The 57671-nt window shown below is 56.9% G+C and carries 51 protein-coding genes and 2 tRNA genes (2 of these 53 running past the window's edge); 24 read left to right on the top strand and 29 right to left on the bottom strand.

The annotated features are described in order from the left end of the window. A protein-coding gene (gene rluC, locus FQK12_RS12740) for a 23S rRNA pseudouridine(955/2504/2580) synthase RluC (RefSeq protein ID WP_014228836.1) crosses the window boundary here: on the bottom strand, positions 1-72 show its 5' end (the start). Its footprint begins 882 nt before the window's first position; the window shows 72 of its 954 coding nt (coding positions 1-72); the start codon lies at positions 70-72; its stop codon lies beyond the left edge, outside the window. 697 nt (positions 73-769) lie between these two features. Between rluC and rne the strand changes: the two genes are divergently transcribed. Continuing rightward, a complete protein-coding gene (gene rne, locus FQK12_RS12735; protein ID WP_014228835.1) occupies positions 770-4024 on the top strand; it encodes a ribonuclease E in 3255 nt (1084 codons plus the stop codon). A 39-nt stretch (positions 4025-4063) separates the two neighbouring features. Here the strand turns inward: rne and FQK12_RS12730 are convergent, their stop codons facing one another. Further along, on the bottom strand, positions 4064-4999 hold the full coding sequence (locus tag FQK12_RS12730) for a LysR family transcriptional regulator (protein WP_004849886.1): 936 nt from the start codon (positions 4997-4999) through the stop codon (positions 4064-4066). Between the two features lie 109 nt (positions 5000-5108). On the opposite strand from FQK12_RS12730, the gene FQK12_RS12725 reads away from it, so the two are divergent. Further along, positions 5109-6323 carry an MFS transporter gene (locus FQK12_RS12725; RefSeq protein ID WP_014228834.1) on the top strand — a complete coding sequence of 405 codons (1215 nt, stop codon included), beginning with the start codon at positions 5109-5111 and terminating at the stop codon, positions 6321-6323. A gap of 71 nt (positions 6324-6394) precedes the next feature. Here the strand turns inward: FQK12_RS12725 and murJ are convergent, their stop codons facing one another. From murJ to rimJ, 4 genes are all read right to left on the bottom strand, one after another. Beyond that, complete coding sequence (murJ, locus tag FQK12_RS12720; RefSeq protein WP_014228833.1) at positions 6395-7930, bottom strand: murein biosynthesis integral membrane protein MurJ; 1536 nt, start codon at positions 7928-7930, stop codon at positions 6395-6397. Between the two features lie 112 nt (positions 7931-8042). Continuing rightward, on the bottom strand, positions 8043-8966 hold the full coding sequence (locus tag FQK12_RS12715) for a Gfo/Idh/MocA family protein (RefSeq protein WP_014228832.1): 924 nt from the start codon (positions 8964-8966) through the stop codon (positions 8043-8045). 2 nt (positions 8967-8968) lie between these two features. Beyond that, positions 8969-9616, bottom strand: a complete 648-nt coding sequence (locus tag FQK12_RS12710) for a YceH family protein (RefSeq protein ID WP_014228831.1) — start codon at positions 9614-9616, stop codon at positions 8969-8971. A 9-nt stretch (positions 9617-9625) separates the two neighbouring features. Further along, positions 9626-10210: a ribosomal protein S5-alanine N-acetyltransferase gene (gene rimJ / locus FQK12_RS12705; RefSeq protein ID WP_004131378.1), complete on the bottom strand. Its 585-nt coding sequence runs from the start codon at positions 10208-10210 to the stop codon at positions 9626-9628. A 229-nt stretch (positions 10211-10439) separates the two neighbouring features. Here rimJ and mdtH point away from each other — a divergent pair, with 229 nt between their 5' ends. From mdtH to FQK12_RS12665, 8 genes are all read left to right on the top strand, one after another. Beyond that, positions 10440-11648, top strand: a complete 1209-nt coding sequence (gene mdtH, locus FQK12_RS12700; RefSeq protein WP_004849878.1) for a multidrug efflux MFS transporter MdtH — start codon at positions 10440-10442, stop codon at positions 11646-11648. Positions 11649-11713: 65 nt separating this feature from the next. Beyond that, positions 11714-12361, top strand: a complete 648-nt coding sequence (grxB, locus tag FQK12_RS12695) for a glutaredoxin 2 (protein ID WP_014228830.1) — start codon at positions 11714-11716, stop codon at positions 12359-12361. Positions 12362-12496: 135 nt separating this feature from the next. Next, entirely contained in the window at positions 12497-13057 is a 561-nt protein-coding gene (locus tag FQK12_RS12690) for a lipoprotein (protein ID WP_004849873.1), read from the top strand. Positions 13058-13179: 122 nt separating this feature from the next. After that, entirely contained in the window at positions 13180-14226 is a 1047-nt protein-coding gene (gene pyrC, locus FQK12_RS12685) for a dihydroorotase (protein WP_014228829.1), read from the top strand. Positions 14227-14298: 72 nt separating this feature from the next. Then, positions 14299-14544 (top strand): DNA damage-inducible protein I, encoded by a 246-nt coding sequence (gene dinI, locus FQK12_RS12680; protein ID WP_004101040.1) that lies wholly within the window; start codon positions 14299-14301, stop codon positions 14542-14544. Between the two features lie 286 nt (positions 14545-14830). Further along, positions 14831-15085 carry a biofilm formation regulator BssS gene (gene bssS / locus FQK12_RS12675; protein WP_004101039.1) on the top strand — a complete coding sequence of 85 codons (255 nt, stop codon included), beginning with the start codon at positions 14831-14833 and terminating at the stop codon, positions 15083-15085. A 124-nt stretch (positions 15086-15209) separates the two neighbouring features. Further along, on the top strand, positions 15210-16328 hold the full coding sequence (gene solA / locus FQK12_RS12670) for an N-methyl-L-tryptophan oxidase (protein ID WP_014228828.1): 1119 nt from the start codon (positions 15210-15212) through the stop codon (positions 16326-16328). A gap of 73 nt (positions 16329-16401) precedes the next feature. Continuing rightward, positions 16402-16515, top strand: coding sequence for a YceO family protein (locus FQK12_RS12665; RefSeq protein WP_004101037.1), 114 nt, complete (start codon positions 16402-16404; stop codon positions 16513-16515). On the opposite strand, the gene FQK12_RS12660 is transcribed toward FQK12_RS12665, so the two are convergent. Further along, positions 16501-17565 carry a rhodanese-related sulfurtransferase gene (locus tag FQK12_RS12660; protein WP_004849866.1) on the bottom strand — a complete coding sequence of 355 codons (1065 nt, stop codon included), beginning with the start codon at positions 17563-17565 and terminating at the stop codon, positions 16501-16503. The two genes, FQK12_RS12665 and FQK12_RS12660, sit on opposite strands and share 15 nt — an antisense overlap. Positions 17566-17774: 209 nt before the next feature. On the opposite strand from FQK12_RS12660, the gene FQK12_RS12655 reads away from it, so the two are divergent. From FQK12_RS12655 to FQK12_RS12645, 3 genes are all read left to right on the top strand, one after another. Further along, positions 17775-18695, top strand: a complete 921-nt coding sequence (locus FQK12_RS12655; protein WP_004849864.1) for a Kdo(2)-lipid IV(A) acyltransferase — start codon at positions 17775-17777, stop codon at positions 18693-18695. Positions 18696-18881: 186 nt separating this feature from the next. Beyond that, a complete protein-coding gene (mdtG, locus tag FQK12_RS12650) occupies positions 18882-20132 on the top strand; it encodes a multidrug efflux MFS transporter MdtG (protein WP_014228827.1) in 1251 nt (416 codons plus the stop codon). A gap of 91 nt (positions 20133-20223) precedes the next feature. After that, a complete protein-coding gene (locus FQK12_RS12645) occupies positions 20224-20610 on the top strand; it encodes a MysB family protein (protein WP_004137236.1) in 387 nt (128 codons plus the stop codon). Here the strand turns inward: FQK12_RS12645 and FQK12_RS12640 are convergent, their stop codons facing one another. The 3 genes from FQK12_RS12640 to mdoG all read right to left on the bottom strand — a co-directional run bounded on the left by FQK12_RS12640 (position 20611) and on the right by mdoG (position 24979). Beyond that, the gene (locus FQK12_RS12640; RefSeq protein WP_004849859.1) at positions 20611-20838 is read right to left on the bottom strand and encodes a YceK/YidQ family lipoprotein; all 228 of its coding nucleotides are present in this window, start codon (positions 20836-20838) and stop codon (positions 20611-20613) included. It abuts the gene before it with no gap. Between the two features lie 66 nt (positions 20839-20904). Then, entirely contained in the window at positions 20905-23433 is a 2529-nt protein-coding gene (gene mdoH, locus FQK12_RS12635; protein WP_014228826.1) for a glucans biosynthesis glucosyltransferase MdoH, read from the bottom strand. Further along, positions 23426-24979: a glucans biosynthesis protein MdoG gene (mdoG, locus tag FQK12_RS12630; protein WP_004101027.1), complete on the bottom strand. Its 1554-nt coding sequence runs from the start codon at positions 24977-24979 to the stop codon at positions 23426-23428. The genes mdoH and mdoG overlap by 8 nt, the downstream gene beginning before the upstream one ends. 251 nt (positions 24980-25230) lie before the next feature. On the opposite strand from mdoG, the gene mdoC reads away from it, so the two are divergent. After that, entirely contained in the window at positions 25231-26391 is a 1161-nt protein-coding gene (gene mdoC, locus FQK12_RS12625; protein WP_014228824.1) for a glucans biosynthesis protein MdoC, read from the top strand. Between the two features lie 36 nt (positions 26392-26427). On the opposite strand, the gene FQK12_RS12620 is transcribed toward mdoC, so the two are convergent. From FQK12_RS12620 to ghrA, 7 genes are all read right to left on the bottom strand, one after another. Further along, positions 26428-27018, bottom strand: coding sequence for a TetR/AcrR family transcriptional regulator (locus FQK12_RS12620; protein ID WP_004849849.1), 591 nt, complete (start codon positions 27016-27018; stop codon positions 26428-26430). Between the two features lie 46 nt (positions 27019-27064). Continuing rightward, complete coding sequence (gene ymdB, locus FQK12_RS12615; protein ID WP_014228822.1) at positions 27065-27619, bottom strand: O-acetyl-ADP-ribose deacetylase; 555 nt, start codon at positions 27617-27619, stop codon at positions 27065-27067. A gap of 89 nt (positions 27620-27708) precedes the next feature. Beyond that, on the bottom strand, positions 27709-28014 hold the full coding sequence (locus FQK12_RS12610; RefSeq protein ID WP_014228821.1) for a type 1 fimbrial protein: 306 nt from the start codon (positions 28012-28014) through the stop codon (positions 27709-27711). Positions 28015-28304: 290 nt separating this feature from the next. After that, a complete protein-coding gene (locus tag FQK12_RS12605; protein WP_014228820.1) occupies positions 28305-28796 on the bottom strand; it encodes a DUF1097 domain-containing protein in 492 nt (163 codons plus the stop codon). Between the two features lie 103 nt (positions 28797-28899). Continuing rightward, on the bottom strand, positions 28900-29454 hold the full coding sequence (locus tag FQK12_RS12600) for a molecular chaperone (protein WP_014228819.1): 555 nt from the start codon (positions 29452-29454) through the stop codon (positions 28900-28902). A gap of 22 nt (positions 29455-29476) precedes the next feature. Continuing rightward, complete coding sequence (locus tag FQK12_RS12595) at positions 29477-30214, bottom strand: phosphatase (protein ID WP_014228818.1); 738 nt, start codon at positions 30212-30214, stop codon at positions 29477-29479. Positions 30215-30299: 85 nt separating this feature from the next. After that, positions 30300-31238, bottom strand: a complete 939-nt coding sequence (gene ghrA / locus FQK12_RS12590) for a glyoxylate/hydroxypyruvate reductase GhrA (RefSeq protein ID WP_014228817.1) — start codon at positions 31236-31238, stop codon at positions 30300-30302. Positions 31239-31506: 268 nt separating this feature from the next. Between ghrA and FQK12_RS12585 the strand changes: the two genes are divergently transcribed. Continuing rightward, positions 31507-31594, top strand: a tRNA-Ser gene (locus tag FQK12_RS12585). A gap of 582 nt (positions 31595-32176) precedes the next feature. Here the strand turns inward: FQK12_RS12585 and FQK12_RS12580 are convergent. Continuing rightward, positions 32177-33082 carry a LysR family transcriptional regulator gene (locus FQK12_RS12580; RefSeq protein ID WP_014228816.1) on the bottom strand — a complete coding sequence of 302 codons (906 nt, stop codon included), beginning with the start codon at positions 33080-33082 and terminating at the stop codon, positions 32177-32179. 114 nt (positions 33083-33196) lie between these two features. On the opposite strand from FQK12_RS12580, the gene FQK12_RS12575 reads away from it, so the two are divergent. The 3 genes from FQK12_RS12575 to FQK12_RS12565 all read left to right on the top strand — a co-directional run bounded on the left by FQK12_RS12575 (position 33197) and on the right by FQK12_RS12565 (position 34988). Then, complete coding sequence (locus tag FQK12_RS12575; protein WP_014228815.1) at positions 33197-34057, top strand: pirin family protein; 861 nt, start codon at positions 33197-33199, stop codon at positions 34055-34057. A 20-nt stretch (positions 34058-34077) separates the two neighbouring features. Then, positions 34078-34755: an isochorismatase family protein gene (locus FQK12_RS12570; protein ID WP_014228814.1), complete on the top strand. Its 678-nt coding sequence runs from the start codon at positions 34078-34080 to the stop codon at positions 34753-34755. A 145-nt stretch (positions 34756-34900) separates the two neighbouring features. Continuing rightward, positions 34901-34988: transfer RNA gene (locus FQK12_RS12565), tRNA-Ser, on the top strand. 102 nt (positions 34989-35090) lie between these two features. On the opposite strand, the gene FQK12_RS12560 is transcribed toward FQK12_RS12565, so the two are convergent. The 4 genes from FQK12_RS12560 to FQK12_RS12545 all read right to left on the bottom strand — a co-directional run bounded on the left by FQK12_RS12560 (position 35091) and on the right by FQK12_RS12545 (position 41278). Then, complete coding sequence (locus FQK12_RS12560; protein ID WP_014228813.1) at positions 35091-38165, bottom strand: efflux RND transporter permease subunit; 3075 nt, start codon at positions 38163-38165, stop codon at positions 35091-35093. Continuing rightward, positions 38162-39310: an efflux RND transporter periplasmic adaptor subunit gene (locus tag FQK12_RS12555; protein WP_014228812.1), complete on the bottom strand. Its 1149-nt coding sequence runs from the start codon at positions 39308-39310 to the stop codon at positions 38162-38164. The genes FQK12_RS12560 and FQK12_RS12555 overlap by 4 nt, the downstream gene beginning before the upstream one ends. Before the next feature lie 79 nt (positions 39311-39389). Next, a complete protein-coding gene (locus tag FQK12_RS12550; protein ID WP_014228811.1) occupies positions 39390-40586 on the bottom strand; it encodes a sensor histidine kinase in 1197 nt (398 codons plus the stop codon). Next, complete coding sequence (locus FQK12_RS12545; protein WP_014228810.1) at positions 40583-41278, bottom strand: response regulator; 696 nt, start codon at positions 41276-41278, stop codon at positions 40583-40585. Before FQK12_RS12545 ends, FQK12_RS12550 begins: the two co-directional genes overlap by 4 nt. Positions 41279-41400: 122 nt before the next feature. Here FQK12_RS12545 and FQK12_RS12540 point away from each other — a divergent pair, with 122 nt between their 5' ends. Beyond that, a complete protein-coding gene (locus FQK12_RS12540) occupies positions 41401-42189 on the top strand; it encodes a MipA/OmpV family protein (RefSeq protein WP_014228809.1) in 789 nt (262 codons plus the stop codon). 115 nt (positions 42190-42304) lie between these two features. Next, positions 42305-42598 (top strand): YciI family protein, encoded by a 294-nt coding sequence (locus tag FQK12_RS12535; RefSeq protein WP_014228808.1) that lies wholly within the window; start codon positions 42305-42307, stop codon positions 42596-42598. A gap of 50 nt (positions 42599-42648) precedes the next feature. On the opposite strand, the gene phoH is transcribed toward FQK12_RS12535, so the two are convergent. The 4 genes from phoH to efeU form a co-directional block, all read right to left on the bottom strand. After that, positions 42649-43437, bottom strand: a complete 789-nt coding sequence (gene phoH, locus FQK12_RS12530) for a phosphate starvation-inducible protein PhoH (RefSeq protein ID WP_014228807.1) — start codon at positions 43435-43437, stop codon at positions 42649-42651. Between the two features lie 509 nt (positions 43438-43946). Then, the gene (gene efeB, locus FQK12_RS12525) at positions 43947-45227 is read right to left on the bottom strand and encodes an iron uptake transporter deferrochelatase/peroxidase subunit (protein ID WP_014228806.1); all 1281 of its coding nucleotides are present in this window, start codon (positions 45225-45227) and stop codon (positions 43947-43949) included. 4 nt (positions 45228-45231) lie between these two features. Continuing rightward, positions 45232-46359, bottom strand: a complete 1128-nt coding sequence (gene efeO, locus FQK12_RS12520) for an iron uptake system protein EfeO (protein WP_014838066.1) — start codon at positions 46357-46359, stop codon at positions 45232-45234. 52 nt (positions 46360-46411) lie between these two features. Further along, a complete protein-coding gene (gene efeU, locus FQK12_RS12515; RefSeq protein WP_009653546.1) occupies positions 46412-47242 on the bottom strand; it encodes an iron uptake transporter permease EfeU in 831 nt (276 codons plus the stop codon). A gap of 272 nt (positions 47243-47514) precedes the next feature. Here efeU and FQK12_RS12510 point away from each other — a divergent pair, with 272 nt between their 5' ends. Next, positions 47515-48699, top strand: coding sequence for a NupC/NupG family nucleoside CNT transporter (locus FQK12_RS12510; protein WP_014228804.1), 1185 nt, complete (start codon positions 47515-47517; stop codon positions 48697-48699). A gap of 101 nt (positions 48700-48800) precedes the next feature. Here FQK12_RS12510 and FQK12_RS12505 read toward each other — a convergent pair whose 3' ends face one another. Together FQK12_RS12505 and putP are read right to left on the bottom strand one after the other, a co-directional pair. Further along, positions 48801-49235, bottom strand: a complete 435-nt coding sequence (locus tag FQK12_RS12505; protein WP_014228803.1) for a DUF3574 domain-containing protein — start codon at positions 49233-49235, stop codon at positions 48801-48803. Between the two features lie 112 nt (positions 49236-49347). Next, complete coding sequence (putP, locus tag FQK12_RS12500) at positions 49348-50856, bottom strand: sodium/proline symporter PutP (RefSeq protein WP_014228802.1); 1509 nt, start codon at positions 50854-50856, stop codon at positions 49348-49350. A 427-nt stretch (positions 50857-51283) separates the two neighbouring features. Between putP and putA the strand changes: the two genes are divergently transcribed. Together putA and FQK12_RS12490 are read left to right on the top strand one after the other, a co-directional pair. Further along, positions 51284-55246 (top strand): trifunctional transcriptional regulator/proline dehydrogenase/L-glutamate gamma-semialdehyde dehydrogenase, encoded by a 3963-nt coding sequence (gene putA / locus FQK12_RS12495; protein ID WP_014228801.1) that lies wholly within the window; start codon positions 51284-51286, stop codon positions 55244-55246. Positions 55247-55438: 192 nt separating this feature from the next. Then, positions 55439-55834 (top strand): lysozyme inhibitor LprI family protein, encoded by a 396-nt coding sequence (locus tag FQK12_RS12490; protein ID WP_014228800.1) that lies wholly within the window; start codon positions 55439-55441, stop codon positions 55832-55834. Here the strand turns inward: FQK12_RS12490 and rutR are convergent. Beyond that, on the bottom strand, positions 55831-56469 hold the full coding sequence (gene rutR, locus FQK12_RS12485) for an HTH-type transcriptional regulator RutR (protein WP_004849813.1): 639 nt from the start codon (positions 56467-56469) through the stop codon (positions 55831-55833). The two genes, FQK12_RS12490 and rutR, sit on opposite strands and share 4 nt — an antisense overlap. 284 nt (positions 56470-56753) lie before the next feature. On the opposite strand from rutR, the gene rutA reads away from it, so the two are divergent. Then, positions 56754-57671: the 5' portion of a pyrimidine utilization protein A gene (gene rutA, locus FQK12_RS12480; protein ID WP_014228799.1), read on the top strand. The gene runs 174 nt beyond the window's last position; only the first 918 of its 1092 coding nucleotides appear in the window; its start codon is at positions 56754-56756; its stop codon lies beyond the right edge, outside the window.

Genomic DNA, 57671 nt, shown 5'->3' with positions numbered 1-57671 from the left:
GTTGTCGATACGTTGCCCGGCTTCATCATCAGCAATGGCAACCATTTTTACGCTTGGGATCTCAGTTTTCATGGTGCGCGATTCTAAATAGCCCGACGCATTAGCGCCACTCATTTTTATATGCTTATATTTATCATCATCCGGATTTCACAGTACGCTTCATCATCGTTTTGTTTGTTATTAGAACAATCTGTATACGCGGGTGAAAAAACTGTGAGTAACCGGGTGATAAAAGGTGAAAGTCAACTTGCTATAACGAGCTTAGCAATGGAATAATGATGCAGTATTCCGTGCTGAAACTTGTTAGAACAAGAAATTAGCGGAATGACCAATTTTGTCTGACCGATCATCAACGCAGCAATGGCGTAAGACGTATTGATCTTTCAGACAGTTAGCGGGCTGCGGGTTGCAGTCCTTACCGGTACAGGCTCTATGGATTTCACGTCGCAGGAAGGCGTTCACACTGGGATATCCCGGCGCTCATCTGGATCAAATGATTAAGATGAGCAGGTTAAGCCGCCACGCCTGCTGCATGAAAAACGATGGGTATAAATGGAATCTTCTCTGGTGATACATCCCAGGCAGTTCCCCTGATAAGTGCGCTGTGTTTCCGTTTGAAATACAGGCGACCGACACTCTGCGCCTCTTAAGCGCGCGACAGCCGTGAGGTTGGCGACGTGAAACAGACACGAGGCCATCGGTTTTCCCCGGTAAGGCGTTACTCTGCCCGTAGCTTAGTCGTCAATGTAAGAATAATGAGTAAGTTACGATGAAAAGAATGTTAATCAACGCAACTCAGCAGGAAGAGTTGCGCGTCGCCCTTGTTGATGGGCAGCGCCTGTACGACCTGGATATCGAAAGCCCCGGGCACGAACAGAAAAAAGCGAACATCTACAAAGGCAAAATCACTCGTATTGAACCTAGCCTCGAAGCCGCATTTGTTGATTATGGTGCCGAGCGTCATGGTTTCCTCCCTCTCAAAGAAATTGCCCGCGAATACTTCCCTGCCAACTACAATTCTCACGGTCGTCCAAACATCAAGGACGTGCTGCGTGAAGGCCAGGAAGTGATTGTCCAGATCGATAAAGAAGAGCGTGGCAATAAAGGCGCCGCGCTGACCACCTTTATCAGCCTGGCGGGTAGCTATCTGGTGCTGATGCCGAATAACCCACGCGCTGGCGGTATTTCACGCCGCATCGAGGGTGACGATCGCACCGAACTCAAAGAAGCGCTGGCCAGCCTTGAGCTGCCGGACGGCATGGGACTTATCGTTCGCACCGCTGGCGTCGGCAAATCCGCCGAAGCGCTGCAGTGGGACTTAAGCTTCCGCCTGAAGCACTGGGAAGCCATCCAGAAAGCCGCAGACAGCCGCCCTGCTCCGTTCCTGATCCATCAGGAAAGCAACGTCATCGTGCGCGCTTTCCGCGACTATCTGCGTCAGGATATCGGCGAAATCCTTATCGACAACCCGAAGGTGCTTGAGCTGGCTCGCCAGCACATTGCGGCGCTGGGTCGTCCGGATTTCAGCAGCAAAATCAAACTGTACACCGGGGAAATCCCGCTGTTCAGCCACTATCAAATCGAATCGCAGATTGAGTCCGCTTTCCAGCGTGAAGTGCGTCTGCCTTCCGGCGGTTCTATCGTTATCGACAGCACCGAAGCGCTGACCGCTATCGATATCAACTCCGCACGCGCCACCCGCGGCGGCGACATCGAAGAAACGGCGTTTAATACCAACCTTGAAGCAGCCGATGAAATCGCTCGTCAGCTGCGTCTGCGCGACCTTGGCGGCCTGATCGTTATCGACTTCATCGATATGACCCCGGTTCGCCACCAGCGTGCGGTAGAAAACCGCCTGCGCGAAGCCGTCCGTCAGGACAGAGCGCGCATCCAGATCAGCCATATTTCCCGCTTTGGACTGCTGGAGATGTCGCGTCAGCGCCTGAGCCCGTCGCTCGGGGAGTCCAGCCATCACGTCTGCCCGCGCTGTAGCGGAACGGGTACCGTGCGCGATAACGAATCGCTGTCGCTTTCTATTCTGCGTTTGATCGAAGAAGAAGCGCTGAAAGAGAACACCAAAGAAGTTCACGCTATCGTACCGGTGCCGATTGCCTCTTACCTGCTGAACGAAAAACGTGCCGCGGTAAGCGCGATTGAAACCCGTCAGGCCGATGTGCGCGTTATTATCGTGCCAAACGACCAGATGGAAACGCCGCACTACTCTGTTCTGCGCGTGCGTAAAGGCGAAGAGACCTCCACGCTGAGCTATCTGCTGCCGAAACTGCACGAAGAAGAGATGGCCATGCCTTCTGATGAAGAGCCGGCCGAGCGTAAACTCCCGGAACAACCGGCGCTGGCTGCTTTTGTCATGCCTGACGCGCCTCCGGCTCCGGCCCAGGAAGAGCCGGCCAGAGCCGCGGCTACCGTTGCGCCTGCCGCATCCGCACCGAAGGCGGCAGCGCCGGCGCAGCCTGGCCTGGTTGCCCGCTTCTTCAGCGCGCTGAAAAAAGTGTTCTCCAGCGAGGAAGAGACTAAACCGGCGGAAGTTCAGGTTGAGAAAAAAGCGGAAGAGAAATCCGAGCGTCAGCAGGAGCGTCGTAAACCGCGTTCCAACAACCGCCGCGATCGCAATGACCGCCGCGACAACCGGGATAATCGCGATAGCCGCGAGAACCGCGATAGTCGTGCCGAGAACAGCGAAGGCCGCGAGTCTCGTGAAGAAAACCGCCGCAACCGTCGTGAGAAGCAGCAGCAGAACGCTGAGCCGCGCGAAATCCGCCAGACAACGGTCGAAGATAGCGAAAAAGGCAAAGCGCGCGACGAGCAGCAGCCGCGCCGCGAACGTAATCGCCGTCGTAACGATGATAAACGTCAGGTTCAGCAGGAAGCCAAAGCGCAAACCCGCGAAGAGCCGGTTGTTCAGGAGAGCGAGCAGGAAGAGCGCGTGCAGACGATGCCGCGTCGTAAACCTCGCCAGCTGGCGCAGAAGGTGCGTATTGAATCTGCTGCCGCTGAACAGGTTGTCGAGCCGGTAGCCGCGCCTCAGGTCGCCGAAGCGCCGGTCGTCCAGCCGGAAGCCGCAGCGCCGCGCACTGAACTGGCGAAAGTCGACCTGCCGGCGGTTGTTGAAACCACTGCGGAACATGATGAGAACGGTGAAGCCCGCGAATCTAACGGTATGCCGCGTCGTTCACGTCGTTCCCCTCGTCACCTGCGCGTCAGCGGCCAGCGCCGTCGTCGCTACCGTGATGAGCGTTACCCGACGCAATCCCCGATGCCGCTGACCGTAGCCTGCGCATCGCCGGAAATGGCGTCTGGTAAAGTGTGGATCCGCTACCCGGTCGTTCGCCCTCAGGACCAGCAGCAGGAAGACGTGCAGGTTCAGGAGTTCTCAACCACTGCGGCTGAGCCCGTCGTCGCGCCAGTGGCTGCCGCTGAGCCGGTTGTCTCTGAAGTGATTGCCCCGGCTGTCGCCGCAGAAAGCGCAGTCGAGCCAGTGGCCACTTCCGAGCCTGTGGCGGTGATTAGCGAACCTGAAGTTCCGGTCGTAGAAACCACGCATCCGGAGGCTATCGCCGCCCCGGTTGATGAACAGCCGCAGCTGATTGCCGAAGCCGATGAAGCCGTGGCCGAAGAAGTTGTCGCAGAAGCCGTTGACGTCGTTGCGCAAGAAGCTGTCGAACCGGAAGCTGCGGTCGCTGAACCTGTTGCGGTTGAAGAGACGGCGGTGGTTGTTGAGGAAGCGCCTGTTGTTTCCGAACCGGTGGTTGAACCTGCACCAGAGGCGGAGCCGGTCGTTGCGACTCAACCTGTTGTCACGGCTGCGCCGGTCGTTAAGGTCGCCAATCGTCACGCCACGGCGCCGATGACCCGCGCCCCAGCGCCAGACTACGTACCTGAAGCGCCTCGTCAAAGCGAGTGGGTTCGCCCGAACTTTGATTTTGACGGTAAAGGTTCTGCTGGCGGTCATAGCGCCACGCACAAAGCCGCTGCCGGACCTACCCGTCCGCAGCCCGTAGAGTAACGTCACCTCGACAAGACCGGCCCCCGCGCCGGTCTTTTTTTATTCCCCTTCCGGACGCTGCATCCCCGCAATCTGCGGCATGACCTCACGCATCAGATCGAGAAACTTACGCAACCGCGTCGGATAGTAGCGCGCCCAGGGATACACCAGGTGTACCGGCAGCGGTGAGGCTCGCCACTGCGGGAACAGCTCCACCAGCCGCCCGGCGGCAATATCGTCCGCTACCGCCCAGCTCGACACAATCGCCGCGCCCAGCCCCGCCAGCGCGGTATTACGCGCCACATGCACGCTATCGGTACTCAGACACGGCGCGATGGCAAAGGTAATAAGCTGCTCATCCACCTGCGACTGCAGCCTCACCTCATGCTGATAGAACGTGCTGATGGCTATCCACGGCAGCAACGACATCTCCTGCGGCGCGCTTAACGGCGGCAAGTTCGCCAGCAGCGATGGGGATGCCACCACGCTGCGGGGAACCTCGGCCAGCAGTACCGATACCGTAGCCGGATCCACCTCAGCCCCCACGCGAATCGCGCAGTCGATACCATCGCTCAGAAAATCGACCGTCTTATCGTTCAGCATCCATTCAACCGCCAGCTGGGGATAGCGCTGCAAAAAATCCACCAGCGGCCCCAGCAGCTGTTGCTGACCAAACGCATGCGGGGCCCGCACCCTTAAAATCCCCACCGGCCGGTCATCGGTGATCCGCAGGTCGTCCTCCAGCGCCAGCCAGGCATCGACGACCTGGCGGGCATGCTGATAACAGCGCTCACCGTCATCGGTCAGCTTCATCGCGTGGGTCGTGCGCAGAATCAGCTTTGCGCCAAGCAGCCCCTCCAGAGACTGAAGCCGTCGACTTACCGTCGCCTGGGTCGTATTCATCTGTACCGCGGCGGCGGAGAGAGAGCCGGCCTCCACGATACGAATGAACGTACGCATCAGTTCGATACGATCTATACGCTCTTGCTTCTTCATTTATATTTTGCCTATACGTTTAGCGTATAACCGTTTTACCACCGGGCTATCTACCGCGCCAGCCGGATTACGGGAAAAATAGCGCCATCGCTTCTAAGAGGAATCCACCATGACACCAACTCCACTCACCTCCCGCGCCGCCGGGTGGGTCATTTTCATCCTTGCGCTGGGCGCGGGCTTCAGCGTCGCCTCAATCTATTACGCGCAACCGCTGCTGCCGCTGATGGGGGCTAACCTCCATTTGAGCGTTGAGGGTATGGGTCTGGTTCCGACCCTGACCCAGGCCGGCTACGCGCTGGGCATACTTTTCCTTCTCCCGCTTGGCGACCGCCACGACCGCAGAAAGCTGATCCTGATGAAAAGCGCCGCGCTGGCCGTCCTGTTGCTGCTCTGCAGCCTTACCGGTCAGCTAAGCTCCCTGCTGATTGTCAGCCTGCTTATCGGTATGGCCGCGACCATGGCGCAGGATATCGTACCGGCAGCCGCGATTCTGGCTCCCGCGGGCAAGCAGGGGAAAATGGTGGGTACGGTGATGACCGGCCTGCTGCTGGGGATCCTGCTGTCGCGAACCGTTAGTGGTCTGGTGGGGGCGCTATTCGGCTGGCGGGTAATGTATCAGGCGGCTGCGGTCAGCATTGCGATGATTGGCGTGGTGATGTGGCGCGTGCTGCCGCGCTTCGAAATTCACTCAACCCTCAGCTACCCGCAGCTGATGAAATCGATGGCGCATCTGTGGAAACGCTATCCGGCACTGCGTCGCGCCGCATTCGCCCAGGGATTCCTCTCTATCGCCTTTAGTGCCTTCTGGTCTACGCTTGCGGTCATGCTGTTGGCGCACTATCAGATGGGCAGCGCGGTAGCCGGTGGCTTCGGTATTGCAGGGGCTGCCGGGGCGCTTGCCGCCCCGCTGGCCGGCGGCCTGGCCGACAAGTTCGGCGCAGAAAAAGTCACGCAAATGGGCGCGGCGCTGGTGACGGTTTCGTTTGCCCTGATGTTTTTGCTGCCTGCGCTACCGCCACATGGTCAGCTAATCCTGATTGCCATCTCGGCCGTCGGTTTTGACCTGGGGCTGCAATCCAGCCTCGTAGCGCACCAGAACCTGGTGTATGGCCTGGAGCCGCAGGCGCGCGGACGCCTCAACGCGCTGCTGTTCACCGGCGTGTTTATTGGGATGTCGCTGGGTTCAGTACTGGGAAGCAAACTGTATGTGCTCGCAGGCTGGAGCGGCGTGGTGACCCTCGCCGTCGTAACCGGTGCGATTGCCCTTGGGATCCGCCTGCTGGAAAGCGCCAGGGTCGTATCGGCGCAGCGAACCGCCAGATAAAGAGCGAACCGTCAGGTAAAAAAAGCCGCTGTGCAATTCCTGCAGAGCGGCTTTTCTTTCATCAGAACAACTCAAACCGTGCGGCGAGCAAACTCTTTCACGCGAAAGCCCAGCAGCAGCAGCGTCGCGAAATAGGCGACAACGCCGGCCACCACGACAACCATCAAGCGCAGCAGGCGGAACGGCATCGTCCCCTGCGACCACTCCGGCATCAGGTACATCACGCCCAGCAGCGCCGCTGACATAATAATCACCGCGATGACCAGGCGCAGCAGGAACAGGAACCAGCCCGGCTGAGGCGTAAAAATTTTCTGTTTCCGCAGCTGCCAGTAGAGCAGCGCGGCGTTCAGGCAGGCCGCCAGACCAATCGACAACGACAGACCAGCGTGCTTCAGGGGGCCAATAAAGGCGAGGTTCATCACCTGCGTCATGATCAGCGTGACGATGGCAATTTTCACCGGCGTTTTAATGTCCTGCCGCGAATAGAATCCGGGAGCCAGCACCTTCACGATGATGAGCCCCATCAGCCCGACAGAATATGCCACCAGCGCGCGCTGGGTCATCGCGGCATCAAAAGCGGTAAATTTCCCGTACTGGAATAACGCGACCGTCAGCGGCTTGGCCAGGATCCCTAACGCCACCGCGCTCGGTAGCGCGAGCAGGAAGCACAGGCGTAATCCCCAGTCCATCAAACGGCAATATTCATCGTGATTGCCGCTGGCGAAGCTTTTAGACAGCGAAGGCAGCAAAATGGTCCCCAGCGCCACGCCCAGTACGCCGGACGGAAACTCCATCAGACGATCGGCGTAGTACATCCACGATACGGAGCCGGAAACGAGGAATGAGGCAAAAATCGTGTTAATGATCAGCGAGATTTGGCTGACGGAGACGCCGAGAATCGCCGGGCCCATCTGTTTTACCACCCGCACTGCGCCAGCATCTTTAAGGTTGACCCGCGGCAGCACCAGCATGCCGATTTTTTTCAGATGCGGCAGCTGCCAGGCGAGCTGCAAAATACCGCCAACCGTTACCGCCCACGCCATTGCCAGCATCGGCGGATTAAAATAGGGCGCGGCAAACAGCGCAAAACCAATCATGCTGACGTTCAGGAAGGTCGGGGCAAAAGCAGGCACCGAAAAGCGGTTCCAGGTATTCAGGATGGCGCCCACGAGTGAAGCCAGGGAGATCAACAGAATATAGGGAAAAGTGATGCGCAAAAGCTGCGTGGTCAGGGCGAACTTTTCGGGCGTATTGGCAAATCCCGGCGCGGTGATAGTAATCACCCACGGTGCCGCCAGCATACCGGCGACGGTGACCAGCGCCAGCACCAGCGTCAGCAGCCCCGAAACATAGGCGACGAAAACCCGGGTCGCATCTTCACCCTGCTTGCTTTTATACTCCGCCAGAATCGGCACAAAAGCCTGTGAGAAAGCGCCTTCAGCAAAAATACGCCGTAAAAGGTTCGGGAGTTTAAAAGCAACGAAGAAGGCGTCGGTGGCCATCCCCGCGCCAAAAATACGCGCCACAATCGCATCGCGCGCAAAGCCCAGCACGCGCGAAAACATGGTCATCGAACTGACGGCCGCCAGTGATTTTAAAAGATTCATTAACGTGTTATTCCACAACCCTGGAGTAAAACGCCCGCAAATGCGGGCGCTGGAAAGTGGCGATAGTCTACCGGGTTCATAATGAATTACTACTGTCAGTTGTTACAACGGATTATTCGCTCATCGCTTCGCGCCACAGTTTCTCTATAACGCGCTGAGCAAGCAGCGCCTGCTCGCCGGACGTTTCAGGAACCGTCTGATTTTGCACGCATTCGATAAAATGCCGCGCGCAGCCGGTAAATCCACGCTGCTCAAGGGTGGTCTGCCAGCCAGGGATCGGGCGCTGGATCACGCCGCGTCCCCGCTCCTCCTGCCACTCCCGCATATCCCGGACTTCATATAATCCGCCGTCGGTCACCGCCTGTACCCACTCCCGCTGGCTTCCGGCGCGGCGGTGCATACTGGTGGTTATCTGCATCATTCCGCAACTGAAATGGTGTTCGGCATACAGCATCTCCCCTTGAGCGGTGGTGTGCAGCGTACCGCCGTTTAAACGCGCTTTATCGCCCGCCAGCCATAGCGCGGTATCGACGACGTGCAGATAGTCATCCAACAGCGTGAAGCGCAGATCGTGGCCCACGCTGTCGCTACGGTGCTTATCCATCCGCAGCGACGCAGCGCTCCCGAGCTGGGCCTTCAGCTCGCGATAGAGGGGGGCAAAACGGCGGTTAAACCCGACCATTAGCGTGAGATGACGGCGAGCGGCCAGCTCAACCAGCGCCTCCGCATCGCTGAGTTTATCCGCCAGCGGTTTATCAACGCAGACATGCACTCCGGCATTGAGCAGGCGGGAAACCACTTCATAATGTGAAGCCGTTGAAGTATGCACGAATACGGCATCACACTGCGCCGCCAGCTGTTCCAGAGAATCCGCATAGGGAATACGCCAGGTTTCACAGATACGCAGCGCTTTCTCTTTCCCGGGCGACCACGCCGCCTGTAGCGTCCAGTCATCGGCGGCCCCCAGCACCGGTAACCACGCCTTTTGCGCGATACCGCCCAGGCCAACCACTCCTATACGTAGTTTCGCCGACATGCTTAATCTCCCAGGTGAGCCAGCAGTGAATCGAGACGCGCTTTCAGCTCGGCAACTTCCGCCTCCAGCGCCTCAACGCGCATCTGAAGATCGTCGCCGGGCGGCGACACGGCCTCCACGACGGTAATCAGTGAATCCATATCATCGCAGAACAGATGCATATAGCGGCTTTCACGCTTGCCAGGCTCCCGCGGCAGACGCGCAACGTAGGGGCCATCTTCTCGCGAAGCCAGGTTTTCGAGGACGCTTTCAACCTCGGCCATATCGCTGAATTCATGCATTCGCTGCGCGCGACCGCGGAGTTCGCCAGGCGTCTGCGCCCCGCGCAGCAGCAGTGTGGTCACGATAGCGACTTCCGCCGGCGTGAATTTCAGATCGCCGAATTCAGAGTTGCAGAAGCGTTGTTCATACTTGGTCACCCGATTGCCGAAACCGCTGACCGTACGCAAATAATGGCGCTTGACTAGCGTATCGAGCAGATCCTGAACTTCACTTTCGCTGAGCGACATTACCGGTTCACGGTTTGTTTTCTGGTTACAGGCGGTGACCACCGCGTTGACCGACAGGGGGTACTGCTCCGGCGTGGTGACCTGCTTTTCCAGCAGGCAGCCAATGACCCGCGCCTCATGCGCGGTTAACTGATATTTCATGATGTCTCCTTAGCGACCCGGGGTCCAGTCCGGTGTCGTCAACGCCGTCAGTACGTGATCGCGCCACTGCCCATCAATGAGCAGGTAATCTTTGGCGTAACCCTCTTTTTCAAAGCCCAGACGCGCCAGCAAATCGCCGCTGCGCTGATTATGCGGCATATAGTTTGCCATTATGCGATGGATATGTTGCGTGCGCTGCATATAGCGAATGGCCGACGTCAGCGCTTCATACATCAGCCCCTGCCCTTGCCATTTCTCCCCGATGGAGTAGCCGAGATAGCAGGCATGAAACGATCCGCGCACCACGTTCGAAAAATTCGCCACGCCGATGATCTCTTTTTCTTCCGGGTCAAGCAGAGCAAAATAGAACGCCGAGCCCTGCTTATGAAACTCAGAAATCATCGATAAACGCGCCTGCCAGCCGGAAGGATAACAGTGGCTGTCATCGCGCACCGGTTCCCAGGGTTTTAAGAACCCTTTATTTTCCGCGTAATAATCGGCCAGACGCCAGGCGTCACGATCGTGCACCAGCCGAACCACCAGCCGGTCCGTCGTCAAACGCACCTTCGGTACGTTACTGCGATAGCCAAACATTCCCCTCTCCTGTTCCCCTGACGCAATACTTGCTGACTTTACTATACCTGTCCTGCACGGCGGTGTGAAAACAGCAACATACCATTTTCTGCACCATCTCTGCTTTTCGATGAATAGCCTCTATCGTTCTTGCATTTTGATAAAAAAATATTGTCGCGAGCGCGCTGGGAAAATAGCCATTAACCCCGCAAAATGTCAGAGCTTATTCTTATTTTTCCCTGGAGGGGAAATGTCCCGCGTATCGCAGGCAAGGAGCCTGGGTAAATATTTCCTGTTAGTCGATAACATGCTGGTCGTACTCGGCTTTTTCGTTGTGTTCCCGCTTATCTCCATTCGCTTTGTCGACCAGATGGGATGGGCTGCGCTGATGGTCGGGATTGCGCTCGGCCTGCGTCAGCTGGTGCAGCAAGGCTTAGGAATATTTGGCGGCGCCATTGCCGACCGTTTTGGCGCCAAGCCGATGATCGTTACCGGTATGCTGATGCGCGCGGCCGGCTTCGCGGCGATGGCCGTCGCTCATGAACCCTGGGTGCTGTGGCTCTCCTGTATTCTTTCAGGCCTCGGCGGCACGCTGTTCGATCCCCCGCGGGCGGCGCTGGTGGTCAAGCTGGTACGCCCGCACCAGCGCGGACGTTTCTTCTCTATCCTGATGATGCAGGACAGCGCAGGAGCGGTGATCGGCGCGCTGCTGGGCAGCTGGCTGCTGCAATATGATTTTCGCCTGGTGTGCAGCGCCGGGGCGGCGCTGTTTATCGCCTGTGCGGCATTCAACGCCTGGTATCTTCCCGCATGGAAGCTGTCGACGGTCAAAACGCCGGTTCGTGAAGGACTGGGGCGCGTGCTGCGCGACAAACGCTTTGTCACCTATGTGCTGACGCTGACCGGGTATTACATGCTGGCGGTGCAGGTGATGCTGATGCTGCCGATTATGGTTAATGATATTGCGGGTTCTCCGGCGGCGGTCAAATGGATGTACGCCATTGAAGCGACCATTTCGCTAACGCTGCTGTATCCGATTGCCCGCTGGAGCGAAAAGCGTTTTCGCCTGGAGCAGCGCCTGATGGCCGGCCTGCTGATCATGACGCTCGCGATGATGCCAATTGGCCTGAGCAGCAATTTGCAGCAGCTGTTTACGCTGATCTGCGTATTTTATATGGGGTCAATCATCGCTGAACCCGCGCGTGAAACGCTGGGGGCGTCGCTGGCGGATGCCAGAGCGCGCGGCAGCTATATGGGCTTTAGCCGGTTAGGCCTGGCCTTCGGCGGCGCTTTCGGCTACGCAGGCGGCGGCTGGCTGTTCGATGCCGGTAAGGCCGTCGGTCAGCCTGAACTGCCGTGGCTGATGCTGGGCATTATCGGCCTCGCGACGTTTATTGCGCTGTGGTGGCAGTTCAGTCCAAAACGTTCGGCCTCCGGAATGCTGGAGCCGCGAACCTGATTTGCCGGGCCTTCGTTTCTCCTCCATACTGAATTGAGGATGTTCAGCAACAATGGAGGAGAAACGTGAAGTTATATATCTACGATCACTGCCCGTTCTGCCTTAAAGCCCGCATGATTTTCGGCCTGAAAAATATCCCCGTCGAACTGATTGTGCTCCTGAACGATGATGAATTAACCCCCACCCGAATGATCGGCCAGAAAATGGCGCCAATCCTGCAAAAAGACGATAGCCGCTATATGCCGGAAAGCATGGATATCGTGCACTATGTCGATAAGCTGGACGGCAAACCGCTGCTTACCGGCCCGCGTAATCCGGCGGTGGAAACCTGGCTGCGGAAGGTCAACGGCTACGCGAACCGCCTGCTGATCCCCCGCTTTGCCAAATCCGCGTTTGATGAATTCGCCACGCCAGAGGCGCGCGCCTATTTTGTGAAAAAGAAAGAGGCGGCTATCGGCAGCTTTGCCGACCATCTCGCCCATTCCTCCGGTCTGGTGAAGAACATCAGCGACGATCTGCGGGCGCTGGATAAACTGATTGTCCAGCCGAACGCCGTCAACGGAGAACTCTCTGAAGATGATATTCAGCTCTTTCCTCTGCTGAGGAATCTGACGCTGGTTGCCGGCGTGAACTGGCCGAGTCGGGTGGCCGCCTATCGTGACAACATGGCCAAACAGACGCAGATCAACCTGCTTTCCTCAATGGCTATTTAGCCTCAAGGCAGCGGATGGTTTAGCCCTTCGCTGCCGAACGCCTCTTTTTCAGTCTTTTCCGCTAGCACCTCCTGCGCTGGCGGGCCATGCTGCTTTGTGTCAGGATGAACCCATGGCATGACATTAAGGAATCCAATGAAAAAGATGTTTATCGCGGCCGCGCTTATCGTTAGCGGCCTGCTTAGCGCCTGTAATCAGCTCACGCAATATTCCGTGAGCGAGCAGGAAATCAATCAGGCGCTGCAGAAACGTAACCACTTCGCTAAGGATATTGGCCTGCCAGGCGTAGCGGATGCCCATATTGAACTGCAAAATCTTACCAGCGCTATTGGCCGTGAAGAACCAAACAAAGTCACGTTAAGCGGCGTGGCCAATTTAGATCTGAATTCACTTTTCGGGAACCAGAAAGCGACCATCGATCTGAAGCTCAAAGCGCTGCCGGCTTTCAATAAAGAAAAGGGGGCCATTTTCCTGCAGGAGATGGAAGTCGTCGATGCTAAAGTTCAGCCGGAAAAGCTCCAGTCTGTCGTACAGACGCTGATCCCTTACCTGAATCAGTCCCTGCGTAGCTACTTCAATCAGCAGCCTGCCTACGTCCTGCGCGAGGATGCCAGCACCGGTGAAGCGCTGGCGAAAAAGTATGCTAAAGGGATTGAAGTGAAGCCCGGCGAGATTATTATCCCGTTCACCAACTGATGGCTCGGGCGCTGAAGCGCCCGATTTTTTACGGAAGTTGATGCAAAGGAAAACGTTTACGCTTATCCTTAGTGCCCGGCAAAAACAGCCCTGATGACTGAACCTATTAGCCGGAGCCTTCCATGACAGCACAATCCCAGGTATTGAAAATCCGCCGCCCTGATGACTGGCATATCCATCTGCGCGATGACGATATGTTAAAAATCGTCGTGCCTTATACCAGTGAATTTTATGGCCGGGCAATCGTGATGCCAAACCTGGTACCGCCTGTCACTACCGTCGAAGCTGCCCTCGACTATCGCCAGCGTATCGTTGATGCGATCCCTGCGGGCCATGATTTTACGCCGCTGATGACCTGCTATCTGACGGATACGCTCGACCCGGCTGAGCTGGAGCGCGGATTTAACGAAGGCGTATTCACTGCCGCCAAGCTCTATCCGGCCAACGCTACAACCAACTCCAGCCACGGCGTCACCAGTACGGATGCCATTATGCCGGTGCTGGAACGCATGGAAAAGCTGGGGATGCCTCTGCTGGTTCACGGTGAGGTCACCCATGCTGATATCGATATTTTTGACCGGGAAGCGCGCTTTATTGAAACGGTCATGGAGCCGCTGCGTCAGCGCCTGCCAGGCCTGAAGGTGGTCTTCGAACACATCACGACCAAAGATGCCGCTGAATACGTACGCGACGGTAACGAGCTGCTGGCGGCCACCATCACTCCGCAGCACCTGATGTTCAATCGCAACCATATGCTGGTTGGCGGCGTGCGTCCCCACCTTTATTGCCTGCCGATCCTGAAACGCAATATTCACCAGCAGGCGCTGCGCGAACTGGTTGCCAGCGGTTTTGACCGCGCTTTCCTCGGCACGGATTCCGCTCCCCATGCCCGCCATCGTAAGGAAGCCAGCTGCGGATGCGCAGGCTGTTTTAACGCGCCGACCGCGCTGGGCAGCTACGCCACGGTATTTGAGGAGATGAACGCCCTGCAACACTTTGAAGCCTTCTGTTCGCTTAACGGCCCCCGCTTCTATGGCCTGCCGGTCAATGAGGGCTACGTGGAGCTGGTGCGCGAAGAGAGCCAGGTGGTCGAGAGTATCGCCCTGCCAGGCGACGCGCTGGTGCCGTTCCTTGCCGGGGAAACCGTGCGCTGGACGATGAAAAAATAAATAGCCTGCCCCCTGTTGTAAATCTTCAGAGTGTACTGTATAAATAAACAGTACATTATCCAGGGGGCAATTATGCGTATTGAAGTCTCTATCGCCAAATCAACAGCCTTACCCAACGGCGCCTTAGATGCGCTGAACAATGAACTCTCGCGTCGTATCGAACAGCAGTTTCCCTCTACCTCAAGTCAGGTAACGGTTCGGTACGCGGCTAATAACAATCTGTCGGTTATCGGCGGCCTGAAAGAAGACAAAGACCGGATTAGCGAAATCCTGCAAGAAACCTGGGAAAGCGCTGACGACTGGTTTGTCCGCGACTAGTCAATTAAATTTGCTCCCTCATTGTGCAATTTTTTGCCGGGTCGCCCCGGCTTTTTTATTTTTTTCATAGTCAGACTCTCCCCTATTGCTTTTCCTTAGCACCTTCATAAATAACAAATAACCCTCCCTGATTTGCCTAAAAAATCAGCACATGGGCGCGTATGTGTCTCTATTTCATTTAATTTCTCGAGTTTATTCTTGACTACTGATATAATTAACTTGCTTCAAAAAACACGCATTAAACCTCGAGAACTGTTGTCTTTTAACATATGAATAAGGGGTTATGATGGAAAAGAATAATGAAGTCATCCAGACCCATCCCCTCGTCGGATGGGACATCAGCACCGTTGATAGTTACGATGCGCTGATGTTGCGCCTGCACTACCAAAACCCCGCTCAAGAAAGCAGTAGAGACGCAGAGATTGGCCAGACGCTATGGCTAACGACGGACGTCGCACGTCAGTTTATTTCGATTCTGGAAGCAGGTATTGCGAAGATTGAATCTGGCGAATACCAGGAAAATGAGTATCGAAGGCATTAAAATTTAGCGCTAATGTCAGAATATTCACTTAACAGGCACCCTCGGGTGCCTGAATTATTTTCGGGCTTGTATAACAGCAGGTTGTTAATTACCCTGCTAATAAAGCAATAACCTGGAACTCACCATGCAATACGATCTTATCATTATCGGTAGCGGCTCGGTCGGCGCTGCCGCAGGCTATTATGCGCGGCAGGCAGGGCTCAACGTACTGATGATTGATGCCCATCAGCCGCCGCATCAGGAAGGCAGCCATCACGGCAGCACCCGCCTCATTCGTCACGCCTACGGCGAAGGCGAAAGATATGTCCCCCTGGTACTGCGCGCGCAACAGCTATGGGATGAGTTTGCCGCCGCCAGCGGTGAAGCCGTCTTTGAACGTACAGGAGTGATTAACCTCGGGCCTGCCGGTTCCGACTTTCTGCGCAATGTTGCCAGCAGCGCGCGCGAGTTCCAGCTCAATATCGAAGAAATGGATGCGCAGACGGTGATGACTCGCTGGCCGGAAATTCGTATTCCTGATGATTATCGGGCAATATTTGAACCCGCATCCGGCATACTGCGCAGCGAACTGGCCGTTGAAAGCTGGATCCGTCTGGCACGCGAAGCGGGCGCCGCACAGCTCTTCAACTGCCCGGTATCGGCCATTCACCACGCGCCGAACGGCGTAACCGTCGAGACGATTGATGGTGAGTACAGCGGCAAAAAACTGCTGGTTAGCGCCGGTACCTGGGTTACCCGGCTGATGCCAGAACTCCCTGTCCAGCCGGTACGTAAAATTTTCGCCTGGTTTCAGGCGGATGGCCGCTACAGCAGCAAAAATAATTTCCCGGCGTTTACCGGTGAGTTAGCGAATGGCGATCAGTTTTACGGTTTCCCGGCAGAAGATAACGAATTGAAAATCGGCAAGCATAACGGCGGGCAGCCTATTTCCACGCCGGAAGAGCGTAAGCCGTTTGGTGCCGTTGCAACGGACGGCTCTGAAGCTTTTAGCTTCTTGCGTAATGTGTTGCCCGGTATCGGCGGCTGCCTGCATGGCGCATCCTGTACCTATGACAACACCGCCGACGAGGACTTTATCATTGATACGCTGCCCGGCCAGCCGGATACGCTATTGATTACCGGCCTGAGCGGGCACGGCTTTAAGTTCGCACCGGTACTCGGTGAACTGGCCACACGGTTTGCGCTTGAAGAACCCTTTGGGTTTGATCTATCCCCGTTTTCACTGGCGCGGTTTAAGAAATAAGCGCCCGCCGTACAACCTGACAACCACGCTAAAGAAACGGCCTCGCTTGAGGCCGTGAATGATGAGAGAGATGATGCGTCGCCTGTTCGAATTACTGGTTAACAACGTCCGCGAACATTTTATGATTTATCTGGCGCTGTGGCTTCTGCTGGCGTTTATCGATCTTATCTGGCTATGGTTTTTCTGAAGGCTCAGGATCCGGGATCCCCAGCTTCGTATTCAACCGACCGCGAGATTTATTAAAGATCTTATTGCCATTCTCGCGGCCGGCGCGCAGTTTTCGCTGCTCCTCTTCCGGCAGCTTATGCTCTTCCATGCAGGCTTCGCTACAGCAGCCGGCGAATTTCTCCGCGCAGGCAGGACACTGAATAAACAGCAGGTGGCAACCATCGTTCAGGCAGTTGGTATGGCTGTCGCAGGGGGCGCCGCACTGATGGCAATGGGCGATAACATCATCTGAGATACGCTCTCCCATACGCTCATCGAAGACAAAGTTCTTACCGACAAAGCGAACCGGCAGCCCCTGTTCGCGTGCGCGTCGCGCGTATTCGATAATCCCGCCCTCAATATGCGAGACCTTAGTGAACCCATTGTGCTTCATCCACGCGCTGGCTTTTTCGCAGCGGATACCGCCGGTGCAGTACATCACGATATTTTTATCTTTATGTTCCTGCATCATCTCAACGGCCTTCGGCAGCTGGTCGCGAAACGTATCCGCCGGGATCTCCAGCGCATTCTCGAAATGGCCGACCTCATATTCGTAATGGTTACGCATATCAATAAAGACCGCATCCGGGTCGTCCAGCATCGCGTTGACTTCCGCAGCCTTTAAATAATCGCCCACGTCCGATGCATCAAACGTCGGATCGTCAATCCCATCCGCGACGATCCGATCGCGTACCTTGAGACGCAGAACCCAGAAGGATTTACCGTCATCATCGAGGGCGATATTCAGGCGCAGACCATTCAGGGCAGGATCAAAAGCGTATAAGAATTCGCGCAGCGCATCGACCCGGCTTTGCGGAACGCTAATTTGCGCGTTAATACCTTCGTGAGCCAGATAAATTCGGCCAAAGACGTTCAGCTTAGTCAACGCAATCCACAGCGCATCGCGCGTGGCTTTTGGGTCGATAATAGTGAAATATTTATAAAACGAGATCGTCGTGCGCGGCTCGGTCTCAGCCAACATTTGCGCCTTTAACGTCTCATTTGAAATGCGGTTATGTAACACTGGCATGGTGTACCTGCTCGGCATAGTCAATGAGTAAAATAAACGGCGGGCATCATATAGCAAACACGCTTAATTTACATCCCCACATTTTGCGCTACATTTTTCTCACCCATATTTGCTTGCGTTAACATTAAATGCCATCTGCGGCCGGTATTTTGGCTGAGGCATAAAAAAATGCGATAATAGAACACGTTGCTTAATTAAACAGGTATGAGATGACCCATTTACCTAAATTTTCCGCAGCGTTGCTGCACCCGCGTTACTGGTTGCTTTGGCTCGGGATCGGCCTGCTCTGGTTGGTTGTTCAGCTGCCTTATCCGCTGATTTATCGCCTCGGAACCGGTCTTGGCCGCCTCGCCATGCGGCTAATGAAGCGCCGGGCCAAAATAGCCAACCGGAATCTGGAGCTCTGTTTTCCCGATAAGAGCGAGCAAGAGCGTCACCGCATGGTCGTGGCAAACTTTGAATCCGTCGGCATGGGGTTAATGGAAACCGGCATGGCCTGGTTCTGGCCGACGAAGCGTATTGCGCGCTGGACTGACTCCATCGGCGTCGAGCATATCCGTGATGTTCAGGCGCAAAAGCGCGGCATTTTGCTGATTGGCATTCATTTCCTCACGCTGGAGATGGGCGCGCGCATGTTCGGTATCAACGAGCCGGGCATTGGCGTTTATCGTCCAAACGATAACCCGGTTATCGACTGGCTGCAGACATGGGGACGCCTGCGCTCCAACAAAGACATGATCGATCGTAAAGATCTGAAAGGCATGATCCGCGCGCTGAAAAAGGGTGAAGTGATCTGGTATGCGCCGGATCACGACTATGGCCCGGCCGCCAGCGTATTTGTGCCGTTTTTCGCCGTTGACCAGGCCGCGACCACCTCGGGCACCTGGATGCTGGCAAAGATGTCTAAAGCCTGCGTTGTGCCGTTCGTGCCGCGCCGTAAACCGGACGGTAAAGGCTATGAGCTGATTATCCTGCCGCCGGAGTGCGATCCGCCGCTGGACGATGCGGAGACTACCGCCGTCTGGATGAACAAAGTGGTAGAGAAGTGCATATTGATGGCGCCGGAACAGTATATGTGGATGCATCGCCGCTTTAAAACGCGTCCTGAAGGCGTTCCTTCTCGTTACTAGCGCCTCCCGGCGCGCGCTCGCGCAATGACCCCGCATCTGAATCCGGATGCGGGGTAAGCCCCGCCGTTCAGAGCCCTCCTTTAGCTTTAAAAGCTCTCCTCCATTGCGGCAACCATTTCTCAGGCGCATAATTAGCAGGCTCATATTTTCAATTATTTGACCTGCGCGGCAGGTCAGTGGAAACCTATGCCCTCTGCTGATACCCCCATTAACTGGAAACGTAATCTCACCGTCACCTGGCTCGGCTGCTTTTTAACCGGCGCCGCCTTTAGCCTGGTGATGCCGTTCCTCCCTCTCTACGTCGAACAACTCGGCGTAACCGGCCATAGCGCCCTCAATATGTGGTCAGGGCTGGTTTTCAGCATTACCTTTTTATTTTCCGCCGTGGCCTCCCCCTTCTGGGGCGGTCTCGCGGACCGCAAAGGACGCAAAATTATGCTGCTGCGCTCGGCCCTCGGTATGGCAATCGTTATGCTGCTGATGGGCCTGGCGCAGAATATCTGGCAGTTTCTGATCCTGCGCGCGCTGTTAGGTCTGCTCGGCGGATTTATTCCTAACGCCAATGCGCTGATAGCGACGCAAATTCCCCGTCATAAGAGCGGCTGGGCGCTGGGGACCCTCTCTACCGGGGCGGTCAGCGGCGCGCTGCTGGGGCCGCTGGCCGGTGGTTTCCTGGCCGATCACTGGGGATTGCGTACCGTCTTCTTTATGACGGCAGGCGTGCTGTTTATTTGTTTCTTATTTACCCTTTTTCTCATCCGCGAGAACTTTGTCGCCGTCAGTAAAAAAGAGATGCTCAGCGCGAAAGACGTTTTCACGTCGCTTAAAAATCCGAAACTGGTGCTGAGTCTGTTTGTGACATCGCTGATTATCCAGGTGGCTACCGGTTCCATCGCGCCGATTTTGACGCTTTACGTGCGCGATCTCGCCGGCAACGTCAGTAATATTGCGTTTATCAGCGGCATGATAGCTTCAGTCCCCGGTATTGCCGCCCTGCTTAGCGCCCCTCGCCTCGGTAAACTCGGCGACCGTATCGGTCCGGAAAAAATCCTGATCGTCGCGCTGGTGATTTCTGTCCTGCTCCTGATTCCCATGTCGTTCGTCCAGACGCCGCTGCAGCTGGGTATCCTGCGCTTCCTGTTAGGTGCCGCCGACGGCGCGCTGCTGCCGGCAGTGCAAACGCTGCTGGTGTACAACTCCACCAGCCAAATCTCGGGCAGAATATTCAGCTATAACCAGTCGTTCCGCGATATCGGCAACGTCACGGGCCCGCTCATCGGCGCATCGGTTTCCGCCAACTACGGCTTCCGGGCAGTCTTTTTAGTCACCGCCGGTGTGGTGCTGTTCAATGCGGTCTACTCAACCCTGACCCTCGGTCGCTCCCGCCGCCCCCGGGCAACGGACAATCCGGGTTCCGGCACGCATTCGGTAAATTAATGTCCGTGTGGCGTTCACCTCCTTGACGCATTGCCAACCGCCTTCTATAGATTGAATCGTGTTCATTTCTATTCATCTTAGGAGGTTAGCCATGCCAAAGGATTCGATGTTCTATGCCACGCTTGAAGAAGCAATCGATGCAGCCCGCGAGGAGTTTCTGGCTAATAATCCCGATAGCGACGAAGAGAGCGCCAGCATTGAGCAGTTAAATATCCAGAAGTACGTACTCCAGGACGGTGATATTGCCTGGCAGGCCGAATTTTTCGCCGACGAGGATGAACAGGGCGAATGTCTGCCGGTCCTCAGCGGTCAGGCTGCGCAGAGCGTCTTTGACGGTGATTATGATGAGATTGAGCTTCGCCAGGAGTGGCTGGAAGAAAACACGCTGCACGAATGGGATGAAGGCGAGTTTCAGCTTGAACCCTCTCTCGATACCGAGGAGGGCCAGGCTGCCGCCGATGAATGGGATGAACGCTAATTAGTTATAGGGACCATGGCTGGCGTCAAGCGGCAGCAGTAGCGTATCAAACACCAGCGAAAAGGGCAGATCGAGAATAGTGATATAGCGCCATGCTGAATCACGAACATCCCACTGAACGCCGGGATAGTACTGGTTTCCATGGCCCTGGCCTGGCACTGTGCGGCTGATAATACTCCCGCAGCCGCTGAGAAACAGCGTCATTGCGATAACCAGTAAAACTCTCATCAACAACCTCGATTTTCAGGTAAAAAAATACCGGCGCCATTGCCGGTATTTTCCTTAACGTACGGCTTACTTCGTTTTTAACGCCAGCGGATTCAACGTCAGCTGCTGATAGGCGCCGACCCACGAAGAGTATTTCTCCGGCGCGGCCCACACGCGATAGTGCAAGCGTGACATCGTGACCGGGTCGCTCAGCAATACCAGACGACGATCGCGGTTTAGTTTATCCGGCGTCTCATTCAACGCCTGCTCAACGTGACGTTCGCGAGCGATATCCAGAATATGCCCGTGACGGTGGCGCGCGGTGGCCATCGCCGTTGCCAGCGCGTTAAACGACGGGTTAAATACCGCATGCATAAAGCCGTCGTCCAGCGAACGCTGACGGTTGAGCGTCAGGTAAGCGTCAGTATCTTTAAGCACCTGCGGCGGGGAGTACTCTTCCGGGATCAGGAACAGCTTCCAGCGTTTAGTGCGCAGGCCGATGGTGGCGCGGCTGGAAATGGCCGACACGAACGGCGACAGAATCAGCGACACCACAATCGGCGCCAGCCAGAACAGGAAGCGCAGATCCAGCCATGCCATGCCCACCGCCCAGACCAGACCCAACAGCATCTGCGAGCCGTGACGCATAAACGCTTCGCCCCACGGGGTAGAGTCGTCATCACGCTGCGGCGAGTTCCACACCACTTCCCAGCCGAGGAACGCGCTGACCACAAATACGGTATGGAACAGCATACGCACCGGCGCCAGCAGCACCGAAAAGAGCACCTCCAGCAGCAGAGAAAGGGTCACGCGGATAAATCCGCCGTACTCTTTTGGCCCTTTACACCACACCAGGATAATACTCAGCAGCTTCGGCAGAAACAGCAGCACCATGGTGGAAGCAAACAGGGCAATGGCCAGCTCCGGACGCCACTGCGGCCAGACCGGGAACAGCTGCCGCGGCTGCAGAAAGTACTGCGGTTCGGTCAACGCATGCACCACCTGCAGGGCAGTTGAGAGCGCAAGGAACATAAACCACAGCGGCGCCGACAGGTATGACATCACGCCGGTCAGGAACACCGCGCGGTGAACCGGGTGCATCCCTTTAACCAGGAACAGGCGGAAGTTCATCAGGTTCCCCTGACACCAGCGGCGATCGCGCTTCAGCTCGTCCAGCAGGTTCGGCGGCAGCTCTTCATAAGATCCGGGGAGATCGTAAGCAATCCAGACCCCCCATCCGGCGCGACGCATCAATGCGGCTTCGACGAAGTCGTGCGACAGAATGGAACCCGCGAAGTTACCCTCACCCGGCAGCGGCGCGAGGGCACAGTGCTCAATAAACGGTTTCACCCGGATAATGGCGTTGTGTCCCCAGTAGTGCGATTCGCCCAGCTGCCAGAAGTGCAGCCCGGCGGTAAACAGCGGGCCGTAGACGCGGGTGGCAAATTGCTGACAGCGAGCATACAGCGTATCCATGCCCGACGCGCGAGGCGATGACTGGATGATACCGGCATTCGGGTTCGCTTCCATCAGGCGCACCAGGCCGCTCAGGCACTCACCGCTCATGACGGAGTCGGCATCCAGCACCACCATGTAGCTATACTGGCTACCCCAACGGCGGCAGAAGTCATCAATGTTACCGCTTTTGCGCTTCACGCGGCGGCGGCGGCGGCGATAGAAGATCTGCCCTTCGCCCTGCACTTCGGCAATGAGCTCCATCCACGCCTTTTGCTCTGCCACGCAGATATCCGGGTTATAGCTATCGCTCAGGATATAGACATCAAAGTGCTCAGCGTTGCCGCTGGCCTTTACCGACTCCCAGGTCGCACGCAGGCCCGCGAATACGCGGTCAACGTCTTCGTTGCAGATCGGCATGATCAGCGCCGTGCGATGCTCCGGGTTCAACGGCTCATTCCCGACGGTCGAGGCTGAGATACTGTACTTATCACGCCCGATGAGCAGCTGCAGGAAGCCCATCAGCGCGGTCCAGAATCCCGCTGAGACCCAGCAAAAAAGCACGGCGAACAGGATCAGGATCCCCGACTGCAGCACATAGGGCAGCAGCTGCATAAAGGAGATCCACAGGTTCTGCCCCACCATATCCGCCGGGTTAATCAGCGCCCAGCCCTGGTAGGGCAAAATGGTTTTCATATACCACGTCGCCACCACGGTCTGCGCCAGCGTCAGCAGCAGAAGAATGTAGCGGCGGATAGAGCCGACGGTACGCCATTTCTGCTCGCTCTCCTGCTCTTCCTGGCTCAGGCGAGAAAGATAGCGCGGCGTCACGTCGCGTCCGCGCAGCCGATCCCAGAAGCGCCCGACCGGGTTAGTCCGCCAGGGGTCCGGAAACATGGAGGAGCGTTTTGCTTTCGGCATGGCGTTGAGCTGGGTGCGCCCTTCGTCATCCTTAACCAGCTGGTTACCGGCCAGTGAATCTGGCCAGCTGTGCTCCAGCCGCGATTTTACCGACCCCAGCGGGGAGTCGTCTTCGCGGTGGTAAACGTGATGTTCAGCGTCCAGTGCTTGATGTACGGCCTGCAGACTTGCGTCAGGTAACGCGCGTTTTTCTGCATCCGACAGCGGCAATGCGTCGATGTACTTCGTTATCTTATTCATTGGCAGGCAGCTGATAGCTCCAGGTTTCGCTCAGCGTCTGGTCGGTATTGACCAGGGCTGCGCGCATATCCGTGGTTTTCTTAGGATCTTTCACTTTGACGCGCAGGATCATACGCCAGCCTTTCGTTACTGGGTTGTAGCGCACGGTATTTTCGACGATTTCAGCGTTATCGCCGATGCTGGCCTGGGCAGTCACTGGCGTATCTGCGGGCAGCTTTTTCATCTCGGCGCCGGTGAAATCGACAATAAAGGCAATGGTGCCATCAGGCTGGCGGATCAGGTTCGATTGCTTGACGTCGCCGGTAGAACGGCGGGTCTGCATAACGTAAGCGTTATCCGGCGCATGCAGTTTGTCTTCGTCACGGCTGAAAGTGATGGTGTATTTGAAGTTCATCTCTTTGCCGGGTTCCGGCAGCTGATCCGGCGTCCAGTAGGTGACGATGTTATCGTTGGTTTCATCGTTGGTCGGGATCTCGACCAGTTCGATTTTCCCTTTGCCCCAATCACCTTTCGGCGTAATCCACGCGCTTGGGCGCAGGTCGTAGCGGTCGTCGAGGTCTTCAAAACGAGAGAACTGACGGCCGCGCTGCAGCAGGCCAAACCCCTGCGGGTTTTCCATTGCGTAGCTGCTGACGGCCAGGTGTTTCGGGTTATTGAGCGGACGCCAGATCCACTCACCGTTACCGGCAAGAATGGACAGCCCGTTGGAGTCGTGCAGCGCCGGGCGGTAGTTGGTGGTCGGAGACGGCTGATGCGGCCCGAACAGGAACATGCTGGTTAACGGCGCCACGCCCAGTTTACCGACTTTGTCACGCAGATAGACCTTAGACTGCACGTCCACCACGGTATCGCGACCGGGCATGATCACAAAGCGATAGGCGCCGGTTGCGCGCGGGGAATCAAGCAGCGCATAAATCGTCAGGCGTTTATCGGTGGCTTTAGGGCGCTCAATCCAGAACTCACGGAAGCGCGGGAACTCTTCTCCGGACGGCAGCGCGGTATCGATAGCCAGTCCGCGGGCAGAAAGCCCATATACCTGGCCCTGACCGAGCACGCGGAAATAGCTGGCTCCGAGCATGCTGACGATCTCATCGTTCTTGTCTTTGCTGTTGATCGGATACAGAACCTTAAAGCCCGCAAAACCGAGGTCTTTAACCGTGTCTTTATCGTGCTGAACGTTGCCAAAATTAAAATAGTCCGGGCTATATTTAATTTTACGTACGCTGGTTGCCGTCACTTCATTAATGGTGACCGGCGTATCGAAATACATTCCCTGGTGATAAAACTCGAGCTTGAACGGGCTTTTCAGATTATTCCAATAGGCTTTGTCGTGATTAAACTGAATTTGCTGATAGTCCGCATACTTCATGTCGCGGAAGGCAGAGGGCAGGTTACTTTTAGGCGCTTCAAAGCCTTTGCCGGCTAACGTTTGTGCCTCTTTTGCGACGTCATCAATGCTGAATGCCCATGCAGATGAAGTACACAGGGACAACATTACGGCTGCGCTTAACCAACGCATTTTCATCATCTGTGGTTTATGTTTCATATAAGTAAGCACTTCCCCCTTTGTGTGCTTAAATCGATCCGATCTATTTTAATGGAAACTCAGGCATTCCGACAACATAATCCCTGCATTGTTCGGCATCGCGGCACAGGGAATACGCAGTTACTGCCCCGTTTGCACTTTGCGTGCTTATCCTGGAGACAGTTAACCAGAGTTCATGTAGGGTTGCAGAGAATTTAAACGTTATCACGTTGAGTGATAAGACGAATTGTCTGAGAATGTAGTGATATTGTATGAATAATACTCCGGTACAGCGTGAATATTTTTTCGATAGCATCCGCGCCTGGCTGATGCTATTGGGCATCCCTTTTCACATTTCGCTCATATACTCCAGCCACAGCTGGCATGTTAACAGCGCCGAGCCCTCGTGGTGGCTGACGTTATTTAACGACTTCATCCATGCCTTTCGCATGCAGGTCTTCTTTGTGATTTCCGGCTATTTTTCCTACATGCTTTTTCTGCGCTATCCGCTGAAAAAATGGTGGAAAGTACGCGTTGAGCGCGTCGGCATTCCCATGTTAACGGCGATCCCGCTCCTGACCCTGCCGCAGTTTATTATGCTGCAGTACGTCAACGGTAAAGCGGATAACTGGCATACGCTGTCAGGCTATGACAAGTTCAACACCCTCGCCTGGGAGCTGATCTCTCATCTGTGGTTTTTGTTGGTGCTGGTGGTCCTGACGTCGCTGGGCGTGGTGATGTTCAAATGGCTGACGCGACCGCGTTCTGCCGCTGCGCCCACCTTTGGTGACACCGTCACATTAGGCCAGCTGTCGATGATTTTTCTCGCTCTGGGCGTGCTGTATGCGGTCATTCGCCGCACTATTTTTATTCTCTATCCGCCCATTCTCAGCAACGGTCTGTTCAACTTTATCGTGATGCAAACGCTGTTCTACCTGCCTTTCTTTATCCTGGGCGCCCAGACGTTTATTAACGCGCGGCTGAAGACGATGTTCACGACTCCCTCGCCGTGGTGCTTTGTGGCGGCTTTACTGGGATTTATCGCCTACCGACTGAATCAGCAGTACGGCTCGGGCGATGGCTGGATGTACGAAACGGAGTACATGATTACGATGGTGCTGGGGCTATGGATGGTCAACGTGGTCTTTTCGCTTGGCCACCGTTTGTTGAATTTCCAGTCCGCGCGGGTGACCTACTTCGTCAACGCATCGCTATTTATCTACCTGGTGCACCACCCTCTGACCCTGCTCTACGGGGCATGGATAACCCCGGTCATTCAATCAAATACCCTTGGATTTATCACCGGGCTGGTTTTTGTTGTCGGGATTGCACTGGTGCTGTATGAAATTCATCTGCGGATACCGCTGTTGCGCTTTCTTTTTTCCGGAAAATTCCAGCAAAAGACGGCTAAGCCGCAAATTTCCGCCAGTTAAAACAGGGAGCTGCTGTGTGGAACGCACATAGCAGCGCTATTTTTGCGCAAACAACAGCTGAAAGACATCGCGGTACAGGCTCTCCATCGCCGCTTTATCTACCGTCGGGGCCGTCGCCAGGTCGCAACGGTATGCCGCCCCTTCCGTTAATATCGCGATAAATTCGCAGGCGACGCTAATTTGCTCCGCGGTCATCTCAGGATGATAGTGGCGGGTAAGCCGTCCGCCCTCCTCTTTCAGGCGACGATCGGCCTGGATCATAATTTCACGCAGGCGCGGATTTCGGGACGCCTCGGCGTTAATTTCCATCAGCAGATAATTATCGTTTTTCGTAGACTCGGTCGCGGGGAGCACGCCGGCTAAAACTGAAGCCATGCGGGCTAAATCATGATTCCCGGCAACCATTTCACCCACTCTGGCATTCACGATCTCGCTGACGATAACTTCGATGATCTCTTCTTTGCTGGCGAAAACGCGATATAGCTGGCCTACGCTAAGGCCAGCCTGACGCGCAATATCCGCTACGGAGGCGCCATGCAGGCCCTTTTCCGCGAAACATTTTTGTGCCGCGGCAACAATTTCCATCCGGCGAAGCCGTTGTTTTTGTAGAACCTTCCCTTCAGTCACCGATGACTCTCCCGTTATGATAGTTTCCCGCCTTCGCAGGAAACTATCATATCTTATTCTGATGGCCGAGTTGCGCGCGACTCGCCTCGAGTAATTGGGTATAGATGCCGGCGGTTTCGCTATCAAAACAAACGAAATAAACGCGCTCCAGCGGATTGTAGCGAGTGAGAAAGGCAGTTACCGTCCGCACGGCTATCTCCGCGGCAGCCTGTTTAGGGTAACCATATACGCCGGTGCTGATAGCAGGAAATGCGATGGATCGGTAATTATTTGCCGAGGCCAGCAGCAGGCTATTTTTGTAAACATCAGCCAGTAACTCCGCCTCCTGCCTGTCACCGCCGTGCCAGACCGGCCCTACGGCGTGAATCACCGCGCTGGCGGGCAGATTTCCTGCCGCCGTAATCACCGCATGACCCGGCGGACACTCTCCCTGCTGTTGCCGCACAACTTTACAGGCAGCCAGCAGTTCCGGCCCTGCCGCGCGGTGAATCGCCCCGTCCACCCCGCCGCCGCCAAGCAGCGACGGATTAGCCGCGTTGACGATAACATCGACCTCAAGCCTGGTAATATCGCCGAGAACCACTTCAGGTTGAACAGCCATTTCTCCTCCTGTCGGCATACGTCTTGAAAGGAATACAGGAGGATAATATGGCACGATAGCCCCCGGGGCGAAAGCCCGGGGGCAGAGGGTTACCGATAATCAACATCCAGAATGGCGAGGGTCCGTTGCGGATTAATATAGCGTAATTGCGCAGAACGGATATTTTCGTTGCGGATATTCCCTTTCTCAAGCTGCTGAGCGGAAATTTTAATCGTCTCCGCCCGCGGGCAATCCATAATAACCTGATTATTGATTGCATCGAGCTGGCAAGGTGCTTCCACCACCCGTCCGTAAAAATGGACGACGCCAGCCACGGTCTGTTCGGCGATCGCAGGGCTAATAAACGAGGGTAATATAAACAGGGCTGCAAGCGAAGCATATCTAATTGTTTTCATTATAAAACTCCTCTGCATATCGGTATAGCTACTGAAGAGCACCAGCCATCCATGAGTGCGACGAGTTATATTTTTTTACTTCACTTTAATTATATTAACAATTTTAAAACAAAAAATATCATTTGTTTAAATGTGCTAACAAAATCGATTCACTAACTCCCGGTACAGTTAAAGTTGCGGATATATAAGGAAAAACAAAACGGCGGGAAGATTTATGATGAGGTAATACTTGGCAGCAAAAACAGCCAAAGAGCCCGACGGGCTCTTTGGTGATAAAAAAGTGGGATAGGTTAAAAAGATTCGCGACTTTGATTAGCCAGAGATTTATTTTTCTCCGCCCGGGTCGCCAGCCACAGGCCGCTATTTTTCATGGCATAGCCAAATACCAGGCCCAGCGCGAGTGAAGGCACAACTAAACGCCAGTCGCCGCCGGCGGCAAACGTCGCACACGCGCCGATAAAAGTACCCGGCACAAAAGAGAGAATCAGCTGGCGCGCCTGGATACACATCAAAAACGCCACGACGCCGGTCATGATATAGCTAACCACTTCCAGCTGCGGCGCCAGCGCGCTACCGTGAATAATCACCAGCGCCCACACCACGCCGCTCATGACCGTACAGGTCGAAATAAGCAGCCCTTTTAACCCACCTTGCGGACAGGCAAAGTAAGCCGTACAGCCGAGGAAACCTGCCCAGCTCAGCAGACCCAATGCGACGGCCACCCATCCCCAGATACCGGAGAGAATGCCCGTCGTTAATGCGATTGCGAAGAGTATGTTCATGGCGCGTATCATAGCAGAAACGCGCCCGTCAAATGCGACACGGAACACACTAAATGAAATTAAGAATGCTTTGTTGCAATTAAATTGTGACTTTAATCACAATTCATTGCTCATTTTCTTCCTGCAGCTCATCCCACATGGCGGAGAGGGCTTCACGAGTCAGCGGGGCCATGGCGCGCCAGAACGGCGTGGTTGCATGGGCTTCAACTTTGCCCAGGAACTCGCCGCACCACGGCAGAATATACTCAGCGAACAGGGTTTCCAGAACGTCGCTTTCATCTTCCGGCGCGTGATCTTCCAGCCACGAAGCGGCCAGCAGCAAGGAGCCTAAATGATCCGCCGCGCCCTCCCCCGTGGGGACACCATGCGCGCTGAGGAAAGCGCGAACGTCAGCTTCCGTAGCGCCTTCTACCCATGCGCTACGGTATGGCGCCACGCGGCACTCTTCACCGACAAACAGCGCGTTGTATTCGGCGGACAGAGACGGCATATCGCAGCTTTTTTGCAGACGCTCCAGCAGTTCATCCTGCTCCAGCGGCCAGCTTGCTGCCAGCTTCCCTTCGCGAATAAGGGTAAACAGCGGCACCAGCAGCGGGTCCTGCGGCTGACGATAATAGAGAGAGCCCAGCACGCGGCAGAGGATTGAAAACTCGTTCATTCATTTATTCCAGTTATTCAAATTAAAGTTCAGCAAACTCAGGAATCACAGGCATCCCACGCGATTCAAGAAAATTAAGCAGACGCCGCGGCGTCACGTTAAGAATGCGCTCTTCCGGAAAATCAACAGCATCGAGGATTTTGCGACATTCGCTAAATTCACCAAGCGTGAATGCCGTATGGGAATCCGAGCCCAGCGCAACCCAGCCGCCGGCATCGCGTACGGCCGCGGCAACGGCACGGCAGTTATCTTCGCTGCCAATGCGCGACGAAACAAAGGATGAGTTATTGATTTCCAGCGCCACGTGGTGCTTCGCCGCTGCCGCGGCAATGGCCGGGATATCAACGGGAAACTTAGGATTACCCGGATGGCTAATGATATGCACCGCGCCGCTCGCTATCGTGGCGATCATCGCTTCGGTATGCGTTGCTTTATCCTTTGGAGGGAACACCGGCTCGTGAAAACCGGCAATGATCAGGTCCAGCGAGTTGAGCATCGGGCCGGTACAGTCAATTTCGCCCTGGGTATTTTTGATATTGGCTTCGATACCGCGCAGGATACCAACGCCCTCCACCAGCCGCGGCCAGATACGCATATTAATAAAATGCCAGTAGTGAGGCGCATCGGCCATATCGGGCCCGTGGTCGGTAATGGCAAAAAGTTTGATCCCCTTGCGCTTTGCTTCTGCAATATAATCGTGCAGGGTACTGTAGGCGTGGGTGCTGGCGACGGTATGCATGTGCAGGTCAACAGGATACATCACAATCTCCTTCTCTGTTTGTGGCAAGAATAGCAGGAATCTGCGCCTGTGATCAGCAAAAACCCCGCTCATGCGGGGCTGTCGCTTAGTATCCCAGCTGGCGATCGACCTGCCCGCTGACCGTTTCACCTCGTTCTAACTGACCGATGGTTTTGGCGATATAAGCCATGGCTTCCAGAGGCCGGGTGACGGCGGCAACATGCGGCGTCATCGCCACTCGCGGATGCCGCCAAAGCGGGCTCGCTTCAGGCAGCGGTTCGCGGCTGTACACATCCAGCATCGCGCCTTTCAACTTGCCGCTATTCAGCGCGTCCAGAAGATCGTCTTCCACCACATGAACACCGCGAGCCAGATTCAGCACGTAGCTGTTATCCGGCAGCTGCGCCAGGCGCGCGCTATTAATAATTCCAACGGTTTCCGCCGTGTTGGGCAGCAGGTTTATCAGCACTCGTGTTCCGTTGAGGAACGCATTCAGCTCCTCTTCTCCGGCAAAGCTGGTGACCTGCGGCCAGGATTTGCGGCTGCGGCTCCAGATGCGTAACGGAAAACCCCAGCTTTGCAGGGCTTCGGCCACTTTCGCGCCAAGCACGCCCGCGCCCATAATGCCGATGGTGAAATCTTCACGCTGATACTCCTCCAGCGGCTGCCACCGCGCCTCTTGTTTTAATGCCTGATAGTCATCAAAACGACGGAACCAGTGCAACACCTGGCTCACCGCGTATTCTTGCATCTGCAGCCCCATGCCGGTGTCTTCCAGACGGAACAGCGGAGTTGACAGCGGCAGCATTTCCGGGTGTTCCCGCAATTTGCTGAGGATTGAATCGACGCCGGCGCCAAGGGCAAAGACGGCTTTAAGCTGGCGGCCCTGGAGCATTTCTACCGGCGGATGCCAGACCAGCGCATAGTCAGCGGGTTGATCATCTCCGGGTTTCCACTCGCGGACGCGCGAGCCGGGCAGCTGTTTTTCCAGTTCCGTAATCCAAAAAGGGATGTCGAACGTGGGGTGGTAAAAGATGATATCCATAAAGGCTCCTGATAGCCGACGCTGCTGGCAGGTTAGGTTAGCGTCGCGTTTTACTCGTTGTTTTCTATTAGATTGCCAGCATAGCAAATTTCATTCGCCGAGCGTGCGAAAAAGGGAATGGCGATAAAAAAATCGATTTTCGCCCATTTAGGGAGCAAGTTGCTTGAAGTTTGGCTAAACGCGCGATTTTTTAAAAAAGTTGATTGACGGGAGATACGTATTTCCCTAAATTAGCGCCCGTTCCCGGCAACAACGGGAAAGACAATATGGTGAGGTGTCCGAGTGGCTGAAGGAGCACGCCTGGAAAGTGTGTATACGGCAACGTATCGGGGGTTCGAATCCCCCCCTCACCGCCATATTTTAAGAAGAGCTCGTACGCAAGTACGGGCTTTTTTTTCGTATATAGCACCCCGCCGGGGGGATGAGAAGCCCCGACCGGGGTTCGACAACTGGCGACAGCCAGTTGGACAGATGACGAGCCTGCGAGGAATCTGCCCCGACAAAATTGCCGGGAGCAATTTTGCACAGCGCCTGCGCTGGCCCCGCAGGGGCGAGGCCCAGGGACGGGCCGAGTAACGGCGAGCGCAGCGAGTCAATCCCCCCCTCACCGCCATGTTTTAAGAAGGGCTCGTACGCAAGTATGGGCTTTTTTTTCGCCTGCTGCGCTCCGTCCGGTAGCCCGGACAGATGCGCAGCATCGCCTCCGGGAAATTCTGCTACTCCATGCTCTTCTCCCGGGGACGGCGCACAGCGCGTGCCCGGGCTACAGTACCGCAGATTGCCGATAGCCCGTAGCCCGGGTAAGGCGTTTACGCCGCAACCCGGGAAATATGCCGTGACGCGGTATTGCTGTGGCTTCTTCCCGGCTTGCGCTGCGCTTAGCCGGGCTACCGGGCCGCAGATTGCCGGTAATCCGAGCGCCGGGATTGTGGCAAATGCTAATCCTCTTCCATCCGCTGATACTCTTCGCTGAGAAAATCCACCAGCGCCCTGACCGAGGGGAGTAATCCGCGACGAGAGGCAAACACCGCATGGATCACCTCCCTGCGCGGTTGCCACTCATCGAGGACAACCACCAGCTCTCCGGCGGCCAACTGATCGCGCACCATTAATAAAGGAAGCTGTACCACCCCAACGCCGGCAATGGCCGCTTCACGGAGCGCCAGCATATCCGTGGTGACCAGCCGGGGAGTAAAGTAGATTTCCGCCCTTGCCCCCTCCGGGCCGGTCAACTGCCACTTATGCTGATGTTTGCCCGCCCCCAGGCTTAACCCCGGCCAATCGCTTAGCGCTGAAGGAACCTGAGGCTGCCCCTGCCGCTCCACCAACCGTGGGCTGGCGACCAGACGGTGCCCGCGATCGGCCAGAACACGCATCACCAGATCGCTATCTTCTATCGGCCTTGGACGTACGCGAATCGCGACGTCGACGCCCTCTCCAACAACATCAACGCGTCGGTTGGTCGCTTCCAGCTGCAGATTCACGCCCGGATAGCGCACCATAAACCGTGCCAGCATCGGCCCGATATGCGCATGCAATAGCGTTACCGGGCAGGTCAGCTTTACGCTCCCGCGCGGCTCGGAACGCAGGGTTTCCACCGCCTGTTCTGCCGCTTCCGCCTCGATCAGCATCGCTTTGCAGTGCTGATAAAAGGTCAGGCCAACTTCCGTTACCGCAAACTGCCGGGTTGTCCGTTGAATCAAACGGACGCCGAGGCGTTCTTCTAGCTGGGCGATACGACGGCTCAACTTGGATTTGGGTTGATCGAGCGCCCTGCCCGCCGCGGCAAAACCACCGTGATCGATCACCTGTACGAACCAGGCTAAGTCATTGAGATCCTGCATCCTTCCCCCATCGTTCCATTTTTAGAACAGTATAGGTCATTTTTGCTATCTAGCGGACTATTAGTGGCGAATCTATGCTTATCCACATCAGAAACAGCTATTCAGGAGACTGCCATGAAACAAATTACAGGTATCTACACCGCGCCTTCACAGCACTGGGTAGGCGATGGTTTCCCGGTTCGCTCAATGTTCTCTTACCAGACTCACGGCGAACAGCTAAGCCCCTTCCTGCTGCTCGACTACGCAGGCCCCCATCACTTCCCGGCGGGGACAGGCAAACGCGGCGTCGGCGAACATCCGCATCGCGGATTTGAAACCGTCACCGTGGTCTATTCCGGCGAAGTTGAACATCGTGACTCTACCGGCAGAGGCGGCGTCATTGGGCCGGGCGATGTGCAGTGGATGACCGCAGGCGCCGGGATCCTGCATGAAGAGTTCCACTCGGCGGAATTTACCCGTACCGGCGGCGAGCTGAAAATGATTCAGCTCTGGGTCAACCTCCCGGCGAAAGACAAAATGACGCAGCCGGGATACCAGAGCATCACTGCTGATGTGATTCCTGACGTTGAGCTGCCGAATAATGCGGGCCATATGCGGGTTATTGCCGGGCGCTACGAAGATATTGTCGGCCCTGCGCACACGTTTTCTCCGCTTAACGTCTGGGACCTGCAGCTTAACCAGAGCCAGGAAATCACGCTGCATCAGCCTGCTGGCTGGAGTACGGCGCTGGTCGTTCTGGAAGGTGAAGTGGTGGTGAACGGCGAGGGTAGCGCCCGCGAGGGTCAGCTGGTGGTGCTCAGCCAGAAAGGAGAAGCGCTCCACCTCTCGGCCAGTAGCAACGCAAAAGTACTGCTGATGGCCGGTGAACCGCTGCAGGAGCCGATCGTGGGCTACGGCCCCTTTGTGATGAATACCAAAGCACAAATCGCGGAAGCGGTTCGTGATTTTAATAGCGGCCGCTTCGGCCAAATTTGATATTGAATGAGGTGAATAATATGTCTACCCCAGCTAACTTTAATGGTTCTCGTCCGGTTATTGATGTCAATGATACCGCCATGCTGCTGATTGACCACCAGAGCGGTCTGTTCCAGACCGTGGGTGATATGCCGATGCCGGAGCTGCGGGCGCGCGCCGCCGCGCTGGCGAAGATGGCTTCATTAGCCGGGATCCCGGTGATCACCACGGCGTCAGTGCCGCAGGGACCAAACGGCCCGCTGATCCCTGAGATTCATGCGAACGCGCCCCATGCGCAATATATTGCGCGTAAAGGAGAGATTAACGCGTGGGATAACCCGGAATTTGTTGCCGCGGTAAAAGCGACCGGGCGTAAAACGCTGATTATCGCCGGTACCATTACCAGCGTCTGCATGGCGTTCCCGTCCATTGCCGCCGTCGCCGATGGCTATAAGGTTTTTGCCGTCATTGATGCTTCCGGTACCTATAGCAAGATGGCGCAGGAAATCACCCTCGCCCGCGTCGTCCAGGCTGGCGTCGTGCCGATGGATACCGCAGCGGTTGCTTCTGAACTGCAGCGCACCTGGAATCGCCCGGATGCCGCTGAGTGGGCCGAGGTGTATACCAAGGTCTTCCCGGCATACCAGCTGCTGATTGAGAGCTACGCCAAAGCTCAGGACGTGGTGAAGAATAACGAACAGCTTGATTCACAGCGTTAAAATGACTGCCCCGCCGTGCTACGGCGGGGCAGTGTTCATTGCTTAACCGAACGATAGCGAAAGCATAAATACTGCTTGACCGTTTTAGCGCAACTCCCTATAGTAGCGCCCCGTTGCCCACCCAAGGTGAGCGACAAAACAATATGGTGAGGTGTCCGAGTGGCTGAAGGAGCACGCCTGGAAAGTGTGTATACGGCAACGTATCGGGGGTTCGAATCCCCCCCTCACCGCCATATTTTAAGAAGAGCTCGTACGCAAGTACGGGCTTTTTTTTCGCATATAGCACCCCCCGGGGGGAAACCCCGACCGGGGTCGCCCCCGGCCATCCTGTGTTATTAAGCGGCGGGACGTTTTTCCCGGTATCCTCCCCTCTCCAGCAGCAGGCTAAAGGACGCCGGCAGCACGGTTAACGTGACGAGCGTCGCGACAATCAGCCCGCCAATGATGGCATACGCCATCGGTCCCCAGAATACCTGGTGAGAGATAGGGACCATACCCAGTATCGCGGCGCAGGCGGTCAGCAATATCGGCCTGGCCCGGTGCTCTGCGGCGGCAATAATAGCAGCATCGCTTTCCATGCCCTGGGCCAGATTGCCGTCGACTTCAGTGATAAGTATCACGGCATTGCGGATAATCATCCCCGCCAGCGCGATGACGCCGAGCAGAGCCACAAATCCCATTGGCGTGTCGCCCGGCAGCATAGCCAAAACAATCCCCGGCAAGCCGAACGGGGCCATGAACATAGCCAGCAGCATACGGGAATAGCGCCGCAGCTGAAGCATCAGCAATAACAGCATAATGCCGAGGGTGACGGGTAAAATATTCAATACCGAGCTGTTGCCTTTTTCGGACTCCGCAACCACCCCGCCTTCGACAATGCTGTAACCGGTGGGTAAACCCGCGCGCAGTTGATCCACCGTCGGGCGCAGACCGTTCGATACGCCTTCTGCCCGCATCCCCGGCGCGAGGTCGGTTTGTACGGTGATAAACGGCAATCTTTGCCGACGCCAGAGCACCGGATCGTCCACTCCCCAGGTCGGCGTGGCCACCGCGCTGAGGGGAACTTTTTCTCCACCGCGCCCTTCAACCGTCAGCGATGACAGGGTGGCAAGATTCAATCGCTCGCTGTCGTTCGCCCGCAGCACCACATCAACCAGCCGGTCATTGTCTCTCAGCGATGTGACCGTCGTGCCTGACCAGACGGTATTAAGCGTCTGCGCCAGGCTCTGCGATGACACGCCCGCCGCCCGCGCGGCAGTCTGGTTCACCTGCAGGACGATGGTTCTCTCCGGCTCGCCGGCGGTCTGGTTTACCTCCCGGGTTAACGGCGAGCGCCCTATCGCCTCGGCCAGACGCCCGGCATACTCTCTGACCTTGAGATAATCCGGCCCGCTGACCCGGTATTTGATCGGCCAGCCCACCGGAGGCCCTAGCTCCAGAGGAGAAACGCGCGAAGTCAGATCGCTGAATTGCGTGGTCAGCAGCGTGTTTAACTGTTCCCGCAGGCGGTCGCGGGCGGCCAGGTCTTTCGCCACCACCACCAGCTGCGCCGTATTTTCATTATCCAGCAGAACATCCATCGGCAGATAAAAGCGGATGGCGCCCGCCCCAATATAGGTCGAATAATGGTCAATGTTGCGATTCCCGGCGAGCGCCCTTTCCAGCCTCTCCGTTTGTTTCTCCGTTTCCGTCTGCGAAGCATTGGCCGGAAGCGTCAGGCTGACCAGCAGCTCCGGGCGATCAGATGAAGGGAAAAACTCCCCCTGCATAAACGTGGTCCCGTACACCGACAGCCCCAGCGCGGCCAGCGCAATCCCCAGGGTGGCAAGCCGGTGGCGCAGCACCGTACGCAGAAGTCGTCCATATCCCCGCGCCATGCGGCCCGGGCCTGCGGCACGATGTTTCAGCTTTTCCGGCAGCAGCCACGTTCCGGTCAAAGGGGAGAACAGAATCGCCACGACCCATGAATTCAGAAGCGCCATCAGCACCACGGCAAACAGCGAAAAGCAGTATTCGCCCGCGCTGGATGAGGCAAAACCGACGGGAATAAATCCGGCAATCATGACCAGCGTACCGGTCAACATCGGAAATGCCATGGTTTGGAAAGCGTACGTCGCCGCCTGCCGTCGCGTATCGCCGGCCTCAAGCCGGGATACCATGGTTTCCACGGCGATCATGGCATCATCCACCAGCAGCCCTAGCGCAACGATCAGGGCCCCGAGAGAGATGCGCTGTAGACCAATGCCTGCCAGCATCATCCCGGTAAAGGTCATCGCCAGCACCAGCGGGATCGCCGCGGCCACCACCAGCCCGGCCCTTAATCCCAGCGAGACAAAAGAAACCGCCAGCACAATCAGCACGGCTTCCACCAGTACCCGGACAAATCCGCTTACGGCGCCGCTGACCACCGCCGACTGGTCAGCCACTTTAACTATCTCGATGCCGTGCGGTAGCCCGACGCCGATGGCGCGCATTCTGTTATTCAGCGTCTCGCCAAAGCGCAGCATATTGCCCGTCGGCGCCATGGAAATCGCCAGCCCAACGGCAGGACGTCCGTTGACGCGAAACTCCGCTGAAGGTGGTTCGGCCGCGCTTCTTTCAATCGTGGCAATATCGGTCAGGGGAAGATAGCGATCGTTGATGTGCAGGATGACGGCGCGCAGGCTCGCTTCGGTCCTGAGGGCCCCGCTGACGTTTAGCGTGATATTCTCCTGCCCGGTGCGCAGGGTTCCTGCCGGCACCACGGCATTCTGGGCCTTCAGAGCGTCCGCAACCTGCTGAATGGTAAGCCCCATACCGGCCAGCCGGGCGGGTGAAAAAGCGATGACTACCTGCTCCTGCGGCTCGCCAAGGAGGACCGTTTTGCCGATATCCGGCACGGACATCAGTTCACGGCGGATCGTCTCCACCCGCTGTCGCACCTCTTCAAGGCTATATCCGTCAGGGATAAATCCGTAAATGGTGCCGTACGTGTCGTCAAACTCATCGTTCACGCTCGGTCCCTGCGCGCCTTCCGGCAGCGATGGCGCAATATCCTGCATTTTTTTGCGGATCTGGTACCAGATCGCCGGGACGTTGTGCGCCGGGGTGTCATCGCGGAGATTAATATAGATAACCGTTTGCCCGGCTCGGGTTTCACTTTCGATATAATCGAGCCAGGGCGTTTCCTGTAATTTTTTCTCCAGGACATCCGTCACCAGATGCGTGGTATCCGTTACCGACGCGCCCGGCCACTGCGCCGAGACTACCGCCGTTTTGATAGTGAAAGCCGGATCTTCATTTCGCGGCAGCAGCGTATAGCTGAGCGAACCGATAACCATAATCAGCAGCATAAAGAAACTGACCATTTGCGGGTTTTCCAGCGCCCATGCAGAAAGGTTAAAGCGATTTTTTGACGGCGCTATTTTCACGGCAGCCTCTCTCCGGCGACGACTTTTTCGCCCGGGCGCAGTTTGCTAACGCCGGCGGTAATAACCCGGTCGCCGGGCACAAGGCCGGAGGCGATGATCGCGGAAGAAGCCGTGTAGCTGGCGGGAACGACAACGCGCAGCTGCGCCTGCATCTGCGGGGTGATGACAAAGACGGCCGGTTTATCTCCGCAGCGGCTCAGCGCAGAAGCCGGTATGGCGTATCCCGTCGAGCCTGATGACGGCAGCCTTACCGTGACGCTGGCGCCCAGCGCCATCGCGGCGGGCGGTTTCTTGAGCGTTGCCCTGACGCGCCATGTCCGGGTCTGGGGATCGGCCTGTGGGCTAATATCACGCAAAACAGCATAGGCCTTCACCCCGGCATCGCTGAGCAAAGCAACCTGAAATTCTTCCGCCCTTTGCGCCTCAACCTTAGCGGGATCCGGGATATCAAACACCACATCGCGCGCCTGACCCGCCGCCAGCGTCACCACCGTCTCTCCGGCGCTGACCACCTGACCGGGAGAGGCGCTGACCGCCGTGATAACCCCCTCACCCGGCGAAGTAAGACGCGTCCAGCCCAGGCTTTCCCTGGCGTTGCGCAAGGCGGCCTCGCTGCTCTTCACCCGGGCGCTGGCGACCAGCCAGTCCGCCTGCGCGCTGTCCAGCTGAGAGCGGGCGATTGCGCCCGTGGCGATGAGCTTCTGCATGCGGTTAACGTTCAGCGCGGCGACCCGGGCGGTCGCTCGGGCGCTCTCATCGTCAGCCGTCGCGCTGTCCAGCTGATTTCGCGCGCTGGTCTCTTCAAGCGTCGCCAGCAGCTGCCCGTAGTTGACCCGATCGCCGACATCCACCGCGCGCGTCAGCATCCTGCCCGCCGTACGAAAGCTCAGGGCCGTCTCATCATGCGCGTGGATTTCGCCCGTTCTTTCCAGAGCGGGAAGCGTCGCCGGGGAACCCACCACCACGTAGCGCACCGGGCGGGCCGGCGCGGGCTTTTCGGCGCTTTTATCGCCGCAGCCCACAAGCGGTACGATCATCAGGACCAGTACGATCGGCGGCAACAGCGCAAACCAGGATAGCGTCCGTTCTGCGCCGAGCAAAGCGGACACGCACTGACGAAGGGAAAGAACTAACTCATATAACATAAACGCCACTCCGTTCGGGAAATGGCGCCATTACATGACACATTCATCGAGAATGGCTCGATGTTGTGTCAAGGGATTATCAAGGCAGGCTGTTTTCTTCTGTGGCGGGAGCGTACGGCAGAACAACGCGAATCTGCAGACCGCCGCTCGCCGGTAGCGACGCGCTGATGCGCCCCCCGTGCGCCACGCAGATAGCGCGCGCAATGGATAATCCGAGGCCGCTGCCGCCGGAGTGTCTGGCGCGGGACGCCTCCTCGCGGGTAAAACGTTCAAACATTTCCGGTAAAAAATGCCTCGCCACGCCGGGCCCATCATCGACAAAATCAATGGTGTAAGCGCCCTCGCCGCGGCGCAGCGTAATTGCCAGATGTCCCCCCCTGCGCCCGTAGCGTACGGCATTTTCCATCAGTACGCTAAATACCTGGCCCATGCGAAAAGCATCGCCGCGGAAGGGACAGGACGGCGATGGCTGAATGGCGATCGTCACGCTCTGCGCGTCCGCCTGCGGCGTTAACCATGCGGCTCGCTCCTGAAGGAGCTCATCCAGACAAAATAGCCGCTCATCGAGCACCAGATTGCCGGCATCCGCCAGGGAAAGCAGATGCAGCTCATCGGTTAATCGATTCAGATGCTGGAGTTGTTTCATCACCATCTCCAGCTGCTGCGGCTGGGTATCAAAAACGCCATCCAGCATTCCCTGCAGACGGCCAATCGCCGCCGTCAACGGGGAGCGAAGCTCATGCGCCATCGCAACATGCGAGGCGCGGAGTTCTTTATCATAGCGGGCCAGCTGGCCGGTCATTTTGTTAAAGTCGGCAGCAAAGCGGATCATTTCCGCTGGCGCGTCCTCAATCAGCTCCGCCTGGCGGCCAAATTGCCCCCCGGTGACGTCCTTCGCCGCATCACGAAGACGGCTGAACTGCAGCGAGAGCGGACGGGCATAGCGGAGCCCCATAACGACAATGAAGGGGATCATGACCAGCACCAGCACCGCCACGGTCACCCAGTCCGCCGAGGCGATAGAGGGCGTGGAATAGCTCAATCCCCACCAGGTATCGACAATCTGATGAAAACGCGCCGGGTTGGCCTCCGGATTGCGGCTGAGCGCAATGAATTCCTCCCGCAAAGCGGGCGGCATTTTGTGCATGATCCAATAGTTCTGCACGGCGAAACGCAGCCACATACAGGTGGCGATAACAATCACGCTGCCGATGGCCAGCGCCAGAATGCGCCCGCAAATCCAGCGCCAGAGAGAGGAGTGACGGGTCTTCATCATGGCTGTCTGAACCTGTAGCCCACGCCGCGAACGTTGACTAGCACCCCGGATACCCCCGCCCCCTCCAGTTTTTTACGCAGGTTATAGATATGCGTATCCACCACGCGCTCAAGCGCTTCGCTCTCAGGAAGGCAGCGCTCCAGCAGATACTGTCGCGAAAAGGGACGGACGGGGGCGCGCATCAGCGTAGCCAGAAGCGAAAACTCGGTCGGGGTAAGATCGAGAACATGGACAGATTCCCCCGGATTGCTGACGGCCGCGACGATGGCAGCGACGTCCACCTCCAGCCCCTGCCAGCGCAGAATGTCTTCCTGCGTCTCCGCTTTGCGGCTCCGCCGGAGTACGGCCTGAACTCGCGCCACCACCTCGCCAGGATGATAGGGTTTCACCACATAATCGTCGGCGCCATAGCGCAGCGCGCCAATACGATCGGGCATATCCCCCATCGCGGTAACCATAATCACCGGCACATCGCTTTTCCGCCGCAGGCTGGCCAGCACCTCGGTGCCGTTCAGCCCGGGCAGCATCACGTCCAGCAGAATCAGATCGGGTTTCCAGCGCTGCGCCATATCCAGTCCAGCGAGGCCATCCACGGTGACCGCCACATCATAGTTTTCCCGGCGTAAATAGGCCTCAAGCACCCCGGCCGCATCGGCGTCATCTTCAATTATCAACACTCTTCTGGACAACATCTGTTCACCTTGACCGTTTCTTAACACTATCCCGACCGTTCATTGATTTAGCAAAACCATACTGCACCGGCATTCTGCGGCGCGTCCTTATCGACGGCGCCCGCGTCCACGTGGAGAACAGTATGATAGCCAGAAAAATTTCGCCGTATATGGTCGTGCCGTTTTTAATGGCGATAACACCCGGCGCGCGTGCCGATGAAGCCGCCGCGCCTTCCGATGGGCTGACTATCGGGGTGGGCGGAAAATACGCGCCTCGTTACAGCGGCTCTGACAAGCAGAGTTGGCAGGTGGTTCCCGTACTACAGGGGCGGAAAGGCGCTTTCTTTATTGATAGTCAAAAAGGCATAGGCTATGACCTGGCTGGCGACAGCGGTCTCTACTTCGAGCACACGCTCGGTTATGACCTCGGGCGAGCGGAAAAAAACTCAGGCTGGCGCGATGGGGCGAATACGCTGAAGGGGATGGGTAATATTAAAGCCACCATGAATACCGCCTTCGCCGTCGGCTGGTCGGTCACGCCGTGGCTCACCGTTGAAGGTAAGGCTACGCTTCCGCTCACCGACGCCCAGGGCGTGCATTATCAGACCTCCGCAACCCTCCTGCTGCTCCAGAACTCGCAGGATATCGTTGCCTTACAGTCCGCCGCGCTGTTTGGCGACGGCCGGTACGCCAATACCTTTTACGGGGTCGATCAACGGCAGAGCGCCCGTTCCGGCTATCGCCCCTATCGCGCACCCGGCGGATTTTACGGCATCGACAACGCGCTGACCTGGAGCCATCAATATGACGAGCATTGGGGTTCCACGCTCAGCGCCGGCTATACCTGGCTCGGAGAACACGCCGCTGACAGCCCGATAGTCTCACGGCGCAATGAAGGTTCCGTGACCGCGGCAATCACCTGGACATTTTAATCGCTCCCGCGCTCGTCCAGACACCCACCGCGTCAGTTGATTAAAAAAACCTGAAGCCCTGTTCACGTGAATGATAAGCTTCTGCAGCGTTACATTTAAATGTTAAGGAAGGAAAATGAGCACCATTGCCGTTGTTGTTCTGACTTACGTTAAACCGCTTGATCAGGTAGACGCCCAGCTTGCTGCGCACGTGGAATGGCTAAAGCAAGGCTATGCTGACGGAATATTTCTCGCTTCGGGGCGTAAAATCCCCAGGTCCGGCGGCGTGATTCTGGCTAAAGGCGATGATATGGATGGGCTGCAAAACTGGCTGAGCCGGGATCCATTTCAGCAATCGGGCGTAGCGAAAGTCGAGATCGTTCCTTTTGAAGCCACGATGGCCGCTCCTTCACTGCAGGCTCTTCTGTAGTGCAGCAAAAACAAAGCCCGGTCACCCGGGCTTTGCAGACGCAGAAGAACTCAGTAGTAGGCTTTCAGCGCACGCTGGCAAAGCGTTGAGCGCACGCAATCATCGGTTGTAAAGCGCACAATACCCACCATCTCATCCTCTTCAAAACGCGCTAGCGCATCGGTCAGACCCGACCGTACGCCTGAAGGTAAATCGCACTGGGTAATGTCGCCGTTGACGATAACCGTCACGTTCTCCCCGAGGCGGGTCAAAAACATCTTCATTTGCGCAGCGGTCACGTTCTGGGCCTCGTCCAGAATCACCACCGCATTTTCAAATGTACGTCCGCGCATATAGGCGAACGGCGCGATTTCCACCTTGCCGATTTCCGGACGCAGGCAGTACTGCATAAAGGAAGCCCCTAGCCTTCTCACCAGCACGTCATAGACCGGTCGGAAATAGGGAGCAAACTTCTCGGCGATATCTCCCGGTAAGAAGCCGAGATCTTCGTCGGCCTGCAGAACGGGACGGGTAACAATAATTCTGTCCACATCCTTATGGATCAGGGCTTCAGCTGCTTTTGCCGCGCTAATCCAGGTCTTACCGCACCCGGCCTCGCCCGTGGCGAAGATCAGCTGTTTATTGTCGATGGCATTCAAATAATGCGCCTGAGCGTCATTGCGCGCTTCGATTGGCGATGCGTCGCGGCTATCCCGCGCCATGCCAATGGCTTCTACGCCACTCATTTGCACAAGCGATGTGACCGATTCTTCTTCGCGCTGCTTATGGCTTCGCGAATCCTGTCTCAGCACACGTTTGGCCTCACGACGAGCTCTGGTCACTGCTTTTTGTCTTCCCATGGATAGCACCTTGCGTTGTTGGTTTACATCACACGCGCCACGATCGACGCGATTATGCGCACTAACGATTGAGGTTTGGCTTCCTTGTAAGCCATTGCTTGCCTGACGAATTGGCAGAGGGTCACGGCTACGCGCACCGGTAACCTTGCCTGGGTTCTGGTTTTCTTTGATAGAGGAGAAGGATTTTGCGGTGTGAAAATCGCGGCCGGAAGTTGGGCTCCCGTGCTGATAAGTACGGTCTGGGGTTTGACGTTTTCCGTTACAGCAATCGGGCATTCGCGATCTCCATAATGAAACGAGACTACTGCCGAGAACTACCGCGCCTGTAATAAGTACATCAGAAATAATTCTAAGCGCAACTTATTTTTCACACACAGACAACAAATAATTCTCATCGCAGCTGAGGAGAGTTTCCGACTATAAGATTACAGAAAAATGAAACAAGGCAGGAAATACAAAAAATGAATGGAAAAACAGCAGAAAACGCCCTGCCCTTGCGGGCAGGTACGTCAGGCTTCGAGCAGCGATTGCCCGAGATAATGCCGACCGTCGATAACCCCCGGCAGAACAAAGAAATAGCCGCCGCCAATGGGCTTCACGTACTCCTCCAGCGCTTCTCCATTCAGGCGCTTTTGCACCGTCAGGAAGCCTTTTTCCAGATCGTGCTGGTAGCAAACAAACAGCAGCCCCATGTCCAGCTGGCCGGAATTGGTCACCCCCAGCGAATAGCTATAGCCCCGGCGCATCATCAGGCTGGATTCGGTTTCCGGGGTACGCGGGTTCGCCAGACGAATGTGGCTATCGAGCGCAATGGTATCGCCGTCAGGGTCTTTGCTGTAATCCGGGACATCGTGCTCGTGCTGCATCCCAAGCGGCGCGCCGCTCAGTTTATCGCGGCCAAAAATAGTCTGCTGCTCTTTCAGCGGCGTGCGATCCCAGAACTCAACGTGGAACTGAATAATCCGCGCCACCTGATAGCTGCCGCCCGTCGCCCACGCTGGCTCTCCCTGGTCGGCGGTGACCCACACCACTTTATCCATTAGCGCCTTATCGGTGCTCACCGGATTCGCGGTGCCGTCTTTGAAGCCCAGCAGATTCACCGGCGTCTCTTTACCCTTGCTGCGCGCGGCGCTGTCGGAGATAAACCCTTCCCGCTTCCAGCGCACGCTGAGCAAATCCGGGGTGTGCTTAATCACATCCCGCAGGGCGTGAATCACCGTATCCTGGGTGTTGGCGCAAATTTGCAGCAGCAGATCGCCGTGGCACAGCGCCGCATCCAGCGAATCGTTCGGAAAACGCGTCATCTTTTGCAGCCTCTTCGGCGCATGATTAGCCAGACCGAAACGCTCGTCAAACAGCGAATGCCCCACCGAGACGGTGATCGTCAAATTATCCGGGGCGATCCACGGCCCGAGAATGCCTGAGTCCATCGGCGGCAGCCGCGGGTTCGGCGTCTCCGGCGCGGGACCGCCTTTGGTCAGAAAGGCGATACGCCGGGTCAGCAGGCGAAACAGCCGCTCAAGGTCCGCTTTATCGCTGGCCAGCACATCAAAGGCGACAATCATCATCGACGCCTGCTGCGGGGTCAGCACCCCTGCCTGATGTGGACCATAAAACGGCTGCGCTTCCTGACGCGCATCCGGCGACACCGTGCCCGGAGAGCTATTGTCTTTTGCCGCGTGCGCCACCGGACAGCCGCCGGATATCGCCAGCGCGCCGCCAAGCGCGCCGATCCCTTTTAACAACCGCCGCCGGGACGGTTGATTAACATCATATTTTTGCTCAGCCATCGCCTTAGTCCAGACCCAGGATCCCGCGCAGCTGGGCCAAATCTTCCGCCAGCGTGGTGATCGGGCCTTTCAGCGCGTTACGATCGGCATCCGTCAGCTTGTCATAGGTCTCAAAGCCATCTTTGGTGCGGTATTTGCTGAGAATGGCGTCCACCTTTTTGAAGTTGGCATCCACCTTCGCCAGCAGCGCGCTGTTCTCTTTTTGCAGCTGCGGACGCAGCAGGTCGACGATTTTCTGCGCGCCGTCAATGTTGGCCTGGAAATCCCACAGGTCGGTATGGCTGTAGCGATCTTCTTCGCCGCTGATTTTGCTGGCGGCCACTTCTTCAATCAGACCGGCCGCGCCGCCGACCACTTTTGACGGCGGGAACGCCAGTTCGCTAATGCGTTTTTGCAGCTCGAGAACGTCAGCGTTCAATTGATCGGCATAGTTATCCATTCCCTTGACGCTGTTATCGCCAAACAGCGCTTTTTCCAGCCGGTGGAAGCCGGTGAATTTCGGATCTTCGGCTTTTTTCTCGTAGTCATCCTCGCGGGCGTCAATGCTGCCATCGAGATCGGAGAACAGTTCGGCGATCGGTTCAATACGTTCATAGTGCTGGCGCGTCGGCGCGTACAGCGCTTTCGCCTTCTCGATATCGCCCGCTTTCACCGCATCGGTAAAGGCTTTCGTGCCGCTAACCAGCTCCGCGGTCTCGGCGGTGACCCAGGCTTTATAGGCGGTAATAGCTTCACCCAGGCTGAGCAGCGCATCGGCTTTGGCGGCATCTTTGGTCGCCTCGCCGGTCACCGTCAGTTTGCCTTTCGGGTTAGTCAGCAGGCCGCAGGTCATATCATATTCACCCGGCTGCAGGTTGGCCGTCAGCTTTTGCGTAAAGCCGGGGGCGATATTCTCCCGCTCTTCCACCACCATCACCCCTTTCAGAATCTCCCACTCCAGCGCTTTCTGGCTGTGGTTCTGAATGATGAACTGGGTTTTACCCGCCTTCACGGTGACGTTCATCGGCTCGCACTGTTTGTCGGTGACGGTCACTTTGACCTGCGGAATATCGGCCGCCTGGGCGTAAAAAGCCGAGCTGAACAGCGCAGCAAGCGTAAGCTGCAGCGCATTACGACGAAAATGATTCATCATGACCATCCCTTTCGATAAGTATGTTGTCACTATTGCAATCCGCGATGCCCGACTACGCTGCCCGGGATGCGGTGGTTTTTTTACCCGGCGGCGAGACGTACAGCACCAGCGCCGGGATCAAATAGATAAAGTAGACCGCCACTTCGCTGACGGTCGGCGTTTCCTGATAGCCGAAGATCCCTTCCAGCAGCGTGCCGAATAGGGTGTGCGTCGAAATGACGTTGCTCAGGTCGAAGGCGACCGCCTGGAAATGGTTCCACAGTCCGGCCTCATGGAAGGCGCGGATAGCCCCCGCGGCGAGGCCTGCGGCCACCAGTAAAATAAACAGGCTGGTCCATTTGAAAAAGACGGCGAGATTCATGCGGATGCCGCCCCAGTAGATCAGGAACCCTAAAACGATGGCCGTCGCCAGGCCGAGCATCGCGCCGATGGGCGGCCAGATTCCGACATCCTGCTGGAAAGCGGCGAGCAGGAAGAAGACCGATTCCAGGCCTTCACGCGCGACGGCGAAAAAAACCATCATCACCAGCGCCCAGCCGTGGTTATTTCCACGCTGGAGGGCATTATCAACCGCCTGCTCAAGCTGCTGTTTGACGTTGCGCGACACCTTACGCATCCAGAACACCATCCAGGTCAGAATGCACACCGCCACCACCGCCACGATGCCTTCGAACAGCTCCTGCTCGCGCTGCGGAAACTCGCCGGTGGTTTCGTTGATAAAAATTCCGAGGCCCAGGCACAGCGCCGCCGCAAGCAGCACCCCAATCCACATGACGCCAATCCAGCTACCGCGCTGGGTGCGTTTCAGATAGCTGGCAATCAGGCTGACAATCAGCGCAGCTTCCAGGCCTTCACGTAACATGATGAGAAATGGGACAAACATGCCAACACCCTTAAATGTGAACCGCAGTCAACTGATGCAAAGATAGGTAAATATTTATGATAGTGATTATCATTACAATAATCAGAAACACAAGTGAAATGTGGAGTGAATGATGACGATTTGTAAATCAGTCGCGAACAAATAATGACTTGCGCGATTATCTCGCAACCCAGGCCCCTCGGGCAGGAGGACGGGATTTTTTGCGCCAGATATTTACCCGGCTGCCCGGCTGTGGCTAAATGGCGGCCTTATTGACCTGCGAAATAAACGACATGACTCAATTCTTGCACTTCCTGCTGGCGCTGGTGGTTATCCTCGCCCTTGCCTGGCTTGCCAGCTACGACCGTAAAAAAATCCGCATTCGCTATATTATCCAGTTAATTATTATTGAAGTTGCCCTGGCTTTCTTTTTTCTCCACGCCGAAAGCGGCCTGTGGCTAGTGAAAAATATCGCATCCTTTTTTGAATCACTGCTCGGCTTTGCCGCCGAAGGCACCAACTTTGTATTTGGCGGCATGAGTGAAAAAGGGCTGGCGTTTATTTTCCTTGGCGTGCTGTGCCCCATTGTCTTTATCTCCGCGCTCATCGGTATTCTTCAGCACTGGCGTATTCTGCCAATTTTTATTCGCCTGATTGGCACCCTGCTGTCAAAGGTTAACGGTATGGGTAAGCTGGAGTCCTTCAACGCGGTCAGTTCGCTGATTCTCGGTCAATCAGAGAACTTTATTGCCTATAAAGGCGTGCTCGGCGATCTCTCTTCCCGCCGCCTGTTCACCATGTCGGCCACCGCGATGTCGACGGTGTCGCTCTCCATCGTCGGCGCTTATATGAGTATGCTCGACGCGAAATACGTCGTCGCCGCGCTGATCCTGAATATGTTCAGCACCTTTATTGTGCTGTCGATCATTAACCCGACGCGTCCGGGCAGCGAGGAGGAGATCAAGCTTGAAAAACTGCATGAATCCCAGAGCTTCTTTGAAATGCTCGGTGAATATATTCTGGCCGGTTTTAAAGTCGCGATGATTATTCTGGCGATGCTGATTGGTTTTATCGCCTTAATTAGCGCCATAAATGCCCTGTTCGCCACGATATTTGGCCTGAGCTTCCAGCAGATCCTCGGCTACGTCTTTTATCCCCTGGCGTGGCTGATTGGCATTCCGCTTAGCGATGCGCTGAACGCCGGGAGTATTATGGCGACGAAACTGGTGGCCAATGAATTTGTCGCTATGATTGAGCTGCAAAAAATAGCCGCCAGCATGACGCCGCGCGGGCTGGGAATTTTATCCGTGTTCCTGGTTTCCTTCGCCAACTTTGCCTCTATCGGCATTATCGCCGGGGCGATTAAAGGCCTGAACGAGCAGCAGGGGAATATCGTTTCCCGCTTCGGCCTGCGCCTGGTGTATGGCGCAACGCTGGTCAGCCTGCTCTCCGCCAGCTTTGCGGGGCTGGTACTGTAACCGAAGCGCGTTTGGCCTGTTACCCCGGGGTAACAGGCCCGCGTAGCTATGTAGCCCGGGTAAGGCGTTAGCCGCAACCCGGGAATATCACCTGATTCAAATTAAAAATGTACGCAGACCGGCTGGTCAACGCGCATCACCGACTCCTGCGCAAAGCGTGATTTATAGGTCGTGCGCAGCGCCTCAATCCCCTCTTCGCTCTTCGCATCTTTGCCATGAATCAGCATCAGCGCTTTGCTCTGCTCGCGCGCCACGGTACCGTCATTGCCCAGCCACTGCCCGCGCGCGTCAAAGACCGTCAGGCCATCGCGAAAGCGCGGCGTCACGTCGCGGTCAACGAACTGCTGCCACTCCTGCGCGGTAATATCCTTCCCGGCCGGACGGCTTAAGCCGAAATAAAGCGTGGTTTGCACCATGGCGTTATCCGCCGGGCAGGCGTTAGCGTCCGCCGCCGGAGCCGTCTTCGCGGCGGGCGCTACGCAGCCGCTTAATATCCCTGCCAGTACCAGCGCCACTGCACCCTGTTTGAAACTCATTTTGCTACCCTCATTGTTATTTGTGCTGAGATATCAGCGTATTTTCAAGCCATTAGCAAGAGGCATAAATAACAAAGCCCGCATTACGCGGGCTTGATGGGGTTGCAGAGGATTACTCGGCGGTCGCGCGCACCGGCGGCGCGGAGTGATAATGGGCGTCCGCTTCGGCGAAGCGTCGCTGCATCTCGGCGGAGGGCGCTTTACCCAGCAGGCTGAAGACCACAATCCCCAGGCTACCAAAGATAAAGCCTGGGATGATTTCATACAGGCCCAGCCAGCCGAACTGCTTCCAGATAATGACCGTTAAGGCGCCGATGATCATCCCGGCCAGCGCACCGTTACGGGTCATTCGTGACCACATCACCGAGAACAGCACCACCGGGCCAAACGCCGCGCCAAAGCCAGCCCATGCGTAGCTCACCAGACCCAGCACGCGGTTTTCCGGGTTGGCCGCCAGGGCGATCGCAATTAACGCGACGAGCAGCACCATAAAGCGTCCTACCCATACCAGCTCTTTCTGCCCGGCATTTTTACGCAAAAACGCTTTATACAGATCTTCAGTAATGGCGCTTGAGCACACCAGCAGCTGGCAGCTCAGGGTGGACATCACCGCCGCCAGAATCGCCGACAGCAGGATCCCGGCAATCCACGGGTTGAACAGAATCTGCGCCAGTTCGATAAAGACGCGTTCGGCGTTCTGATTAACCGCACCGGCAACGGCCGGGTTGTTATTGAAGTAGGCAATACCGAAGAAGCCGACGGAACAGGCACCCGCCAGGCAGAGGATCATCCAGGTCATGCTGATGCGACGGGCGTGAACGATGCTGTGATGCGAATCCGCCGCCATAAAGCGCGCCAGAATATGCGGCTGACCAAAATAGCCCAGGCCCCAGCCCATCAGCGAAATAATCGCCACGAAGTTCAGGCCCTTGAGCATATCAACGTTCTCAATGCTCTTTTGCTTAATCACTTCCAGGGAATCGCCAAACCCGCCGACGGAAATCACCACCATCACCGGCGTCAGGATCAGGGCGAATATCATCAGGCTGGCCTGAACGGTATCGGTCCAGCTTACCGCGAGGAAGCCGCCGACAAAGGTATAAATAATGGTTGCCGCCGCCCCGGCCCACAGCGCGGTTTCGTAGCTCATGCCAAAGGTGCTTTCAAACAGACGCGCGCCGGCCACAATACCGGAAGCGCAATAGATGGTGAAAAATAACAAAATGACCAGCGCCGAGATAATTCGCAGCACGCGGCTTTTGTCTTCAAAACGGCCGGTGAAATAATCCGGCAGCGTCAGGGCGTTATTATTCGCCTCGGTATGGACCCGCAAACGCCCCGCCACCAGCTTCCAGTTAATCCATGCGCCTAACGTCAGGCCAATGGCAATCCAGCTTTCGGAAATACCGGAAATAAATATCGCCCCCGGCAGCCCCATCAGCAGCCAGCCGCTCATATCGGAGGCTCCGGCGGAGAGCGCGGTGACAAATGGGCCAAGGCTGCGGCCGCCGAGAATATAATCATCAAAGTTCTTTGTCGAGCGCCAGGCAATAAAGCCGATGAGTACCATGCCAAAAATATAAACAATAAAAGTCACCAACATGGGTGTGCTAATAGCCATGTAAAAATCTCCAGAATTTTTGTCGACAGCATCCAAATTTGTCGTTTTATCCACTACCGGAACGGGGCAATGGCCTATTGGTTGTATTGGGCGACCGTATCCTGACGGAAGCTTTGTTTTTTCACAAACGATTTAACACAGCATTTACACGAAATGCTTCCGGGACCAAACTTCATTTTGTTATAGGTTGCACTCTCTCACGTTTTTAGCGGTTGCACCACGCAAAAGTGTTAAGTGACGCATAGAAATACCTTATTAGACAGGGGATAAATACCTGCTATTTTCATCATCATTTTTAACATTCACGGCGTTTTTCTACCTGCCACACAATTCTCAATTAACAAGGTTGCACAAAGTTGCAACATGGTAGATATTTCTACGCAACCTCATCTTGGCACGAAGACGTTCTATTACAGGAGTTCCTGACATGGGCACCACCACCATGGGTGTAAAACTTGACGACGCGACGCGTGAACGCATTAAATCCGCGGCGAGCCGTATTGACCGCACGCCGCACTGGCTGATTAAACAGGCCATTTTCAACTATCTGGAAAAGCTGGAAAACGACGAGACGCTGCCGGAGCTGCCGGCGCTGCTGTCCGGCGCGGCGAACGAAAGCGATGAGGCCGGTCATCCGGCTGACGAACCTTATCAGCCCTTCCTCGATTTCGCCGAGCAGATCCTGCCGCAGTCCGTTTCCCGCGCGTCGATCACCGCCGCCTGGCGCTGGGCCGAAACCGACGCCGTGCCGATGCTGCTGGAGCAGGCTCGCCTGCCGCAGACTCTCGGCGAACAGGCGCACAAGCTCGCCTATCAGCTGGCGGAGAAGCTGCGCAATCAGAAAACCGCCAGCGGCCGCGCCGGAATGGTGCAGAGCCTGCTGCAGGAGTTCTCGCTCTCCTCGCAGGAAGGCGTGGCCCTGATGTGCCTGGCGGAAGCGCTGCTGCGCATTCCCGACAAAGCCACCCGCGATGCCCTGATCCGCGACAAAATCAGCAACGGCAACTGGCAGTCGCATATCGGCCGCAGCCCGTCGCTGTTCGTCAACGCCGCCACCTGGGGGCTGCTGTTTACCGGCAAGCTGGTCTCCACCCACAACGAAACCAGCCTGTCGCGCTCGCTGAACCGTATTATCGGCAAAAGCGGCGAACCGCTGATTCGTAAAGGCGTCGATATGGCGATGCGCCTGATGGGCGAGCAGTTCGTCACCGGCGAAACCATCGTCGAAGCGCTGGCCAACGCCCGCAAGCTGGAAGACAAAGGCTTCCGCTACTCCTACGATATGCTGGGCGAAGCGGCGCTGACCGCCGACGATGCCCAGGCCTATATGGTCTCCTACCAGCAGGCGATCCACGCCATCGGCAAAGCCTCCAACGGACGGGGCATTTATGAAGGGCCGGGCATTTCGATTAAGCTCTCCGCGCTGCACCCGCGCTACAGCCGCGCCCAGTACGACCGCGCGATGGAAGAGCTTTACCCGCGCCTGAAATCGCTGACCCTGCTGGCGCGCCAGTACGATATCGGTATCAACATTGACGCCGAAGAGGCCGATCGCCTGGAGATCTCTCTCGATCTGCTGGAAAAACTCTGCTTTGAACCGGAGCTGGCGGGCTGGAACGGGATTGGCTTTGTGATCCAGGCCTATCAGAAACGCTGCCCGTTCATGATTGACTACCTAATCGACCTCGCGACCCGCAGCCGTCGCCGCCTGATGATTCGTCTGGTCAAAGGCGCCTACTGGGACAGCGAAATCAAACGCGCGCAGATGGACGGTCTCGAAGGCTATCCGGTCTATACCCGCAAGGTCTACACCGACGTCTCCTATCTGGCCTGTGCGAAAAAGCTGCTGGCGGTGCCGAGCCTGATCTATCCGCAGTTCGCGACCCATAACGCCCACACCCTGGCGGCAATTTATCAGCTGGCCGGACAGAACTACTACCCGGGACAGTACGAATTCCAGTGCCTGCACGGCATGGGCGAGCCGCTGTACGAGCAGGTGACCGGTAAAGTCGCCGATGGCAAACTCAACCGCCCGTGCCGTATCTACGCGCCGGTCGGCACCCACGAAACGCTGCTGGCCTACCTTGTGCGTCGTCTGCTGGAAAACGGCGCCAACACCTCGTTCGTGAACCGTATCGCTGACAGCACCCTGCCGCTGGATGAGCTGGTTGCCGACCCGGTCGCCGCGGTGGAAAAACTGGCCCAGCAGGAGGGCCAGGTGGGTCTTCCGCACCCGAAAATCCCGCTGCCGCGCGACCTTTACGGCAAAGACCGCAGCAATTCAGCCGGTCTGGATCTCGCCAACGAGCATCGTCTGGCCTCCCTCTCCTCCTCGTTATTAAACAGCGCGCTGCATAAATGGCAGGCGCTGCCGATGCTGGAGCACCCGGTGGCCGAAGGCGAAATGCAGGCGGTCGTGAACCCGGCGGAGCCAAAAGATATCGTCGGCTACGTGCGCGAAGCCAGCGAGGACGAAGTTCAGCAGGCGCTGACCAGCGCGGTTAACAACGCGCCAATCTGGTTCGCCACCCCGCCGCAGGAGCGCGCGGCGATCCTCGAACGCGCCGCGGTGCTGATGGAAGGCCAGATGCCGACCCTGATGGGCATCCTGGTGCGCGAAGCGGGGAAAACCTTCAGCAACGCGATTGCCGAAGTGCGCGAAGCGGTGGACTTCCTCCACTACTACGCCGGTCAGGTGCGCAACGATTTTGACAATGAAACCCATCGCCCGCTGGGCCCGGTCGTCTGTATCAGCCCGTGGAACTTCCCGCTGGCGATCTTTAGCGGACAAATTGCCGCCGCGCTGGCGGCAGGCAATACCGTGCTGGCAAAACCGGCCGAGCAGACGCCGCTCATCGCCGCTCAGGGCGTGGCGATCCTGCTGGAAGCGGGCGTACCGCCGGGCGTTATTCAGCTGCTGCCGGGCCGCGGAGAAACCGTCGGCGCCGCGCTGACTTCCGACGAGCGCGTACGCGGCGTGATGTTTACCGGCTCAACCGAAGTCGCCACCCTGCTGCAGCGCAATATCGCCAGCCGGCTGGATGCTCAGGGTCGTCCGACGCCGCTGATCGCCGAAACCGGCGGCATGAACGCGATGATCGTCGACTCTTCAGCATTAACCGAGCAGGTGGTTGTCGACGTGCTCGCCTCGGCGTTCGACAGCGCGGGGCAGCGCTGCTCCGCCCTGCGCGTACTCTGCCTGCAGGATGATATCGCCGATCATACGCTGACCATGCTGCGCGGCGCGATGGCCGAGTGCCGGATGGGCAATCCGGGCCGTCTGACCACCGATATCGGGCCGGTGATTGACGCCGAAGCCAAAGAGAATATCGAGCGCCACATCCAGACGCTGCGCGCAAAAGGGCGCAAAGTCTTCCAGGCGGTGCGCGAAAACAGCGAAGATTCCCGCGAGTGGACCTGCGGTACTTTCGTTCCGCCGACGCTGATTGAGCTCGACAGCTTCGATGAACTGAAAAAAGAGGTCTTCGGCCCGGTGCTGCACGTAGTGCGCTATAACCGCAACGAACTGGACGGGCTGGTCAAACAGATTAACGCCTCCGGCTACGGTCTGACCCTCGGCGTGCATACCCGTATTGACGAAACCATCGCTCAGGTCACCGGCAGCGCCAATGTCGGCAACCTGTACGTCAACCGTAATATGGTCGGCGCCGTGGTCGGCGTGCAGCCGTTCGGCGGCGAGGGCCTGTCGGGTACGGGTCCAAAAGCCGGCGGCCCGCTGTATCTGTATCGGCTGCTCTCCAGCCGCCCGCAGAACGCCGTCGGGATTACCCTCGCCCGCCAGGACGCGGAGTATCCGCTGGACGCGCAGCTGAAGACGCTGCTGGAAAAACCGCTGGTCGCTTTACAGCAGTGGGCGGCGGATCGCCCGGAGCTGCAGGCTTTGTGCCAGCAGTTCAGCGAGCAGGCGCAGGCCGGAACCCAGCGTCTGCTGCCGGGGCCAACCGGCGAGCGCAACACCCTGACCTTTATGCCGCGCGACCGCGTGCTGTGCGTGGCCGATAATGAGCAGGATGCGCTCACCCAGCTGGCGGGCGTGACCGCCGTTGGCTGCGAAGTGCTGTGGCCGGACGCCCCTCTGCAGCGCGAGCTGGCGAAAAAGCTGCCGCGTGAGGTCAGCGCGCGGATCCACTTCGCCAAAGCGGAAACCCTGACGACCGAGCCTTTCGATGCGGTTATCTACCACGGCGATTCCGATCAGCTGCGGGAACTGTGCGAACAGGTGGCGGCGCGCGATGGCGCGATCGTGTCGGTGCAGGGCTTCGCCCGCGGCGAGAGCAATCTGCTGCTGGAGCGCCTCTATATTGAACGTTCGCTCAGCGTCAATACCGCCGCGGCCGGCGGCAACGCCAGCCTGATGACGATTGGCTAAGCCTGCTTCCCGGGTTGCGGCTGATGCCTTACCCGGGCTACCCAACCACAGCCCGCACTATCAGTAGCCCGGGCAAGGCGCTTTGCGCCGCCCCCGGGAAAGCAGACGGCACAACGTCAGCTAATGACACCAGACGCAGGCTGTGGTTAATTAAGGCTCCCGGACGGGAGCTTTTTTTATGGGAGTTGACCAATGAAACGCACTTTACTCGCTTTTGCCGCGCTGCTGGCAAGCACCCATGCGCTGGCGGACGAATGCAGCAACGCCAGCAATCAAACGGAAATGAACCAGTGCACCGCCGAGCGGTACCAGGCTGACGACAAAAAACTAAATGAAACGTACCAGGAAGCGCTGAAGCGCGCCTCCGGCAAGCAGCAGGAGTTGCTGAAAAAAGCGCAGCTGTCGTGGATTGCCCTGCGCGACGCCGACTGTCAATTCCTCGCCTCCGGCGCTGAAGGCGGCAGCGTACAGCCGATGCTGATCAACCAGTGCATGTCCGATAAAACCGTCGAGCGCGAATCGTTCCTCGCCTCGCTGCTGCAGTGCGAGGATGGCGATCAGAGCTGCCCGCTGCCGCCCGCCAATTAACGTACGCGAATCCCTTCGATAATCATCCGCTGGACGTTATCGACGGTTTGCTGAAAAAACGCCTCATCGCGCAGCGTCGCGCCGGTTACCGCCTCAACCTGAGTGGCGAAATCGGCGTAGTGCTGTGTGGTCGCCCAGATCATAAAGATCAGATGCTGCGGGTCAACCGGCGCCAGCCTGCCGCTCTCGACCCAGCCGGAAATAATCGCCGACTTTTCATCCACCAGCGCTTTCAGATCGCCGGTCAGCTCGCCCATCAGCAGCGGCGCGCCCTGCAGCATCTCCAGGCAGAACAACCTTGACGCCTGCGGGTGATCGCGGGAAACCTCCAGCTTAAGGCGGATATATTCGCCGATGGCCACCAGCGGGCTGATATCTTCGCGAAAGGCCTTTAGCGGCGCCAGCCAGATAGCCAGAATCTGCTGCAGCACGGCAATATACAGCGCCTCTTTCGACGGGTAGTAGTAGAGCAGGTTCGTTTTCGATACCCCGGCCAGTTCGGCGACCTGCTCAAGCCGGGTACCGTGGATACCAAACTGCGAGAACGCGTCCAGCGCGGCGGCCAGGATAGCCTCTTTTTTCGCGCTCACCGCCTGTGAGCGTTTGCCGATCTTTTTCACGCCGCCCTGTGCCATTCGTTATCTCCTTCTTTTCACGCCATCAGCATAGCAAAAGCCCAGCGCCGACACGACTCTCTGCACCCTGATTGCGCACGACTGCGGTTTTTTCGTGCACCGATTTTGACCATTCAGTCCACTTTTATTGCTGCTATTTTCAGCAACCATCCAGCAACACCTTAATAACATTAGCCTTTGCAAAACTGGCATCGCCTTTGCTTTATCTTTCAGGCGAGGTGATTGAGGGAGATGCAGGATGCAGCGCCGCGCCTTCTTGTTCAACGACATGCAGAGAGGTAGGTATGAAAATTGGTGTCTTCGTTCCGATTGGTAATAACGGCTGGCTGATTTCCACCCATGCTCCCCAGTACATGCCGACGTTTGAGCTCAATAAGGCCATCGTGCAAAAAGCCGAACACTACGGCTTCGATTTCGCGCTGTCGATGATTAAACTGCGCGGCTTCGGCGGCAAGACCGAATTCTGGGATCATAATCTGGAGTCCTTCACCCTGATGGCCGGACTGGCGGCCGTCACTTCGCGCATTCAGATCTACGCCACCGCCGCCACGCTGACGCTACCCCCGGCGATCGTCGCGCGCATGGCCTCGACTATCGACTCTATCTCCGGCGGCCGCTTTGGCGTCAATCTGGTCACCGGCTGGCAAAAGCCGGAATACGAGCAGATGGGCATCTGGCCGGGCGACGACTACTTCGCCAGCCGCTACGACTATCTCACCGAATATGTCCAGGTCCTGCGCGACCTGTGGGGAACCGGGCGCAGCGACTTTAAAGGCGACTACTTCACCATGAACGACTGCCGCGTCAGCCCGCAGCCGTCGCAGCCGATGAAAGTGATCTGCGCCGGGCAAAGCGACGCCGGTATGGCGTTCTCCGCCCGGCACGCTGACTACAACTTCTGCTTCGGCAAAGGGGTCAACACCCCTGCCGCCTTCGCCCCCACCGCCGCGCGGATGATGGAGGCGGCGGAAAAAACCGGCCGCGACGTCGGTTCCTACGTCCTGTTCATGGTGATTGCCGACGAAACCGACGAGGCGGCCCGCGCCAAATGGGAGCATTACAAAGCCGGCGCCGATGACGAAGCGCTGGCGTGGCTCACCGAACAGAGCCAGAAAGACACCCGCTCCGGCAGCGACACCAACGTGCGCCAGATGGCCGATCCCACCTCGGCGGTCAACATCAATATGGGCACCCTTGTCGGC

It is taken from the genome of Klebsiella sp. ME-303 (assembly GCF_007910085.1).
Classification (GTDB): Bacteria; Pseudomonadota; Gammaproteobacteria; order Enterobacterales; family Enterobacteriaceae; genus Klebsiella; species Klebsiella michiganensis.
The sequence above is the reverse complement of the archived record's forward strand: the minus strand, read 5'-3'. Positions and strand labels throughout refer to the sequence as shown.

Excerpts from the sequence above, each read along its gene's own strand:
- FQK12_RS12710 (WP_014228831.1), bottom strand. The coding sequence starts at position 9,616 with ATGAAATATCAGTTAACCGCGCATGAGGCGCGGGTCATTGGCTGCCTG.
- FQK12_RS12575 (WP_014228815.1), top strand. The coding sequence starts at position 33,197 with ATGAAACAAATTACAGGTATCTACACCGCGCCTTCACAGCACTGGGTA.
- FQK12_RS12595 (WP_014228818.1), bottom strand. The coding sequence starts at position 30,214 with ATGTATCCTGTTGACCTGCACATGCATACCGTCGCCAGCACCCACGCC.
- rne (WP_014228835.1), top strand. The coding sequence starts at position 770 with ATGAAAAGAATGTTAATCAACGCAACTCAGCAGGAAGAGTTGCGCGTC.
- pyrC (WP_014228829.1), top strand. The coding sequence starts at position 13,180 with ATGACAGCACAATCCCAGGTATTGAAAATCCGCCGCCCTGATGACTGG.
- solA (WP_014228828.1), top strand. The coding sequence starts at position 15,210 with ATGCAATACGATCTTATCATTATCGGTAGCGGCTCGGTCGGCGCTGCC.
- FQK12_RS12665 (WP_004101037.1), top strand. The coding sequence starts at position 16,402 with ATGCGTCGCCTGTTCGAATTACTGGTTAACAACGTCCGCGAACATTTT.
- dinI (WP_004101040.1), top strand. The coding sequence starts at position 14,299 with ATGCGTATTGAAGTCTCTATCGCCAAATCAACAGCCTTACCCAACGGC.
- putP (WP_014228802.1), bottom strand. The coding sequence starts at position 50,856 with ATGGCTATTAGCACACCCATGTTGGTGACTTTTATTGTTTATATTTTT.
- phoH (WP_014228807.1), bottom strand. The coding sequence starts at position 43,437 with ATGGGAAGACAAAAAGCAGTGACCAGAGCTCGTCGTGAGGCCAAACGT.
- FQK12_RS12555 (WP_014228812.1), bottom strand. The coding sequence starts at position 39,310 with ATGTTATATGAGTTAGTTCTTTCCCTTCGTCAGTGCGTGTCCGCTTTG.
- ghrA (WP_014228817.1), bottom strand. The coding sequence starts at position 31,238 with ATGGATATCATCTTTTACCACCCCACGTTCGACATCCCTTTTTGGATT.
- FQK12_RS12505 (WP_014228803.1), bottom strand. The coding sequence starts at position 49,235 with ATGAGTTTCAAACAGGGTGCAGTGGCGCTGGTACTGGCAGGGATATTA.
- FQK12_RS12640 (WP_004849859.1), bottom strand. The coding sequence starts at position 20,838 with ATGAGAGTTTTACTGGTTATCGCAATGACGCTGTTTCTCAGCGGCTGC.
- FQK12_RS12660 (WP_004849866.1), bottom strand. The coding sequence starts at position 17,565 with ATGCCAGTGTTACATAACCGCATTTCAAATGAGACGTTAAAGGCGCAA.
- mdtH (WP_004849878.1), top strand. The coding sequence starts at position 10,440 with ATGTCCCGCGTATCGCAGGCAAGGAGCCTGGGTAAATATTTCCTGTTA.
- FQK12_RS12570 (WP_014228814.1), top strand. The coding sequence starts at position 34,078 with ATGTCTACCCCAGCTAACTTTAATGGTTCTCGTCCGGTTATTGATGTC.
- FQK12_RS12580 (WP_014228816.1), bottom strand. The coding sequence starts at position 33,082 with ATGCAGGATCTCAATGACTTAGCCTGGTTCGTACAGGTGATCGATCAC.
- FQK12_RS12605 (WP_014228820.1), bottom strand. The coding sequence starts at position 28,796 with ATGAACATACTCTTCGCAATCGCATTAACGACGGGCATTCTCTCCGGT.
- FQK12_RS12510 (WP_014228804.1), top strand. The coding sequence starts at position 47,515 with ATGACTCAATTCTTGCACTTCCTGCTGGCGCTGGTGGTTATCCTCGCC.
- ymdB (WP_014228822.1), bottom strand. The coding sequence starts at position 27,619 with ATGGCTGTTCAACCTGAAGTGGTTCTCGGCGATATTACCAGGCTTGAG.
- FQK12_RS12645 (WP_004137236.1), top strand. The coding sequence starts at position 20,224 with ATGCCAAAGGATTCGATGTTCTATGCCACGCTTGAAGAAGCAATCGAT.
- efeB (WP_014228806.1), bottom strand. The coding sequence starts at position 45,227 with ATGGCTGAGCAAAAATATGATGTTAATCAACCGTCCCGGCGGCGGTTG.
- efeU (WP_009653546.1), bottom strand. The coding sequence starts at position 47,242 with ATGTTTGTCCCATTTCTCATCATGTTACGTGAAGGCCTGGAAGCTGCG.
- FQK12_RS12545 (WP_014228810.1), bottom strand. The coding sequence starts at position 41,278 with ATGTTGTCCAGAAGAGTGTTGATAATTGAAGATGACGCCGATGCGGCC.
- mdoH (WP_014228826.1), bottom strand. The coding sequence starts at position 23,433 with ATGAATAAGATAACGAAGTACATCGACGCATTGCCGCTGTCGGATGCA.
- FQK12_RS12535 (WP_014228808.1), top strand. The coding sequence starts at position 42,305 with ATGAGCACCATTGCCGTTGTTGTTCTGACTTACGTTAAACCGCTTGAT.
- FQK12_RS12610 (WP_014228821.1), bottom strand. The coding sequence starts at position 28,014 with ATGAAAACAATTAGATATGCTTCGCTTGCAGCCCTGTTTATATTACCC.
- FQK12_RS12600 (WP_014228819.1), bottom strand. The coding sequence starts at position 29,454 with ATGAACGAGTTTTCAATCCTCTGCCGCGTGCTGGGCTCTCTCTATTAT.
- bssS (WP_004101039.1), top strand. The coding sequence starts at position 14,831 with ATGGAAAAGAATAATGAAGTCATCCAGACCCATCCCCTCGTCGGATGG.
- mdoG (WP_004101027.1), bottom strand. The coding sequence starts at position 24,979 with ATGAAACATAAACCACAGATGATGAAAATGCGTTGGTTAAGCGCAGCC.
- FQK12_RS12725 (WP_014228834.1), top strand. The coding sequence starts at position 5,109 with ATGACACCAACTCCACTCACCTCCCGCGCCGCCGGGTGGGTCATTTTC.
- mdoC (WP_014228824.1), top strand. The coding sequence starts at position 25,231 with ATGAATAATACTCCGGTACAGCGTGAATATTTTTTCGATAGCATCCGC.
- FQK12_RS12715 (WP_014228832.1), bottom strand. The coding sequence starts at position 8,966 with ATGTCGGCGAAACTACGTATAGGAGTGGTTGGCCTGGGCGGTATCGCG.
- efeO (WP_014838066.1), bottom strand. The coding sequence starts at position 46,359 with ATGATGAATCATTTTCGTCGTAATGCGCTGCAGCTTACGCTTGCTGCG.
- putA (WP_014228801.1), top strand. The coding sequence starts at position 51,284 with ATGGGCACCACCACCATGGGTGTAAAACTTGACGACGCGACGCGTGAA.
- rimJ (WP_004131378.1), bottom strand. The coding sequence starts at position 10,210 with ATGTTTGGCTATCGCAGTAACGTACCGAAGGTGCGTTTGACGACGGAC.
- mdtG (WP_014228827.1), top strand. The coding sequence starts at position 18,882 with ATGCCCTCTGCTGATACCCCCATTAACTGGAAACGTAATCTCACCGTC.
- FQK12_RS12730 (WP_004849886.1), bottom strand. The coding sequence starts at position 4,999 with ATGAAGAAGCAAGAGCGTATAGATCGTATCGAACTGATGCGTACGTTC.
- FQK12_RS12550 (WP_014228811.1), bottom strand. The coding sequence starts at position 40,586 with ATGATGAAGACCCGTCACTCCTCTCTCTGGCGCTGGATTTGCGGGCGC.
- FQK12_RS12490 (WP_014228800.1), top strand. The coding sequence starts at position 55,439 with ATGAAACGCACTTTACTCGCTTTTGCCGCGCTGCTGGCAAGCACCCAT.
- FQK12_RS12690 (WP_004849873.1), top strand. The coding sequence starts at position 12,497 with ATGAAAAAGATGTTTATCGCGGCCGCGCTTATCGTTAGCGGCCTGCTT.
- FQK12_RS12655 (WP_004849864.1), top strand. The coding sequence starts at position 17,775 with ATGACCCATTTACCTAAATTTTCCGCAGCGTTGCTGCACCCGCGTTAC.
- murJ (WP_014228833.1), bottom strand. The coding sequence starts at position 7,930 with ATGAATCTTTTAAAATCACTGGCGGCCGTCAGTTCGATGACCATGTTT.
- rutR (WP_004849813.1), bottom strand. The coding sequence starts at position 56,469 with ATGGCACAGGGCGGCGTGAAAAAGATCGGCAAACGCTCACAGGCGGTG.
- FQK12_RS12540 (WP_014228809.1), top strand. The coding sequence starts at position 41,401 with ATGATAGCCAGAAAAATTTCGCCGTATATGGTCGTGCCGTTTTTAATG.